This is a genomic window from Citrobacter sp. CK191, from assembly GCF_030333435.1.
Taxonomy (GTDB): domain Bacteria; phylum Pseudomonadota; class Gammaproteobacteria; order Enterobacterales; family Enterobacteriaceae; genus Citrobacter_B; species Citrobacter_B koseri.
The window spans coordinates 174349-232019 of record NZ_JAOWFX010000034.1; the positions used below are offsets into that span (position 1 = coordinate 174349).

A 57671-nucleotide genomic window follows, 5' to 3' on the forward strand; every position below is an offset into this window, starting at 1 on the left:
GGCGGTAAGTTGCCGTTTATCAGGAACATGGTAGAGCAGCGTTTGCCATAGCCAGGCGGATGGACTACGGCTAAGGATCAGCATGGGCAGCGGTGTTTCTGCCTCAGCAAGCAGGAAGGCGGCTTCCCTAAGAATAAACAGCAGCCAGTAAGGATCGTCAGGGAGAAAAACGACAATCCTTCCGACCTCGGATGTTAGCTGTAGCGAAAGGCGCTCCTGCGTCTGGTGTTGCAGCAGCACCGGTCGCCGTTGACCGCAGGTCATCATTCTGGCGAGTCCTTCCGCCGCCATTGAACAGGGAGACAGGATATAGTCCACCCTTGTTTTCTCCAGCGGGGAGGGAGGATTACTGGTAAACAAATGTCACCCCGATGATCGACTGTACGTTGCCCGCCGTGACCTGGCCGCTGGTGCGCGCGTAGGTCGCGGTTAAGCCAAGATTTACCGGCGATGTGCCGACCGTGCCCAGTGCTACGGTGTTGTTAGCGGGAACAACACTACCGTATCGGGTCATCTGAACGCCGATACCCTGCGCCGCTGAGGAGGACGCGGTGTTGCTGAAGATAGAGTTGGCGGCATCGACGGTCGTACCTGAGAGGTAATAGCCGAGGTTCTGGTTTTGCGCACAGTGGACAGTGACCGGCACGGCCATTGAGCCGGGATAGTCTGGAAGCGTCACGGTGACATCACGCGCTGATACGTCGCATCCCCCAGTAGGGACAACAACATTATTGTTGGCGTAAATATTCCAGATGAAATTATTCGGGTTTCCGTCGCTGGCCACTTTATGCATATTCAATTGCGCGATGAGTTCGCCAGAGTTGATGACGACGCCTCCCGCTGCTCCGGTCGCGGTCAGATACATGCGCAGCGGCAATCCGCGATAATCCGTATGAGTGATGGTATAGACGGATGAATTACCGTTCATCGGCAAAGGATACGTATTCCCTGCCCAGTAAACGCTCCCCGTAAACGCCGCAAGCGCGCCACCGAAGGCGGAGCCGCTGGTTAAATTGATGTAGTCTATGATAGAGCCACCGGAGGAGTCGTTTTTACAGGAAACTGAAGAGGATAAATCTACGACCAGGTTTTGACCCACTCCAACAGATGGCGTCAGGTTTACATAGACATTCGCTGACCCTGAGGTCATGGTCTGCCCGGTATCATTGACTTTACAGGTGAATGCCGCAGCATCCAGCGACCAACCCATCAGCAGCAGTGTGGTGAATAGCGCGATGATTTTTTTCATGACAAACTCTCCTGACTCAGGCGTAGGTATAGGTGACGCTAATCACCGCCTGAATAGTTCCCTGGGTGGCGCCGCCGTTGACCGTTAACGCTCTGACCTGTAACGGAAAGCGGGTGGACTGCGTTGAGTCATCCACCTGAACGGATTTCGTGGCGCCATTGTTTAACGTGGTGCCTGCGTCATCCTGCAATTCGAGCTGAATATTGCCGGCGGTCCCCTGGTTTTTGTAATAACCGGTGCTGTCTGCGGTTCCGCTAAAGGTTGCGATGACCCGGGAGGTGCCGATCGGACAGTTAGTGAGTTCCAGCGCGGTACTGTGCCAGGCGGAAGCCGAACCTGCGGTTACCAGGCTGAAGGTATACAGGTCACCGAGGTCAACGGCGGCATTGGTGGTAGACACCGTGCACGGCTTCGCCACCACCTTCCCGTTGACGGTAATCGTGATATCAGCGGCCTGAAGCCCTGAAGAGGCCGCTGTCAGTACGCTTGCCAGAAGCCACCCTACATAGTTGCGTTTCATCTCAGCCTCCGGTTACTGAAATTCAAGCGTGAATGTTGCTGTGGCATTGACGTGCCCGGCGGTGACCGGAATCTGCGTAGCCATCAGGCGTGCATAAAAGTTGAGGATGTTGGTCTGCCCAGGCGTGAGCGTGGTCCACGCGATGGATGATGACGCGGCATTGAGCGGCAGCATCGTCTGTTGGTTATTGAGGATCTGCACGCCCATGCCTGCGGCTGCCGAGGCACCGCTATCGATCTTCAATAGACTGGTGTTGCTGCTATCCTCCGTGCCGGTAAAGCCGACTTTGACTGCCGTAACCGAGTTACCGCAGGGAGAGAGGACAATACGGAATGGGACGAGCGGGGTTGTCGCCCCCACCGCATTAAACTGTTTAGCGGCGTTATTCATCAGGTCAACGGTAAAATCTTTTGACTCTCCCGCGACAGCGCAGGCATTGTCGCGGACGTAGCCGCTAATCGTAATCGTGCTGTCGGCGGCGAAGACATTGACGCAGGCCAGCGTCAGCACAGCGCCGAGGAAATACAGTGGTTTTTTCATCATCATTCCTTCCTTAACGGCACTCTGCAAAGAGCTGGCTCAGCACATGTTTCTGGCTCTCTTCCGGCAGGCGATACCGGGCCATGCAGTTAGCCCCCGGCCCTTCGCCCCATTTCACCTGAACGCTTCCCGCCAGCGGCATGCCGCTCAGGTAGACCTGGCCGTTATCTGCCACGATGCTGCCGCTCTGGTTATCGCCGGAAGTGACCATAGCGCCGAATGGCACGGGTTTGCCGTTGTGCGTCAGCGTCATCAGGATTTTTACCCCGACGTGGGCTTTAAATTCGGCGCGGACGATGGCGCCGTGGGTCGGCACGACGCTGACCACCGCATCATCGAGATCGACGTTATCCGCCAGGGTGTTGGTATCCAGCGCGACGCGGTTTTCCCTGTACTCAGTGGCGTACGGCATGACGGCATAACCGCGCCAGTCGGTACGTACGCCGGTCTGGTTCTCGACTTTCACGTCTCCGGCGCCAGGCGCTTTAATCAGCACTACCGTGTCATTTAATGGCTGGCTTAAGGTGATGCCGTTGGCATGGGCAAGTACACCGCCGCTCATCCCGTAGTACAGCTGTTTAAATCCATCGCTGTGGCTGTAGCCCACGTTAGCGTTGCCGTAGCCGCCGCGATAGTTCATCGCCGCGTAGCCGGTTCCGCCATTGTTGCCTTCGCCACCGCTGGCATAACCGGTTTGCATGCTGTAGCTCAGGTTATTGTCTTCCAGCAGCGTGCCGTAAAGACCGGCCAGGTTAGTCATCCGGCCATCCAGGTCGTGCGACATGCTGTAGCTGGCGCTTGCATGCCGCCAGACGGATTTGCTGTCGGAACGCAGCCAGTGGCTGAACGGAATATTGACGTTGAACGCTAACATCTGGTCGCGGCCCTGTTGCCAGGCGTTTTTGGTCAGGCTGTAGCTCAGCGTCCAGTTGATATCGTCAACGGCGGCATTTAACCCCAGCTGTAGCTGTTCGTCGGCCTTGTTGGTTGACCAGTAAGTTTGACGGCTGCCATTCACGTACAGTGTGGCAGTGCGCCCCAACTGCTGCGTTACGCTCATCTGAACCTTGCCCCGCTTGTTATAAGCAAGGTTGTAGTAGTCGGTGAATTTGGGTTTGACCTGAATCACGCCATCCTGGGTTTCAACGTCATAGCCACTCATCCTGCGGTAAGTGGTGTCGGCAAAGCTGTAATAGCCCTGGGTGGAATAACGGTATCCCACCAGTTGGACGTTGGTGCCGGTCTCATAGAGCGACTTGTTATAAAGGAAGCGTATCGATTGCCCCTGGTGAGAGCTGTCGTCAGGCAGGGTGGCGTTGGCCTGAGTTGCATCCAGCGAAACCGCGCCGAACTCGCCCATGTTCTTACCGACCCCTAAATTGAAGGAGCGATAGTTGTCGGCCAGTTGGGTGCCGCCATACAGCGTCCAGCCTGCCGGGAGCCCGTGCAGGAGGGTGCTCTGGAAGAACTTTGGTTTTTCCTGCTGGTCGTTGCCGCTGCGGTATTCACCAGCGGTCACTGCATAACGGGTGTGCCCTTCACGCTGTAACATTGGCACCGTAGACCACGGCACGCTGAAGACCTGGCTGGTGCCATCGGCCTCTTTGATGGTGACCTGGAGATCGCCGCCGTTGCCTGCGGCGTAGAGATCGTTAATTGTGAAGGGGCCCGGCGGCACTGTGCTCTGGTAGATTTCATAGCCGTTTTGTTTGATAGAGACCTGCGCCGTGCCGCGCGCAATGCCGTGGATGACCGGCGCAAAGCCTTTCTGGCTATCCGGCAGCATATTGTCGTCAGAGGCTAACTGGGCGCCACGGAAGTTAATCCCGTCGAAGATATCGCCGTTGGTGTAGCTGTCGCCAAGCGTCAGGCGGGCGCGCAGGGGGGTAATATCACGCTCCAGCCAGCTGTTCACATGCTGCCACTTATTCTCATTACTGGACGCGCTACCGCCACTGCTGTAGCTCCAGATGGTGTTATCACGCAGACGCCAGGCGCCAAGGTTGAGGCCGCTTTGCAGGTTTAAATACGCGTAATTGCTGCTGTCGCTGGCATCGTTATGTACGTTGTTGCCGGTAAAGTTATAGTTCAGCAAACCGGCGTTAATCCCGTCATCCCAGAGTTCCGGTGGAATATAACCGCGTGCGCGATTGCCCATGAAAGCCTGCGGGACACTCAGGTACAGGCGCTGTTGGCTGACATCGAAGCGGGTGGTGGCATCTTTGACCATTTCCGTCAACGGTACGCAGGCGTCGGACGCCAGCGTATCCATACCGGTGATGGCCGACGTGCTGACCCCCATGCCAGCGAGCTGGCTGCGGGTCAGGCACGGCTCCAGTCGATGACCGTTTGCGCCAGCGTTAAACGTGACGTCGCGGGTAGTTATAAAGCCATCGTTCAGATAGATATCCACGCGATAGGCACCAGGCGGCACCTCTTGCCCGTTTTCAAATCCAGAGAGATCCGCAACGGCCGAGGGATCGTCGGCCAGGAAACGGGGGTTAAAATAGAGATCTGCCCGCGCGAAACCCGCGAGGCAAAGCGCCAATGGTATCTGCGCAAGGACAAAAATATAGAATGCTTTGCGCCGGGCGCGTTGGGAACCCAAACGGTCCAGTCCGTATTTGAGATGTGACATAGTCCCTCCGGTCCGAAGTCGCCCGGCTGTCAGTTCTTAATTGTAATGTGCGGGGGAGTCCTGTTGGTGGACGGCCCCTGTGTTAACGCAGAACGCCCTTCATTTGCGGGGTCAGTGCGCCATAGTCATTAATCGTCCGGTAGGTAATGTTGCTACCGGCATCAGGTGGCAACTTGACCGAGGTTTTACCCATTGGCGGCACCAGCGCATTTTCCAGCACGCGCGTACCGGCATTGAGTTCGGTCACCGTCAGGTAATACGGCGTCGGGTTGTTGAGCGTCAGCGATGAACCGTCACGGTTAAAGGTCAGTTTTTCCGCCGCCTGATCCGGTGGCAGAGCCAGTTTCGTTGGGCGGTAGTAGAGTTTGATGCGGCTGATAATCGCCAGTTGTAAGGTGTTATCGCTGAGCTTTGATTTATCCATCGAAGGAATGGCTTTTACGTTTACCCAGAACAGGCTTTCCCGGTCCTGCGGTAACTGGTTGTTAGTGGCATCAATAATGCGCAAGGTATTCTCTTTCTTACCTTGCATCGCAAACAGCGGAGGGGTGATGACAAAACGACCATCTTTGCCGCCATCGGCGTTTTCAACCCATGACTGAATCAGATAGGTACTGTTATTGTCGTTATTGGTCACCGCCAGCTGAACCTGTTTTTGTCCGGCCGGATAGATAACCCGGGTTGCGCCCAGCGCCACGCCTGCTTCAGTGCTGGCGGAAAAACCGCTTGCGGCGAGCATCAAAAAGCCCGCCAGTAAGCCGCGTGTCATCTCCAGTGTTTTTTTCACATTTTCCCCTTTCGTACTCACCGTTGTTTCCTGTTTCCGGCATACCTGCTGGCTAATTACTGATAGGTCAGAGAGAACCAGATTTGAGCATTGGCGGCTCCCCCGGTGACCTGCTTCCCGGTTGCCCGATACTTCGCCACGAAATGAAGCGTGGTGGGGCCGCTATACAACTGCGTCCAGGCACCCGGCGGGCTGTTGAGTGGAATCAATTGATTGTCTTTATCAAATAAAGCGATGCCTACGCCGGTTGCTATTCCCGGCCCTTCGCCAACTGAAAGCACCTCCGGGTTTTTGCCGTCGGCAACTCCGCGAAATGACACGCCTACGCGCTGACTCACGGCAGTGCTGCAATCCTGTAGATGAATATCGAATGGCACGGGGTTGGCATCTTCCCCAGACGAATGAAACCGATTACTGCTGATCTGCCCCATATTGACCGTCATCTGTTGATCTCCTGCTTCAACGCGGCAGGATTCGGCAATAATGACCCCCTGGAAACGCATGTTTCCCCCGGGCAATGTCACGTTCCAGTGATTGCCAGCCAGTGCCAGCGACGGAAACAGAAATATCAGCAGACCTGATTTCACTCCTTGCATCGTTATCACCCCTGTCCTGTTATGGATAACGGGCCATCCTGGCCCGGAATGCTTCCCTGTCAGACGTTTGAATTACTGGTATTGCACTTTGAAGGTTGCGTCTGCGTTCGCAGTACCGGCAGTTGCTGCGCCAGTTGCGTAGTAACGAGCCTGGAAAGGAATGATGTTAGTACCGTCATTCAGCGTGGTAGCGCTGCTGAAGGTCGCGCCATCCAGCCCCAGAGCGGTGCCAGTTTTGTCGAGGATCTGTACGCCGACGTTAGTCGCGCCGCCTGATGCGGAACTCTGTAGCGCCAGAACGGTAGGGTTGGCGCCATTAACAGCAGTACCTGTGAACGCAACGGATGCCTGGGTTGCAACGGTCGTGTCGCAATCATCCAGTTGAATGTTGAAACCCACAGCGGAGCTGGTGTTGCCTTCAGCAGCGAGTTTGGCGGAGCGAACCTGGCCTAACTGAACTGTCTGATCGATAGAACCGGCATCAACTGCACAAGCGGCGTTAACGATTTCCCCTTTAAAATGCACGGTGCCGCCGTTTACCGTGGTGGTGTCGGCCAGGGCTGCTGTGGAGCTCAGGGACAGTGCTGACAGAACAACGATTGCCAGTGTTTTGATTTTCATGCGGTTTTCCTTTAAACAATGTCGATATTACGAACCGAAACTGGCAGTCGTTGTACCTTCCTGGCATTTCAGGTTTAAGCCGAATAGTTCGACTGCCGATCTTGCGCAGTTTTTACCCAACTGATGAGTCAATTGGGACCATTTTGACTCGTAGCAATAAATTTCTTAATTTCGTTTTTTTATGCGTTGCTCTGGAATTTAATTCTTATTTTTTGGTTTTATATAGATGAATATATCTGAGGTGATCGTGAGTTATATCAACAAGACAAGTGGAAAGCAGAACTCGACGTGCGGAGAAAAGGTGCGGAAAAAAGGTGAGGATGTATGAAACGTAAAAAAATGTGAGTAAAAAAACAATTTTAAATCAGTTGGATATTTTTTTTTCGCAAAAAAAATGGACTTACAGGTTGCAGAAAATTACAAAATTCCTCTATGATATAGACAGTTTGGTCCCAATTGACTTGTTCAGCGTCTTATTTTTCCTTAGTTATCAATGAACTATATAGTTCATCATTTTTGATCTTCTGTTTTAGTAGCTTTTCCTCTAGCGGATTTACCCTTTCCCATAATCCTGCAAACCGGGCGGCATTACTGGCTGTATAACGTACGGTGTGGCGAATATTTCGGTGACCAAGGTAATCCTGGATTAGACGTGTATCTGTACCTCTTTCAGCAAGTTCATAACCACATGCATGTCGCAGCATATGCGGATGTGTGGTGGTGCTGGTTCCGGCCTTTTGACCAGCAGAACGTATTATACGGTATGCCTGCTGGCGGGAAAGTTGTGAGCCTTTGCGGGAAATAAACACCGCGTTTATTTTCTGCGCTCCTTTCCAGCTCGCACGAACCCGGCTCCAGCATTCAATGGCTTCACACTCGTCCGGCATGAGGGGATGAATAGTAGAAAAACCATTTTTCAGTCGGCGGATATTGATCCGACCTTCATAAAGATCAAAATCCCGGTAATGCAGGTTCAGTAGTTCACTTATACGCATTCCATGACGAAAGGCCAGCAGGATAAGGCAATAATCTCGCTCTCCTGTCTGACCATGACGTACGGCTTTCATCATGGCCTGAACTTCTCTGGCAGTAAGAAAACGGCGTCGGTTCATAATATTTCTCCTGGTATCAGAATGATAAAGAGTCAGCTCCAGTGATACGAATAACTGATAGCTAAAGCTAGGGATGTATTATTAATTGCACATATTGACCACTATCCCATTTTATTCTATGAAGCTCACAAAGCCCCATGTCAGTGGGCGACTTCATTCTAAAGATTTCATCAGACATCACAAGAAGACTATTCCGTATATTCTCAGAGGGGAAAAACGTATTCAGCGGGGGAATAACTATTCAGACCATGTCAGAGGTGTCAATTATACTGGCCAGAAAAAATAACACAGGATATAGTGTAGAAACATAAAATAGATAACCATACAGCTAATGCGACTATTACAGTGCCATCCATGGCACATAGCTTTATTCAGACTTATTTACTGTCTATATTTTTCTTTCCTTACAGTCTGCTACAGACATCTCTGTTTTTTGTTTTATTCCAGATGCCATAAAAACGCCCAGCGTTACTGGCAGTATACCAGACAGTATGACGAATATTGCGATGGCCAAGGTAATCCTGAATCAAGCGGGTATCTATCCCCATATTTGCCAGAGCAAATCCACAGGAATGGCGAAGCATATGCGGGTGGGCACAAATTGCAAGTTTTGCTTTCTTCCCGGCCCTGGCGATTATCTGATAAAATTGCTGTCTGGAAAGGGGATTGCCTTTACGTGATAAAAACAACCATTCAGTTTCTGAATGTTGGCTTGTAAGGCGAATTTTCAGCCAGGACTTTATCGAACGAATTTCCTCTTCCAGTAAGGGATGGGTAGTTGAGAATCCTTTTTTTAATCGGTAAATATGTATACATTTATCCTTAAGGTCAATATCTGAGATACGCAGACGACATATTTCGCTTGCCCTTAACCCATGAATAAAACACAGCAAAACCAGACAGCGATTACGCACTGCATAGGTTCCTGTACTAACAGCATTAAGAATTAAATTGATTTCATTTTGTGTCATAAACCTGCGTTTCTCTAGTCCATTATTATTTTTCATATCACCTGTTATCCTTTATTTTGCCGACATTCCGCTTATACCTGACTCTCTTCTAATGGATTAAAATTTGCCGAATAATAGCTTTTTCTTCAGGAAATAACCAGGTGTAGTTAAAAATAATGATATGTTCTTAAATTTATGTAGAGTCACAAATGAATAATTAGTCATATGCAGAGCTAATTTGTTTTTTGATCTCGTAGATGAATTACATATCCGTAATGACGGGACTATCGCTGTAGTTATCATATGGTAATATGATTAATTTAACTTAAGGGTAATTGAATGGCGAAAAGATAAGGTGAATGAACCACATAAGATTCTACATAAATATATTATTCTCAATGGACTTATTTTTTTAGCGTGTGCGGTGTATTGTTATTTCAAGAGGCTATTTCACTCTTTCACACAGTTCATTTTTACCGGGGTTGCAGGTTTTCTTCAGTTTGTATATGTTTTTCAATCTTTCTCGCTTTGATATCTACCATTAAGTCAGAACGGTTTGCTGCGGTGCGAAGCCTGTATACACTCTTCATATGTATTAGCTCAGACTTGACCTGGCTTTGTCACAATACAGAGTTTAATCTAATCTGACAGGCAGCTCTGTGCCAGGAGGAGACGTTGTTATAAATGGCAATTGATAAAACGTCAGCCGTTTATCTCGTCTTACAGCATCTCAACCACTTCAAACTCTTCTGCGATCAACTCCATATCTTCAGAAAAATGACCTTCGCGGGTGAAAAACCGCTGATGCTCTTTCTGCCAGTATTCAAGGCTTAAATCGCCTTCACCTTCTTTGCGGGCGAACGCCTCAGTCACATCACAAAAACGCACCAGTCGCATTGAAACCAGTCTGATCACGCAGACCGGAACATTCTGTCCATCAAGGATAATGTTATAACTCCCAATCCTCGGGGCAGATTCCTCCTGCTGGTAAGAGGCAAAAGATCCGCAAGAGGCCGTTTTGATCCCTTTTTTGATCAGGTCCGCAAGCTCGCTAGCCAGTTCCGGGCTGTCACCCATTTGCCAGGCATCTGCGCCTGGATACTTCATTTTTATTTCCTTAACCGAAACCATTAAAATCCCTTCTTAACCGTCGATGAAAAGAAAAGTTATACATTTTTTATTATGAGCTGTCCCGACATTATCAGTGATGCCTTTCTTCAGATAATGTGGTCCGCTCCTCGCTCAGAGCGGACACTCAGATTTAATAATGCAATACGTTCAGCTTAAGTAGTATTACTATTGATAAATCATTTTATGGTGGGGGGATTCTGGTAATGGTAAGAAGTGAAAGGGAAAGAAGTGTATGTTGTAGGTGGACGGACTTGTGAATATCCCCATATGACTAGTGGAGGGCGCATGTTGTCAGATTCCCCCGTTTTCCTCGTGCTTTTGCATCATTATGAACAGTTAGAAATGAAAATAACCGTAGCTGACCGTAGCTGATCGTAGAAAGACCGTATCTGGAAGTAAGAGATAGGCTTGTCAGAGGGTATATATGTCTTTAAATGCAACGAACATCTAAGAAAATGGCGAGAAATCCAGCAAGCAAATAACGTCCTGCAATGACCAGAAATCTACCGGAACGCCAGAAAGCAAAAAACCAGCCCGTAGGCTGGTTTCTTTAAATAGTGGTGCCCGGACTCGGAATCGAACCAAGGACACGGGGATTTTCAATCCCCTGCTCTACCGACTGAGCTATCCGGGCAACGGGGCGCATTAAACCGTAAAGGGGCGCAGGCGTCAACGGCTTTCCATGAAAAAAATGACAAAAGACAGCTGACTGCCTGCTTTTCACGCAAAAAGCGCAAAATTGGCTCTAATTACGTCAACGCGCCGCCCTGACGGCAGCGGGCAAAGCGCAGTATATCCTCCGCCAGACGGTGGGCGGTATCCACATCAGCCTGGCTGCGATTGACCAGCATTCGGCTGAGGCAACCTTCCAGCACCAGTTCCATCTGTTTCGCCACCATCGCCGGGTCGTCAATTTCGAGCGTTGTCAGCAATTCGTGGGTGAAGTCATGCGCCGCCCGTTTTTGCTGATCGGCCAGTTGGTGAATAGGGTGGGCAGGGTCGGGATAAAACGTACAGGCAGCAATAAACAGACAACCAGGATAGCGGTTGTTGCTCACGCACTCCGAAAGCGCGTTGTAGCGTGCCAGCAGTTTTTGTTCTGCGGTAAGGGTTTCATCAAGCAAAAGCTGGCGACGCCAGATGTCTACCTGTTGACTCAGATAACGCAGGGCGTCGTACAGAATAGCCTCTTTATCGGGCCAGAAGCGCTGTAACTCATCAAGCGGATAATCAATGCGTTCTGCCACCATCTCAAGCGTGGTGTTTGCTATCCCTTGAACCTCAAGTAATTTCAGGGCTTCTCCCAGGACATCTTCACGTTGCACGGTATTCTCCTCCGTCTTTCCCACAGAAAGTGTCGCTCACGGTTGGCGATCGCGCAAATGTGCGCTAAAGGTCGTCGCATCCATAAAGCCCGTCACTCGCGCATTCGGGTGCTCATGGCCTTGCGCATCAAAAAACAGGATTGTCGGTAAACCCAGCACATTCAGGTGCCTGAGCAAGGCGACATCCTGCGCATTGTTGGCGGTGACATTAGCCTGTAGCAGCACGGTGTCGCCCAGCGTCTGCTGAACCTGCGGATCGCTGAAGGTGTACTTCTCAAACTCTTTACAGGCGACGCACCAGTCGGCGTAGAGATCCAGCATTACCGGCTTTCCTTTTGCCTCTGCCAGCGCCTGATTTAACGCATCGACTGTCGTAATCGGCTTGAAGTTCAGGTGCGCCTGCGTCTGGGCGGTTGTTGCGCCAAACGCCCAGTCCTGTAACGGGCGTACGCTGACCAGCGCCGCCGCCAGCAGGATGATTTGCACAATGCGCATCCCGCCGCGTCTGGCGTGCAGGCTGGTAATAAACGCCCAGCCGAAGAAGGCGACGCCCAGCAGCGACCACAGACGCAGCCCCCACTCGTCGCCGATTACCCGTTCCAGCAAAAAGACCGGCAGCGCGAGGATCACAAAGCCAAAAGCGGTTTTGACGTGTTCCATCCACGGGCCGCTTTTCGGTAGCAGACGGTTGCCAAACACGGTGACCAGAATCAGCGGCAGCCCCATGCCCAGCGCGTAGAGATACAGCGTTCCACCGCCAAGCCACATGTTCCCGCTCTGGGCGATGTACAGCAAAATGGCGCTCAGCGGCGCGGTGGTGCATGGCGAGCAGATAAGCCCGGCAATCGCGCCCATGACAAATACGCCGCCAGGAGAGCCGCCCTGCTGACGGTTACTCATCAACGTGAGGCGCGTTTGCAATGAAGAAGGCAGCTGTAGCGTGAACAGTCCGAACATTGACAGCGCCAGCAGCGTGAAGACCAGCGCAAGGCCGATTAGCACATAAGGGTGCTGGAGCGCCGCCTGGAACTGTAGCCCGGCAGCGGCCACAACCAGCCCCAGCGCGGTGTAGGTAAGCGCCATACCCTGTATGTAGATAAAGGTCAGCAGCAGCGCGCGTCCGGTTGAGAGGCGTTGTTTACCGCCGAGCACAATGCCGGAAATCAACGGATACATCGGCAGGACGCAGGGCGTAAAGGCGATCCCGATGCCAATCAGCAATGCCCACAGCGCGGAGAAAGGCAGCCGGGCGGCAGGTTGCGGCGTCTCCTCCGTTTGTGCCGCGACCGGCGACGGCGTGGATTTAGCCACCGTGCTGGCGCTCACTTCGCTTAACGGCACGGTTTTGGTTTCCGGCGGATAGCAGAAGCCTGCGTCAGCACAGCCCTGATACGTCACGGTTAACGTCGCGCCGGATGCGGCCTGGTTAACGATGAGCGGAATGTTTAAGCGCTTGCGGTAGATTTCGCTTTTGCCATAAAACTCATCTTCATGCCAGACGCCCGCCGGGAGCTGGATTTCGGCAATTTCGGCCTGAGAGGGGGTGATGCTTATCTGTTTGCGGTAAAGATAGTAGCCGTCTTTCACCTGCCAGGAGAGGTTCAGGTCATGTTGATTCTGCTGAAAATCAAAGGAAAAAGCCTGGTCGGCAGGGACAAACTGCGAGCGGCCTGGTGCGTCAAATAATCCGGCGAAGGCGGATGTGCTACACAGCAGCAGGATCAGCGTAAGGATGCGTTGAGCCATGAGAGGTAATCAGTGTCTCCGTGAGTGACGGGTAAAACCAGAAGTTCAGGCGTTTGATACGGGTGATGAGACTTCAGGCATTCAAGAAGCGCTTGCTGGTGCGAAACGGTGGTTTTTAAAATCATCTGCACTTCGTATTCCTGCTCCAGTTTGCCCTCCCAGTAATACAAGGATGTCGCGCCCGGCAGTAACGTGGCGCAGGCGGCCAGTTTTTCCGCCAGCACCTTAGCGGCCAGATCCTGGGCTGTTGCTTCATCCGGCGCGGTACAGAGCACCACGACGGCCTCGGGGATGGAGATATCCTGACTATTATCATCAAGCATAAACACCTCGAAAGAACAGAAAGAGCAGCAAGAGTGTGGTCACTATACAACGGAAGGCGGCGGGATGTTAGTCAAAGCGGAGGTAAGAAAGCGGGGCGCGTATACGCCCCGCGAGGAGAACTTACAGCATGACGCTGCCCAGCAAGAAGCCGAAGCAAACGGCAAGGGCAACACCCAGCGTACCTGGGATAAAGAACGGGTGGTTAAAGACGAATTTACCGATACGGGTTGTACCGGTGTCATCCATCTGAACCGCAGCGACCAGCGTTGGGTAGGTCGGCAGAATGAACAGGCCGGAAACCGCAGCGAAAGACGCGACAGCGGTCAGCGGAGAGACGTTCAGCGCCAGTGCCATTGGCATCAACGCTTTCGCTGTGGCTGCCTGAGAGTACAGCAGAGCGGAAGCAAAGAAGAAGATGACGGCCAGCAACCACGGATGGCCCTGAATCACGCTACCCGCAGTGTCTTTGATCCAGTCGATGTTGTGAGAAACGAAAGTATCGCCCAACCATGCTACGCCCAGAATACAGATACAGGCGCTCATACCTGCTTTAAAGGTACTGGAGTTCAGGATGGAGTCCGTTTCGACACGGCAGACGATGGTCGTTAGCGTCGCGACGCTCAGCATGATGATCAGAATCGCGTTGGTGGTGTTCATCAGCGGTGTTGCGACCAGGCCGAGGCTTGGACTGTTGACGATGGCATAAACCACGACGCAGACAACGCCCAGCAGGAACAGCCAGACCGAGGTTTTTGCCATCGGTTTGATTTCAATTTGCTTTTCGCCGCGCAGCTCGATCAGCCCTTCTTCCAGACGTTTGCGGTAAACCGGGTCGTCAGAAAGTTTAGAGTTAAACAGCATTGTGACCAGGAAGGACATCACCAGTACCGCCAGAAGAGTGGACGGAATCACCACGGACAGCAGGTGAATATAGCTGATGCCATGACCTTCCATGACGGAAGACATGTACACAACCGCCGCAGAGATAGGCGATGCGGTGATCGCAATCTGTGCGGAAACCACCGCGGTGGAGAGCGGACGGCAAGGTTTGATGCCTTGCTCCTTCGCCACTTCAGCGATAACCGGCAGGGTTGCCAGAGAGATGTTGCCAGTACCGGCAAAGATAGTCAGGAAATAAGTGACGATCGGTGCAAGGATCGTGATGTATTTCGGGTTTTTGCGCAGCAGTTTTTCCGTCTGGTTAACCAGATAGTCCAGACCGCCCGCAACCTGCATTGCGGAGATGGCAGCGATAACCGCCATGATGATGGAAATAACATCGAACGGGATATTCCCTGGTTTAACGCCGATGGCTGCAAGAACCAGAACGCCAAGCCCACCTGCAAATCCAATACCGATGCCCCCAAGTCTGGCACCCAAAAAGATTGCCAGCAAAACGATGATAAGTTCTAAAACTATCATATTAGCCTTCCTTGTTGTTTAACAAGTTGATATTAAATTGTTGTTATTTGGTAACTTATGACAAGAAAAAAGGCACGTCATCTGACGTGCCTCCTGTGTTACTACCCTGTACGATTACTGTTCGCTTTCATCAGTATAACGTTTTGCTTTGTAAGCCGGGTGCATCAGGTTCTGTGCGGAGAAAATATCGTCCAGCTCTGCTTCAGTCAACAGGCCGCGCTCCAGCACCACTTCACGGACGCTCTTACCGGTCTCGGCGCAAATCTTACCAACGATGTCGCCGTTGTGGTGGCCGATGAACGGGTTGAGGTAGGTGACGATGCCGATGGAGTTATAAACGTATCCTTCGCACACTTCTTTGTTTGCGGTAATGCCGTTAATGCATTTTTCCAGCAGGTTGTAGCAGGCATTGCTCAGAATGTGGATAGATTCGAACATCGCCTGGCCGATAACCGGCTCCATTACGTTCAGCTGCAACTGGCCTGCTTCGGCTGCCATCGTTACGGTGGTGTCGTTACCGATGACTTTGAAGCATACCTGGTTAACAACTTCTGGTACTACCGGGTTTACTTTCGCTGGCATGATAGAAGAGCCCGCCTGTAGTTCCGGCAGGTTGATCTCGTTCAGACCCGCGCGTGGGCCTGAGGAGAGCAAACGCAGGTCGTTACAGATTTTAGACATCTTCACAGCCAGGCGTTTCAGCGCGCTGTGTACCATGACATAAGCGCCGCAGTCGGACGTTGCTTCAATCAGGTCTTCTGCCGGTACGCAGGCAAAGCCAGTGACTTCAGCCAGTTTCTGCACCGCCAGCGGAGAGTATTCTTTCGGGGTGTTCAGGCCAGTACCGATTGCCGTCGCGCCGAGGTTAACTTCCAGCAGCAGCTCAGCAGTACGTTCAATGCTTTTCACTTCTTCTTTCAGCAGTACGCTGAAAGCGCGGAATTCCTGGCCGAGGGTCATCGGTACAGCATCCTGCAACTGGGTACGACCCATTTTCAGGATGTCCTGGAACTCAACGGCTTTACGCTCGAAGCCTTCACGCAACTGATTGATTGCATCAATGAGTTTGACGATAGACGCGTAAACGGCAACACGGAAACCGGTCGGATAGGCGTCGTTGGTGGACTGACATTTATTCACATGGTCGTTCGGGTTCAGGTACTGATATTCACCTTTCTGATGACCCATCAGTTCCAGCCCGATATTGGCCAGCACTTCGTTGGTGTTCATGTTGACGGAAGTACCTGCACCGCCCTGGTAAACGTCTACCGGGAACTGGTCCATGCATTTGCCGTTATTCAGGACTTCATCACATGCGGCAATGATGGCGTTGGCCACACTTTTAGGGATGGTTTGCAGCTCTTTGTTGGCCAGGGCCGCTGCCTTTTTCACCATTACCATACCGCGTACAAATTCAGGGATATCGCTGATTTTGTTATTGCTAATGTAGAAGTTTTCAATCGCTCTCAGAGTGTGAACACCATAGTAGGCATCCGCTGGAACTTCCCTGGTACCCAACAAATCTTCTTCGATACGAATGTTGTTTAACATGTGAACCTTCTTTTTCAAGCTGCCAATAATTACATAAACACACAGGATATATGTGGTTTCGAATGTTTCCTGACCGACGATTATCCCCTGCATCGGTCTGATACTCGAGATCATATTCTGCTTCAGGATTTCTACCGTAACCTGGATCACTTAAAGTGTGGGAAGTTACCCCTTATTTATTATTTTGTGAAATAGGTCACCGCTTTGGGATTACCACTAAAAATAAGTGTACAAACAGCTTGAAATTTTGCTAACCGTCTCAACATCTGACGCATGTGAATCGCGCACCCATATCAGACAGACGTGATGAAAACGGCTGTCATTTACAGGAGAGTCCTTTGCGCTGGATACCGTTTATTGCCATCTTTCTCTATGTTTACATTGAGATTTCTATTTTTATCCAGGTCGCCCATGTGCTGGGCGTCCTGATGACGCTGATCCTGGTGATTTTCACCTCGGTCATTGGTATGTCGCTGGTGCGAAACCAGGGTTTCAAGAACTTTTTGTTGATGCAGCAGAAAATGGCGGCTGGCGAGAGTCCGGCGGCGGAGATGATCAAGAGCGTGTCGCTGATCATCGCGGGCCTGCTGCTGGTGTTGCCCGGCTTCTTCACCGACTTCCTGGGGCTGCTTCTTTTATTGCCGCCCGTGCAGAAACACCTGACCATGAAGTTGCTGCCGCATTTGCGTTTTTCCCGTATGCCTGACGGCGGTTTTAGCGCCGGAACGGGCGGCGGCGAGACGTTTGACGGTGAGTTTCAGCGTAAAGATGACGAGCGTGACCGTTTAGATCATAAAGACGACCGCAAGGATTAAATCAAACGTTGAACCGTAGGCCGGATAAACCGCTTCAGCGGCGCCATCCGGCATAAATGCCCGGTGGCGCTATGCTTACCGGGCCTACGAATGCTGACGCTTAGCCAACCTGCGGGGTAAAAACAGCCACAACGCCGTCAGCATAATCAGCGCGTACAGACACTTCCATCCCACCATTGCCAGCAATAACAGACACAGCAGAGCGCCAGTCACCGCCAGCGCGCGATAGCGTCCTGCCAGCAACCGACACCCGGCCAGCATACACAGCAAGTAGATCATAATGAAAATGCCGTTGGCATAGACGATCAGCGCGTCGAGATTGATCTCAAGGATGTAAATGCACAATGTGCTGAGTACGCAACAGCCCAGTACGGCGTTCAGCGCATTGCGGGGAACGCGGCGGGCAGAAAGACGCGCCAGATAATGATCTGGCCTGTCCTGCGCCTGTGACCAGACAAGGCGGGCGAAACTCTGGATATAGATATTCAGGCTGGCGAAGCAGGCCAGATAACCAATAATGCAGGCGACCCACAGCGCCTGTACGCCAAACAATCGCACGACGATGTCAGGGAGCGACGCTGCCGCCGCCATTTGCGCGCCGTAGGCGTCAAAATGCAGAACCGCCACCGTACACGCCCAATAAACGGAGCCGGCCAGCAGCAGGCCGATCATCAGTGCGCGCGGGAAATCGCGTTCAGGGTTTTTAAATTCCGATGCCAGATGGGCGAACGCTTCAAGGCCGACAAAGCACCAGAACATAACCGACAGCGCGGCGAACAAGGCGGGCAGCTCAATATCCGCAGGGGCAGGGAACGGAATTTTGTTCAGCTTGAGATCGCCCGCCCACCAGATGGCGACAATCAGCGCCACAATCAGCCCGGCAATGATCGTTTGCAGGTTGGCGCTGGAGCTGGCGCCGCGAGAGCCAATGAACCACACCAGCGCCAGCGTGCCGAATTCCGCCAGTAAAAGCTGCCAGCCGTGCCAGCCAAACATCGCCTGACCGAATCCGGCGGCGATATGCAGCGCCGCCGGCAGGCCGACGGGGATGACCGACAGGAACAGCCATCCGGTGACGCGCGCCATTCGTGAACCAAACGCCATCCCGACAAAATGCGCCACGCCGCCCGCACTGGGGAAATGACGCCCCAGGATGGCAAAAACAATCGCCACAGGAAAGACTAAAACGATGAGCGCAGGCCAGGCCCACAGGCTGTTATTGTCCGCCACCAGCGCGGCCAGCGCCGGGACGGCAAAGACGCCGGTTCCTAACAGTGATGTCGACAACAGGCCCACGCCCTGAGCCAGTCCCAGCTCTTGTTTTAGTCCACTCATGAGTCACTATCCGGTTACGCCCAATTTTTGGGCAACTGCGCAGATTTTCGATGGTAACACAATCGGATTTACTTATGACGGGCCGCCTTAAATCGTTATGAAATGTGAGGTGAGCTACCGTTTTCGCGCGATTTTCTGCTGATAAGAATTTTTTTTCATCTGCCCCCTTGAAGGGGCAAAAACCCATCCCCATCTCTCTGGTCACTAGCCGGGAAACCGTTCACGGGCCGGCGTCACCCATAACTGATAAAGACTTTCTCAAAGGAGAGCTATCAATGAGTATTCGTCCGTTACATGATCGTGTGATCGTCAAACGTAAAGAAGTTGAATCCAAATCTGCTGGCGGCATTGTTCTGACCGGTTCCGCAGCGGGTAAATCAACGCGTGGCGAAATCATCGCTGTCGGTAAGGGTCGCATCCTGGATAACGGTACTGTGCAGCCGCTGGACGTTAAGGTTGGCGACATCGTTATTTTCAACGATGGCTATGGTGTGAAATCTGAGAAGATCGACAATGAAGAAGTGTTGATCATGTCTGAAAGCGACATTCTGGCAATTGTTGAAGCGTAATCCGCGAACGACACTGAACATACGAATTTAAGGGAAAGAGAAAATGGCAGCTAAAGACGTAAAATTCGGTAACGACGCTCGTGTGAAAATGCTGCGCGGCGTAAACGTACTGGCAGACGCAGTGAAAGTGACCCTCGGTCCGAAAGGCCGTAACGTGGTTCTGGATAAATCTTTCGGTGCGCCGACCATCACGAAAGATGGTGTTTCCGTAGCGCGTGAAATCGAGCTGGAAGACAAGTTCGAAAACATGGGCGCGCAGATGGTGAAAGAAGTTGCCTCTAAAGCGAACGACGCGGCAGGCGACGGCACCACCACCGCGACCGTACTGGCTCAGTCCATCATCACTGAAGGTCTGAAAGCCGTTGCTGCGGGCATGAACCCGATGGATCTGAAACGTGGTATCGACAAAGCGGTTGCTGCTGCGGTTGAAGAACTGAAAACCCTGTCCGTACCGTGCTCTGATTCTAAAGCCATTGCTCAGGTTGGTACTATCTCCGCTAACTCCGACGAAACCGTAGGTAAACTGATCGCTGAAGCGATGGACAAAGTCGGTAAAGAAGGCGTGATCACCGTTGAAGACGGTACTGGTTTGCAGGATGAGCTGGACGTGGTTGAAGGTATGCAGTTCGACCGTGGCTACCTGTCTCCTTACTTCATCAACAAGCCGGAAACTGGCGCAGTAGAACTGGAAAGCCCGTTCATCCTGCTGGCTGATAAGAAAATCTCTAACATCCGCGAAATGCTGCCGGTTCTGGAAGCCGTTGCGAAAGCAGGCAAACCGCTGCTGATCATCGCTGAAGATGTGGAAGGCGAAGCGCTGGCTACGCTGGTGGTTAACACCATGCGCGGCATCGTGAAAGTGGCGGCGGTTAAAGCGCCGGGCTTCGGTGATCGTCGTAAAGCAATGCTGCAAGATATCGCAACCCTGACCGGTGGTACCGTCATCTCTGAAGAGATCGGTATGGAGCTGGAAAAATCTACCCTGGAAGACCTGGGTCAGGCAAAACGCGTTGTGATCAACAAAGACACCACCACCATCATTGATGGCGTGGGTGAAGAGTCTGCGATCCAGGGCCGTGTCACTCAGATCCGTCAGCAGATCGAAGAAGCCACTTCCGATTACGACCGTGAAAAACTGCAAGAGCGCGTAGCGAAACTGGCAGGCGGTGTTGCGGTTATCAAAGTTGGCGCTGCGACCGAAGTTGAAATGAAAGAGAAAAAAGCACGCGTTGAAGATGCCCTGCACGCGACCCGTGCTGCGGTTGAAGAAGGCGTGGTTGCTGGTGGTGGTGTTGCGCTGATTCGCGTCGCGTCTAAAATTGCGGAACTCAAAGGCCAGAACGAAGACCAGAACGTGGGTATCAAAGTTGCGCTGCGCGCAATGGAATCCCCGCTGCGTCAGATCGTGCTGAACTGCGGCGAAGAACCGTCTGTTGTGGCTAACACCGTTAAAAGCGGCGACGGCAACTACGGTTACAACGCAGCAACCGAAGAATACGGCAACATGATCGATATGGGTATCCTGGACCCGACCAAAGTAACCCGTTCTGCTTTGCAGTACGCGGCATCTGTGGCTGGTCTGATGATCACTACCGAGTGCATGGTAACTGACCTGCCGAAAGGCGATGCTCCTGACTTAGGCGCAGCCGGCGGCATGGGCGGTATGGGTGGAATGGGCGGCATGATGTAATTGCCCACACCCTGCATCCTTCAGGCCGCAGAGGCGTTGGCTGCGTTTGCTAACCCCAGTCACTTACTTGAGTAAGCTTCTGGGGATTAACAAACTGGCCGCCTCCCTGCAACCAGAATGATTTGGGTGCTCATCTCCCAGAATTTAGAAACCCCCGGGCAGAAATGTTCGGGGGTTTTTCTTTTGGTCATCTTTTTAGTATAAGATTCAGACATGGACGACGTGAGTGGCGTCCAGCTCATTGATTATGGGGAATAACATGCACGTAAAATATTTAGCAGGGATCGTCGGTGCTGCGCTGCTGATGGCGGGTTGTAGCTCCAGCAACCAACTGACCGCTGCCGGGCAAAGTGTGCGTTTTGTGGAAGACAAGCCTGGCGCAGAATGCCAGTTGATCGGCACTGCGACCGGTAAGCAAAGCAACTGGCTTTCTGGTCAGCACGGTGAAGAGGGCGGCTCCATGCGTGGTGCAGCGAACGACCTGCGTAACCAGGCTGCGGCAATGGGCGGAAATGTGATTTATGGCGTCAGCAGCCCAACGCAGGGAATGTTGTCCAGCTTTGTCCCGACCGCCAGTGAAATGAACGGTCAGGTTTATAAGTGCCCTAACTGATTACACTTCATTCTTCAACCTGCCTCTTTGTTGGCTGCGCTGTGAAACCCCAGTCACATAGTTATCTGTGCTGCTGGGGATTTCTTTGCTTGCCGCCGTGATGCAGGTTGAATGATTTTGTGTAATACAGTGGTCTATACAGGCGTATGTGATCGTAGGCCGGATAAGCGTAGCGCCATCAGGCGTTTTTCGCTTTCTCGACCGACTGTATGCGTAAATGATGCAACGCGCGCAGGCACTGCTCCTGAGTGAGTTTGTGCGTCTTATCAGCGGTTAGCGTTCTGACAAACACCTGGCACGGTTTCCCGGCCAGCTTCTTCAGCCGTGGGCTGAAATCAAGCAGTCGGCGTGAAATGGCCTCTGCCTCTTTGCTGCCAGAAGGGGTGCGGTTTTTCACCACAGCGCCGCTAAAATGTGTTTTACCTGTCTCATCGGTATAACGATAGAGCACCGCCAGATAATGGCTGAAGAGATTGTGCTTCCATTCAGGTTGCGCGTAGGCGTCATATTCCAGATTACCGTTATCCAGACAGTCGGCATCATATAATGGCAGAAAATCCAGTAGTGATGTAATACGCAGCACCAGCTCACGCATACCGGCATTATCTATAGCGCGAATAATTGCGCGCACCAGAACGTCAATCTGTAATTCATTAATCATCAGCTCGCATGTTTTACCGTCATGCAGCGTAAAAGAAAGCATGACGTTTTCGCTCTGGTCGTCTATCAGCGTTAATGTATTCACCCGGCGATTAATATCTGCGTTTTTGAGTTCCTCTTCCTGAATGGCCGGAATGCTCTCAAGCATTTTTTTACTGACTCTATCCCGTGCTTTTTCATATTGTTGGCGAGCGTTGGGGGACAGGTGATGCTTCTGGTGCAGCCTGCTTTCCAGAGCGATCAGCAGATCTCTTAATTCCAGCGCCGTCAGAAAAAACAACGACTCTTTATTCCTCGGTTCTTTTATTTTTAATGCCAGCGCAATAAACTCATTCGCTTTGCGAATAACGCCCGTATTAACGCCTTTGATACTCATCGCCATAAAGGTTCTCCCTAACCAATTATTAATCAGGTAACTTAATTTGAATCAATATATAATTTTGAAATATATTCGGTGTATTATGTTATTAAAATAACATAATATGGAAAGTGTCGCGCTATATGAACGGATTCAAATAAGCGATTTTAAGGGCGAGTGTCCGAAACCGGACACTCGTTTGAACAATTATTGCTGGCGTAACTGCAAATCTAATGGTGTTTTGCTCGGCTCCCCGCCAATTTCACGCGCCAGTCTGGGCACCATATAACCGGATACCCGCGTCAGCAGTTCACGCATAATTCGCCGCGCTTCATCGTCGCTCACCATGAAATGCGCCGCGCCCTGAACTTTATCCAGCACATGCAGGTAGTAGGGCATGACGCCGGCGTCAAACAGCGCATTGCTGAGGTTTGCCAGCGTTTGCGCGTTATCGTTCACCCCGCGTAGCAGTACGCTCTGGTTGAGCAGGGTAACGCCCGCGTTGCGCAGCGTCGTCATGGCCTGACGGAACGTGTCGTCAATTTCGTTGGCGTGGTTGATGTGGTTCACCAGCAGAATTTGCAGAGAAGAGCGCGCAAAGCGGGCTGCCAGCCCATCCGTAATGCGCGCGGGGATCACGATCGGCAAACGACTGTGGATACGCAGCCGTTTGATGTGCGGGATCGTTTCCAGTTGCGTAAGCAACCAGTCCAGTTCGTGATCTTTCGCCATCAAAGGATCGCCGCCAGAGAAGATGATCTCATCCAGTTCAGGGTGTGCGGCGATGTAGTCCAGCGCGACCTGCCAGTTGCGTTTGTTGCCCTGATTATCCGCATACGGGAAGTGGCGACGGAAGCAGTAGCGGCAATTTACCGCGCATCCGCCTTTTACCAGCAGCAACGCACGGTTGCGGTATTTGTGCAGTAATCCGGGCACGACGCTGTGCTGCTCTTCCAGCGGGTCGGTGGAAAAACCGGGGGCGGTTACGAATTCGTCCTGTGAGGTAAGTACCTGACGCAGAAGCGGATCGTTGGGATTGCCTTTCTCCATACGCGCGATGAAAGATCGCGGTACGCGCAGGGCGAACAGGCGTTTGGCGTCGCGTCCGGCCAACAGTTTTTCATCTGCGTCTATATTCAAAAGATGCAGTAGTTCATCGGGATTGGTCACAACATCGGCAAGTTGCGCTAACCAATCTTCTCTGGATGGGGTATTTAGGGTTACAATATGCGCCATTTTGTGGCTTAGCTACCAGTTAACAATTTTCAGAGGGCCTTATGGCAACGTACTATAGCAACGATTTTCGTGCTGGTCTTAAAATCATGTTGGACGGCGAACCTTATGCGGTTGAAGCCAGCGAATTCGTTAAACCGGGTAAAGGCCAGGCATTCGCACGCGTTAAACTGCGCCGCCTGCTGACCGGCACTCGTGTAGAGAAAACCTTCAAATCCACCGACTCTGCTGAAGGTGCTGATGTTGTCGATATGAACCTGACTTACCTGTACAACGACGGTGAGTTCTGGCACTTCATGAACAACGAAACGTTCGAACAACTGTCTGCTGACGCCAAAGCGATCGGCGACAGCGCGAAATGGCTGCTGGATCAGGCTGAGTGCATCGTGACCCTGTGGAACGGCCAGCCGATCACCGTGACCCCGCCGAACTTTGTTGAACTGGAAATCGTAGATACCGATCCAGGCCTGAAAGGCGATACCGCAGGTACTGGCGGCAAACCGGCTACGCTGTCTACTGGCGCAGTGGTTAAAGTTCCGCTGTTCGTCCAGATTGGCGAAGTGATCAAAGTGGATACGCGCTCTGGCGAATACGTATCCCGCGTTAAATAAGACGCTGACATTAAGATTGATGACAACGTCTGAAATGCCCGATGGCGCAAGTTTATCGGGCCTACGGCGACTGCGTGACGCATGGGTATTACCGCCATCCGGTAAAACAGACGTGGAGTTTGTCAGCAATTTGCTAAGTTGAATTTATGGTGCGGCATTGAGCTGCGCCATACCTTTTCCCAGGGCAGGAATGATGAAACGTCTTATCAGTCTTGTAGCACTCATTCTTTTCACCGGCGCGTTGCTGACGGGGTGTAATACCGCGCGTGGCTTTGGTGAAGACATCAAACATCTCGGCAATTCTATCTCTCACGCTGCCAGCTAATTATTTCCAGGTGTCTTAAAAAATCGTCGAACGCCCGTCACATTGCGGGATCTTGTCTATGCTTAAGTGGCTATACACAAACAACATTGGCTAGAAAAGGAAGACGTTATGGTTAAGAAAACAATTGCAGCGATCTTTTCTGTTTTGGTGCTTTCTTCCGTGCTAACTGCGTGTAATACAACACGCGGCGTTGGGCAGGATATCTCTGAAGGCGGCAGCGCCATTTCAGGCGCCGCGACCAGAGCCCAGCAATAAATGTGAACGGTACGGCGTGGCGTCGTACCGTTAATTGATTTGCTCCGGTAAGGATAAAAACGGCGAGTAGCGATTATCCATATGCAATTTCATGCGGATATTGCGTTTGTAGGTGTAGACCGTTTTGCCGTGAATACCGAGCGCAGCCGCGATTGCGTTGTTTCCCGCACCTTCCATCCACATTGTCAGCACCTTTTCCTCCTGCGGCGTAAGCAGCGGCGTGGCGGTTTTTGGCGTGTCAGTAACAGACTGGGCAAGCAGCACGTCCTGAATATTCCGCGATAGCTCATGCAGCGTGGCCTGTTTCGATACTACGGCATGGACCTGATACAGCGGGTCGCTATCGGCCTGGTACTGTCCGCCGCCTGATTGCAGCAAAATTAAAGGTGTGGCTCCGCAGGCCATCAGGAGCGGCTCTGCTGGCTTAAAAGAGTGGCTGTAGTTGAAAAAACTATATAAGTCAGCGATAACCAGATGAGGTTTCCACTGGGAAATATGCTCTTTTGCCAGTAGCAAGTTATTCAACCCTGATACCAGGAACGAAGAATCAAATAAGCCAGAATGATTAAGCCAGGCCTCTATCCCCGTGCGGGTGAAATGGCAGCGGTCAATCACTAAAATTTTTAACATAAACTTTCCGCATCCAGAAGTAGGCGATGGCTTCCTGACTTCAGAAAGCGTCTCATCATAGAGAAGTCCGATGAGCGTCGAATGCGTGAACTGCGCTGCGAATTGCGCCCAATTCATGCTTTTGCAACGGCGGAAAATAAAAGGGTTGAATTTGATTTTTTCGCAGGCAAAAATGCTTTCTCACACCTCTGCTTTGCAGGACGACCTGCAAATGTATCTTTCACCGGGGACGGCCCCATTTTTCTGGAGCCAGATATGTCCTGGATAATTTTGTTCATTGCGGGTCTGCTTGAAGTCGTTTGGGCGGTCGGCCTGAAATATACTCACGGATTCAGTCGCCTGACGCCCAGCGTCATTACCATTGCGGCGATGATTGTCAGTATGGCGCTGTTGTCATGGGCGATGAAAACCTTACCGGTTGGCACGGCATACGCGGTCTGGACGGGCATCGGCGCGGTAGGGGCTGCCATCACCGGCATTTTGCTGCTTGGCGAATCCGCCAGTCCTGCGCGTCTGGCGAGCCTTGCGCTGATCGTAGCGGGGATTATTGGGCTGAAGCTCAGCGCTCACTAATCCTCCGGGAAAAGCGTTAAGCGCCGGGTTGTTTTACCCAGATTAATTTACTGACATCAAACCCTTCCCGGGTCGCGACGGCCAGCATCTGCTGCTTCATCTCTTCAGAGAGTGTCGGCGTGCGTGAGAGTATCCACAGGTAGTCGCGATCCGGGCCGCACACCAGCGCATGGCGGTACTCTCTGTCGATCGCAATGACGTTATACCCGCCGTAGAAGGGGCCGAAGAACGATACTTTCAGCGCGGCGCGGCTGGGGTCGCCCGTAAACCAGGCTTTCCCTTCTGTTTTCTGCCACATGCCCCTGTCCGGGTTGTAGCCTTTGTTGAGGACGTTCAGGCCACCGTCATCCCGCAGACTGTAGGTTGTCGTCACTTTTTCAAGACCGCTTTCAAAGCGGTGATCGAAACGCGCGATTTCATACCAGGTGCCCATGTAGCGTCTGGCATCAAAGTCAGTGACAACGGTAACGCCCCTGGGCGGGACAGGCGTGCTACACGCGACGACCAGAAACGCAGCGGTAACGGCGGCAACGACAGGCAGCAGGCGCATGGGATTTTCCTTAGCGGTTTTTTCTAAGTGTAGAACCTGGCGGGAAAAATAAGGGAGAAGGGGAAATAAAAAAGCGCCCTCTTATCGCGCAGATAAGAGGGCGTATGGCTTAGATTGTGAGGATGCCGATTGCCGTGACAACGGTCAGAATCGCCGCCAGACCGTAGAATACCCATTTTCCGCTTGGCACATGGATTTTCAGGTCATGCATCGCATGGTGCATACGGTGTAAACCGCACCACAGCGGCAGGACGATCATCAGGAACAGGAACGCGCGGCCAATGAAGCTCTGGGCGAACGCCAGTACGCGTTCATAGCTCAGCGCATCGCCCGGGAAAAGTCCCAGCGGCAGCAGAATACCCACCAACAGAACCATTACCGGCGCAATAATCGCGCCCCACATACCACCTGCACCGAACAGGCCCCAGAATACGGGTTCGTCAGAGCGTTTTGGATTTGGATTAATCATCCCGGACTCCTTACCAGTACAGGGCAACATACAGTATGACTACGGTGACAACCGCAGTAACAACCCAGAGACCTTTAATGATCGGCTCTGGCCCCATTTTTTCGTCTTTAACAATGATGTTGGCGGCTTTTGGCGCCAGCTCAAACCAGGTTTTGGTGTGCAGCAAGGCTGCCGCCAGGGCGATCAGGTTTAAGATCACCACTACCGGGTTTTGCAGGAAGCCAACGAAGCCCATCCAGGATTCCGCGCCATGTTTGAGGGCAAACAGGCCGAAAATCAGTTCAATGCTGAACCAGACTGCCGGAACCGCCGTGCCTTCGCGCAGCATGTAAAAGCGATAAAACGGCAGTTTTTTCCACCAGGTGGACGTCATTGGCCGCACATAGGCTTTGCGTTTAGTCGTCATGTTGCACTCCTTAGCGTGGTTTCAGGGTGGCGATAAGAAAGTCTTTCGAACTTTCTACTTTACCCTGCTGAATGGCCGCAGCCGGATCGACGTGTTTCGGACAGACTTCGGAGCAGTAGCCCACGAAGGTACAGGTCCATACGCCGTTCTGACCGTTTAACTGCGCCATACGCTCCTTCTTACCGTGGTCGCGGCTGTCTTCGTTATAACGATGCGCCAGCGTGATCGCAGCCGGGCCGATGAACTCAGGGTTCAGGCCGAATTGCGGGCACGCGGCGTAGCACAGACCACAGTTGATGCAACCGGAGAACTGGTGATACTTCGCCATCTGCGCCGGGGTCTGGGTATTTGGCCCCTGATCCGGCGTACGCGGGTTGCCGATGATGTACGGCTTGATCGCTTCCAGGCTCTCGATAAAGTGCGTCATATCGACGACCAGATCGCGTTCGATCGGGAAGTTCCCCAGGGCTTCAACCTTCATACCCTTGGTGTAATCACGCAGGAAGGTTTTGCACGCCAGTTTTGGCACGTTGTTGACCATCATGCCGCAAGAACCGCAGATCGCCATACGGCAGGACCAGCGGTAGCTCAGGTCCGGCGCCAGGTTATCTTTGATGTAGCCTAACGCATCCAGCAGCGACGTCGCTTCATCGTAAGGCACTTCGTAGAAAGCACTGTGCGGCGCGGTGTCGGTTTCCGGGTTATAGCGCACCACCTCAATTTTCAGGTTTTTCATCTCAGACATTACGCCTTCTCCTTCTTATCGGCGGCTTCCGCTTCAGCGCCATACACACGTTTTGCCGGTGGCAGAGTGGTGATTTTCACGTCGCTGTATTCCAGGCGAGTTGTGCCATCAGCATCGCGGAAGGCGAGGGTATGTTTGAGGAAGTTGACGTCGTCACGCTCGGTGCAGCCTTCGTCCAGACGCTGGTGAGCGCCGCGTGATTCTTTACGTGCCAGCGCGGAGTGCGCCATACATTCCGCTACGTTCAGACCATGACCCAGCTCGATGGTGTACAGCAGGTCGGTGTTGAATACGCTGGAGGTATCGGTGATACGAACGCGCTTGAAGCGTTCCTGCAACTCCGCCAGCTTATCCACGGTTTTCTGCATGAGTTCCGGCGTACGGTAGATACCGCAACCTTCTTCCATCGACAGGCCCATTTCATCGCGGATTTTCGCCCAGTTCTCGTTGCCTTCCTGGTTAACGAGGTCTTTCAGACGTTGTTCAACGCCCGCAACCTGCGCATCAAGCGCGGCGTCGTTAGCCGTGCCTGCAGTTGAGGCGCGTTCCATTGCTTGTTCGCCCGCCAGACGGCCAAAGACCACCAGTTCCGCCAGAGAGTTAGAACCCAGACGGTTAGCGCCGTGCAGACCCACAGAGGAGCACTCGCCAACGGCAAACAGACCTTTAATGCGGGTTTCGCAATTCTGATCGGTTTCGATGCCGCCCATGGTGTAGTGCGCGGTCGGACGAACCGGAATCGGCTCTTTAACCGGATCGACACCCACGTAGGCTTTCGCCAGTTCGCAGATGAACGGTAAACGTTCGAGCAGTTTTTTCTCGCCCAGATGACGCAGGTCGAGGTAAACCACATCGCCACGCGGTGTGGAAATGGTGTTGCCTTTGCGCCATTCGTGCCAGAACGCCTGAGACACTTTGTCTCGCGGCCCCAGTTCCATGTATTTGTTTTTCGGCTCGCCAAGCGGCGTTTCCGGGCCCATGCCGTAATCCTGCAAATAGCGGTAGCCGTTTTTGTTGACCAGAATACCGCCTTCACCACGGCAGCCTTCGGTCATCAGGATACCGGAACCCGGCAGACCGGTCGGGTGATACTGAACGAATTCCATATCACGCAGCGGTACGCCGTGGCCCAGCGCCATGCCCATACCGTCGCCGGTCACGATGCCGCCGTTGGTGTTGTAGCGATACACGCGGCCTGCGCCGCCGGTAGCCATCACCACCGCGTTGGCGCGGATCTGCACAAGCGTGCCTTCCATCATGTTCATGGCCACGAGGCCACGGGCATGACCGTCATCGACCAGGATATCCAGGACGAAGTGTTCATCAAAGCGTTGGATTTGTGGGAACTGCAAAGAGGTCTGGAACAGGGTATGCAGCATATGGAAGCCGGTTTTATCTGCGGCAAACCAGGTACGCTCAATTTTCATACCGCCGAAACGACGTACGTTGACGCTGCCGTCCGGGCGGCGGCTCCACGGGCAACCCCATTGCTCAAGTTGCGTCATTTCAGTTGGACAATGGTGGACAAAGTAATCCACGACATCCTGTTCACACAGCCAGTCTCCGCCCGCTACCGTATCATGAAAATGGTAGTCAAAGCTGTCATGATCCTGGGCGACAGCGGCTGAACCCCCTTCGGCAGCAACGGTGTGGCTGCGCATTGGGTACACTTTTGAGATCAGTGCGATTTTAGCGTTAGGATTCGCCTGCGCGGCAGCTATTGCAGCACGTAATCCCGCGCCACCGGCGCCTATAATGGCAAGATCGGCTTGAAAGGTTTGCACGACATTCCTCCAGATTGTTGTTATTTCGTCCCCGTACACCATCAGATTGAACTCCTGATTGATGCGGGTTGCGAACGCGTTTCCACTGCTCCTTTATAGGTACAACAGTATAGTCTTACGGATGTGAGGGAAATTTGACGTGTTCGATTTTTTTAGCGCATCAACGAGTCGATTTATCATTGATTCTGATTAATTTAATTACTAAACCACCTGGCTTCACTTTTTTTACTTTTCCGGCGGAGCGCATTATTCCCGCACAAAATTTGTTTCACTGGCGTGTTACGAGTAGACTTCGTGCCCTTGTCTTAAATCGGAGAAAGTACCATGAGCGAAACGGCAACCTGGCAGCCGAGCGCGTCCATTCCTAACCTGTTAAAACGTGCGGCAATTATGACGGAGATCCGTCGTTTCTTTGCCGATCGTGGAGTGCTGGAGGTTGAGACGCCCTGCATGAGCCAGGCGACGGTAACGGACATTCATCTGTTCCCGTTCGAAACGCGTTTCGTCGGCCCAGGCCACTCTCAGGGCATGAACCTTTATCTGATGACCAGCCCGGAATACCACATGAAACGCCTGCTGGTGGCGGGATGCGGCCCGGTTTTCCAGCTGTGCCGTAGCTTTCGCAACGAAGAGATGGGGCGTCATCACAACCCGGAATTCACCATGCTGGAGTGGTATCGTCCCCACTACGACATGTACCGTTTGATGAACGAAGTGGACGACCTGCTGCAACAGGTGCTGGAATGTCAACCTGCGGAGAGTCTTTCTTACCAGCAGGTGTTTCAGCGCCATCTGGAGATTGATCCGCTGTCTGCGGATAAAACTCAACTGCGTGAAGCGGCGGCGAAGCTGGATTTAAGCAATATCGCGGATACCGAAGAAGATCGCGATACGCTGCTGCAACTGCTGTTTACTATGGGCGTGGAACCGCACATTGGCAAAGAGAAGCCGACGTTTGTGTACCATTTTCCGGCAAGCCAGGCATCGCTGGCGCAAATCAGCACTGAAGACCATCGGGTGGCTGAACGCTTCGAGGTTTACTTCAAAGGTATTGAGCTGGCGAATGGTTTCCACGAACTGACGGATGCGCGCGAGCAGCAACAACGCTTCGAGCAGGATAACCGTAAGCGCGCCGCGCGAGGCTTACCGCAGCAGCCTATCGATAACAACCTGCTGGAGGCGCTGAAGGTGGGGATGCCTGACTGTTCCGGCGTGGCGCTGGGCGTGGATCGTCTGGTGATGCTGGCGCTGGGGGCGGAAAGCCTCGCTGAGGTTATCGCTTTTACCGTTGATCGGGCATAAATCCGAAAACCCCTCTTTTGCGAAACAAAATGGCGCAATGAGCGCCATTTTGTAGCACATTTTTTCAATTCCCCTCTTATAGCCACAATATAAGTCTGGATGTTTGATACCATTCAGGTATCAATTCTGTGTTGATTTTTATTGCTGACCTCTGCAAAGGGGCAGTGCAAACCGGTGAGCGCCGTTTAGCCAACGTGCCCAGAGTAAGGGATGGTTTCATGAACCAGACAATAAAGAAGATGAGCCTGGCTGGCCTCATCCTGATGATATTTACGTCCGTTTTTGGTTTTGCCAATAGCCCGTCGGCGTTTTATTTAATGGGGTATAGCGCGATCCCGTGGTATATCTTTTCTGCATTATTATTCTTTATTCCATTTGCCTTAATGATGGCTGAAATGGGTTCTGCTTATCGAAAAGAAGAAGGCGGAATCTATTCGTGGATGAATAATAGCGTTGGCCCGCGTTATGCGTTTATCGGCACTTTTATGTGGTTCTCCTCCTATGTTATCTGGATGGTGAGCACTGCGGCGAAAGTCTGGGTGCCTTTCTCTACGTTCTTGTTTGGTGCAGATATGACGCAGCACTGGCGGATCGCCGGGCTTGAACCGACGCAGGTTGTTGGTCTGCTCGCCGTCGGCTGGATGATTCTGGTGACCTGTATCGCATCAAAGGGAATTAATAAAATTGCGCGTATTACGGCAGTAGGGGGGATTGCCGTGATGTGTCTTAATTTAGTTTTGTTGTTAGTGAGTGTCGCTATTTTGTTATTAAATGGTGGGCATTTTGCGGAAAATATTAATTTTGTCTCCTCACCCAATCCCGGATATCAATCCGGCCTGGCCATGCTCTCATTTGTTGTTTTCGCTATTTTTGCCTACGGCGGAATTGAAGCGGTAGGCGGCCTGGTGGATAAAACAGAAAAGCCGGAAAAGAATTTTGCGAAAGGAATTGTTTTTGCGGCAATTGTTATTTCCGTTGGTTATTCGCTGGCGATATTTTTATGGGGTGTTAGCACCAACTGGCAACAGGTATTAAGTAATGGCTCCGTTAACCTCGGAAATATCACCTATATTCTGATGAAAAGCCTGGGGATGACGTTGGGTAACGCGCTGCATCTGTCGCCGGAAGCGGCAATGGCGACCGGCGTCTGGTTTGCGCGTATCACTGGCCTCTCCATGTTCCTTGCCTATACCGGCGCGTTCTTTACGCTGAGCTACTCGCCATTGAAGGCCATTATCCAGGGGACGCCAAAAGCGCTGTGGCCTGCGCCGATGACGACGCTGAACGCGGCAGGTATGCCAGCTACCGCAATGTGGATGCAGTGTCTGCTGGTGAGTCTGTTTATTCTGCTGGTCTCTTTTGGCGGTGATACCGCGTCGGCGTTCTACAACAAACTGACGCTGATGGCGAACGTGTCGATGACGTTGCCGTACCTGTTCCTCGCGCTGGCCTTCCCGTTCTTTAAGTCTCGCGAAGGCCTGGAACGGCCATTTGTGATCTTCAAAACCCATGTTTCTACGATGCTGGCAACGGGCGTGGTCGTGCTGGTGGTGACGTTTGCGAATGTGTTTACCATCATTCAGCCGGTGATTGAAGCCGGGGACTGGAATAGTGCGCTGTGGATGACCGGCGGCCCGATATTCTTCTCGCTGTTAGCGATGGCGATTTATCAGAACTACAGCCGCCGGATGGCGAAACAGCCTCGGTGGGCGGTGGAGTAATCTTTTTGCCGTTACCCGGCCTACGCGTTCATTGCTGTTCTGTAGGCCGGATAAGGCGAAGCCGCTATCCGGCATTATTACGGCTTACAAACTTCCCGCCGGGCGACTTTTCCTGGCGGCGGATGTCAGCGTTCTTCCAGTCTGCCTGCCATTCAGGCTTTCCAGGCGCATCTGGAACGGCGGGAATGGCATATCAATACCGTGCTCATGGAAGCCCGCCAGAATCAACTGGTGGATTTCATGGCGCAACGGCATACGGTGCCCCATCTCTGCGGCATAGATACGCAGTTCGAAGATCTGAATCCCCTGTTGCAGGTCAACCAGGAATACTTCCGGCGCCGGGTTGTCAATCACCAGTGAACAGCGGTGCGCCGCAGTCAGCAGAATTTGCGTCACCTCTTCGCTGTTAGCGTCTGACGGCGCCGGGATGGTCAGCACCACACGCGTTACCGAATCAGACAGCGACCAGTTGATAAACTGCTCGGTGATGAACGCTTTGTTCGGCACGATAATCTCTTTACGGTCCCAGTCGCTGATGGTGGTGGCGCGGGTGTTGATTTTGGTCACGCTGCCGGTAAGGTCGCGAATGGTCACCGTATCGCCAATACGAATCGGCTTTTCGAACAGGATGATTAAGCCGGAAATAAAGTTGGCGAAGATCTCCTGTAAACCAAAGCCCAGACCGACACCGAGCGCGGCGACCAGCCATTGTAACTTCGACCATTCAATGCCAATCATCGAGAAACCGACCAGCCCGCCAATCAGCATCAACAGATACTTGGTGATGGTGGTGATGGCGTAGCCGGTGCCGGGCGTCAGATCCAGATGCTGCAAGAGCGCCAGCTCCAGCAGTGCGGGCAGGTTACGCACCAGTTGCGTGGTGATGATAAACACCAGGATCGCAATCAACACCGCGCCCAGCGTAATCGGCTCCAGACTTTCAACCCCTTGCACCGTGGAGGTGACATCCCACAGCGAGATATTCTCCAGGAAGCCAAAGGCGGAATGGATTTCCGACCACAGCACAATGACCGACAGCAGGGCGATAAGCATCAGGATAGAACGTACCAGGCGCAGCGACTGGGCGCTGATGGCGTCGAGATCCACTTCGCTTTCATCCACTTCGACGGCCCCTTCGAGGCTGGTGGAGTGGGCGGGTTCTTCTTCACCGCGCGCACGTTGCGCCAGCATTTCGGCCCGGCGATGCTTAGCGCGATCGAACGCCAGACGGCGACGCTGAATCAGCATCCAGCGGCGAATGACGTGATAGATAACCAGCAGCAGGAACCAGATGGCAACGGAGGTCTCCAGTCGTGCCAGCAGCGCCTGCGCGGTGGCCAGATAGCCGACAGCGGCCGCAAGGATCGCAATGAGCGGCGCGCCCATCAGCAGGTTCCAGAGCATACTGTTGACCATATTGTCGCCGCTGCCCTCTTTATCGAGGTACAGCGGGATACCGGCGCGCTTCAGGCTCAGCGTGACAATCGCGAGCGCGCCGCAAATCAGGATGAAGCAGAGACGCCCCAGCGACGCGGAGAACTCCCGATCGTTAAGATTATCAAACATAATCAGCGCCATAATGAGCGGGACAATCAGCCCGATGCTCATCAGGTAATAGCGCATGGCGCGCGCGACACGGTTTCGGGGCCAGCCAAAATGCGCCACAAACAGACCGTTAGGGCGGGCAAAGGTGGCGCAAATCATGACGACCCACAGCAGCGGAACCGTTGCTGTCACTCCGTCGCCGATGGCGACGGCCAGAGGATAAGGCCATGCCTCCTGCAACCCATAGCCCAGCGTGGCCCACAGTACGGGCAGCGGGGAGGCGACCAGAATCGACCAGAACACGGTGCGCAGCGTCAGCCAGAAGTGATCCTGCGTGACTTTCCCGACGCGGGAGGATGAACGCTCCAGAAAACGGGTGAAATGTTTGCGCGAATAGAGACTAAAACCAACCAGCACCAGCGCGCCAAACAGCGGCAGCAACGTCTCCTTGCTGGTAAGCATCATGATGCTGGCTTTGCCGAGCTGATTGAACGTATCCAGTGAGATCAGTCGACGCAGATCCTGAACGAGGCTGATAGGCCACGAGAGCGACATCGGACTCACGTCAGACGTCCAGAACAGGTAACGGTGAGTGGCTTCGTTGACCTCTTTCAGCGCGTCTTCCAGTTGACTATTGGACACTTTCAGCTTGGTGAGTTCGAGGATCAGCGTATCACCGCCCTGCAACAGTGAATTCAGCAGCTCGCGTTGGGTACGCAGTTGGGCGTCAAGAATGCGGCTCTGCTCAGAGGTCAGCGTTTGACCGCCGTCCTGGCGAATCTGACGTAGTTGCGGTTGTTTGTTGAGCAGGTCTTCGTAGCGCATACGGTGTACGCGCAGTTGCGCCATTTCGGTATCTAACTGCTGCGGCTTGGGCATTTCCGGGAGACGCGATACCTGTGCGCGCAGGGCTTCCCCCAGCATATTCGATACGCCTAACCACTGCGACTGTTCCCGCAGGGTGTTCAGGGCCTGACGAACCTGTAGCGTCTGGCTGGTGGCCTGGCGTTGCTGTGAGGCCACCAGATCCATGCGTTGCGCCTGCTGGTTAAGCGCCTGCGACAGCTCGCGGTTCACCTTGAACTGTTCGATAATGCCCGGCGGCAGGTCAGCGCTGTTTTCCGCCAGCAGTTCGGTGCTTTCCAGCGCTCGCTCTGCTTCTCGTTGGCGCTGGCTGTTTAATTGATTGCGTAATGCCTGCAACCAGGCATCCAGCTGTTGGCTCTGTTTTTCCGCCAGTTCGGAGCGCATTCGCGCCAGTTCCTGACGGTTATTCGCCGAAAGCTGCGCCAGTTCCAGCTCATCAACCTGCGCTTTGAGTCTGGCGGATTCGGCCTGCATACTCAGATTTTGCGCCTGGTTGAGCGGGGAGTTGCCGCTGGCGGTGCCAATGCGCCGCTCAATCTCATTTAACTGGCGACGGGTATCCGTTTGCTGTTGTGGAAGCTGGCTTAACGAATCGGCGATTTCACGAGCGCGCTCTCGCTCCTGCTGGGCCTGACGGCTTTTATCCAGCAACTGGCTGCTGACCTGGAGGATCTCCTGGCTTAGCGCATCGGTGGACATGCCTGGCGGCACGCTGCGCGGTTCATCGCGCAAGTTATTGAGCTGTGCGCGTAGCGTCGCGGACAGCTTAGGGAAATTGTCGATAACTTGCTGATATTGTTCGGCGCGCTCAAGAGAACCTTTTCGTTCCTCAAGCGCGTTCAGCGCGGACTGGAGGGCCTCTACGGCCTCTGGCTGAGCGGGTTTTGCCGCTTTAGCCTGCTCCAGTTCCTGGGCAATCAGTTTGGCGTCGGGGGCCGTCGCAGCGTACGCCCCCAGGCTGAGGCACCAGGCCATCAGAAAAGTGATAATCAGGCGCACAGCAGCGATCCTTTATTTAACTTTCGTCTTTCTTGTCGTCAACCAGCGGGCTGGCGTCGTGTTCGGCGTTGATCTCTTCTTCCGGCAGCGGCGCGGGTTCCGCTTCAGGGGTCACGAAGAGTTCGGTAGAAACGGCCAGCGGCTGACCGATTTTGGTCACTGACAGGCTTTGCAGCTGTTCAGCCAGCGTGACTTTACCCGGCGCAAACAGGTTGATCACGGTTGAACCCAGTTTGAAACGGCCCATCTCCTGACCTTTCAACAGCGCCACAGACCCTTCGCTTTCCCCTTCCGGCCAGGTCCAGCGTTTGATCACGCCTTCACGCGGCGGCGTAATGGTTCCCGCCCAGACGGTTTCGATGCTGCCGACAATGGTCGCCCCGACCAGAATTTGCGCCATTGGGCCAAACTCCGTGTCAAACAGGCAGATCACGCGTTCGTTACGGGCAAACAGGTTTGGCACGTTTTGCGCGGTCAGGTGATTCACCGAGAACAGATCGCCCGGTACGTAGATCATCTCGCGCAGGATGCCGTTGCACGGCATGTGTACGCGGTGGTAGTCGCGCGGAGAGAGGTAGGTGGTGACAAACGAGCCGTTGCGGAACAGGTCCGCCATCAGGTAGTTACCTGCCAGCAGCGCTTCCAGGCTGTAGTTGTGACCTTTCGCTTGCAGGATTTTATCTTCTTCGATTTTACCTGACTGGCTGATCACGCCGTCAGCCGGCATTACCAGTACGTTTGGATCGGTATTCACCGGACGGACGTCGTCACGCAGCGGACGAACAAAGAAATCGTTAAAGGTGCGATAGCTGGCGGTATCCGGCTTCTGCGCCTCTTTCATATCGACCTTGTAGTATTTCACGAACAGATCGATAACCAGTTTGGTCAGCCAGCCCGCTCGTTTTCTCGCGCCCCAGCCCGCCAGGCGAGTGAGCCATAGTTTCGGCAGAATGTATTGTAGCGAAAGTTTAAATGAGTTTAACAAGGTAGCCTCCAGGCCATTGTTGTTCCTGAACCGGCATTGACGCCGGCATCCTGAAAAAAGGGGACGATTCTAGCGATGCTTAGCGTAGTTGTCAGTCGTCCATATCAGAAAAGTTTTTACGTGTTTTTACCTGTGCCATGCTTTCCAGAATGCGGTGATAATTTTCGAAACGGGTTTCTGCAATTTTACCGTCTTCTACCGCTTCACGGATGGCGCAACCTGGGTCGGTATCATGCTTGCAGTCGCGATATTTGCAATGGCCCAGGTAGTCATGAAATTCGACAAATCCGTGGGTGATTTGTTCCGGTTCGAGATGCCAGAGGCCAAATTCGCGTACCCCGGGGGAGTCAATCACATCGCCGCCGTGCGGGAAGTGATACAGGCGCGCGGCGGTCGTGGTGTGCTGCCCCAGACCGGAGTTATCCGACACATCATTGGTGAGGATCGCTTCTTGCAGGCCCAGAAGGGCGTTCAACAGGCTCGATTTTCCAACGCCAGACTGCCCGGCAAAGATGCTGATACGGCCGGTTAGCGCCTCTTCTAATGGTTTGAGGCCATCTTGCGTATGGCTGGATACCATCAACACGCGATAGCCGATGTCGCGATAGATATCCATCTGCTCATTAACGAAGTCCATCCCTTCGTCATCCAGCAGATCGATTTTATTGAGCACGATGATCGGTTCAACCTGCAACGTTTCGCAGGCCACCAGGTAGCGGTCGATAATATTGAGTGACAGCTCCGGCAAAATGGCGGAGACAATGACGATTTGGTTGATATTGGCGGCAATAGGCTTCACGCCGTCGTAGAAATCCGGGCGCGTTAGCACGGAGGTGCGTTCGTGTACGGCTTCGACGATCCCTTTGACGTTAACGCCTTCAGCCGCCGCTTTACCCGGACGCCAGACGACGCGATCGCCGGTGACCAGCGAACGGATCGTGCGACGGATGTTGCAGCGGTGAATCTCGCCATTGGCGGATTCTACGTCGGCATGCATGCCAAAGCGGCTAATGACGATACCTTCAGCGGTCTCGCCGAACAGGTTGTCATCGAAGTCTGCCTTCTCCGTGGACGTTTTTAGACGACGCTGATGATTGGCTTTCACGCGGCGCTGTTGGCCTTTGGAGAGTTTATTTTTACTCAATCGTACTGGCTCCTGGTCGCCCGCAATGGGCAAAACATCTATGATACACGCTATTTTAGATGAATATAGTCACACTGACTGTGACCTCTGAAGGGTGGAAAATAGCATGAGTGCCAATGAAAACAACCTCATTTGGATAGATCTTGAGATGACCGGCCTGGATCCCGAGCGCGATCGCATTATTGAGATCGCGACGCTGGTGACCGATGCCAACCTGAATATCCTGGCGGAAGGGCCGACGATTGCGGTGCATCAGTCTGCTGAACAACTGGCGTTAATGGATGACTGGAACGTGCGTACTCATACCGGAAGTGGTCTGGTGGAGCGGGTAAAAGCCAGCACGTTTGACGATCGCGCCGCAGAACTGGCGACCATTGAATTTTTAAAAGAGTGGGTTCCGGCAGGTAAATCACCGATTTGTGGCAACAGCATCGGCCAGGATCGCCGTTTTCTGTTTAAGTACATGCCTGAACTGGAAGCCTATTTCCACTATCGCTATCTGGATGTGAGTACGCTGAAAGAGCTGGCGCGTCGCTGGAAGCCGGAAATCCTTGCCGGTTTTACCAAGCAGGGGACGCACCAGGCAATGGATGATATTCGCGAGTCGGTGGCGGAGCTGGCTTATTACCGCGAGAATTTTATTAAGCTGTAAACGGCGTGTTTGCCGGATGGCGAAGCGAAGCGTCTTATCCGGCTTACGATTTGCCTGCCGGGTGTGCTTGCGGCGGGGTGAATTTGGCGCTAAATTGTACGCTTTGCTGATAAATTCAACACTCAGAACGAAAACGGAAAAAATTGCGTTTTAGGGGGTTGCAGCAGAAAGGATTTCTCGTATAATGCGCCTCCCGTAACGACGCAGAAATGCGAATTACGACAGCAACAAATTTAATCACAGAATTTCAGATAACAGTCTGAAAAACGAAGATTAAGCGGGAATAGCTCAGTTGGTAGAGCACGACCTTGCCAAGGTCGGGGTCGCGAGTTCGAGTCTCGTTTCCCGCTCCAAAATTTGAAAGCAACACCAGATACCCAATCGCAGGATTTCAGGCAACGGTCTGAAAGACGAAGATTAAGCGGGAATAGCTCAGTTGGTAGAGCACGACCTTGCCAAGGTCGGGGTCGCGAGTTCGAGTCTCGTTTCCCGCTCCAAAATTTGAAAGTATCAGCAGATACGCACCACCCAATCGCAGGATTTCAGGCAGCGGCCTGGAAGACGAAGATTAAGCGGGAATAGCTCAGTTGGTAGAGCACGACCTTGCCAAGGTCGGGGTCGCGAGTTCGAGTCTCGTTTCCCGCTCCAAATTCTTATCTCCATAAAATTATCCACAGCGTATTTTCACGTTGGGGACCTTTTATTTTGCCTCTGAAACACTCTTGTAAACAGACTTATCCACAGGTCCAGGCATTATTCCTGGAATACAAAAAACTTCGCATGGTGAATAGTAACTTTGTAACTTATTGAAATTGATAAATTAATTATCATTTCGAAATGTTAATGCGATCACTTGACGATTTTTTCCCTCTTGAATCGCAATGTCTTTTTATTTTTATACACAAGCTGTGGATGACTCAGGCGTCGCGCGGCAGTCCCTTTTCAATGACCCTGACCAGGCGTTGTTTCTTCGGTAATTGCACCTCCACCACGCAGGTATTTCGCTTCTCAATTTGCTGCGCAATCGCCCACTCTATGTGTTCATCGAGAAGTGGGTGCTCACCCCGGCGACTTTCCAGGGCGGTAATCACGGCGTTATCCCAGGGCGCATTGCCTAACGCGACGGCAATATTTCGCAGCCAGCGTAAGTGACCAATGCGGCGAATCGCCGATCCTTCCGTAACTTTTAAAAACCAGGCTTCGCTCCAGCCAAACAGTTCAATCAGCTCTGGCGCGTGAAGATGCTTGCGGGGACTGAAATCTTCTTCATCGGTCAGTTGCGAGTAGCGGTTCCACGGGCAGATAAGCTGACAATCGTCGCAGCCGTAAATCCGGTTGCCCATTAATGGCCGAAGCGCTTCTGGTATCGCCCCCTCCAGCTCAATCGTGAGATAGGAGATGCAGCGGCGCGCATCCACCATGTAAGGCTCGACGATTGCGCCGGTCGGGCAGATGGTCAGACAGGCAACGCATTTCCCGCAGCCTTCTTCAACTGGCGTATCAATGGGGAGAGGCAAATCAATTAACAATTCCCCCAGGAAAAAGAACGAACCGGCTTCGCGGTTAAGGATTAGTGAGTGCTTACCTGTCCAGCCAAGCCCGGCTTTTTCAGCCAGCGGACGTTCCAGAATGGGCGCAGAATCGACAAACGGTCTAAAATTCAGCGAAACGCAGTGCTGCTGAATCCTCTCGCCGAGTTTTTTGAGACGGTTACGTAACAGCTTATGGTAGTCACGGCCCAGCGCATAACGGCTGACGTAGCCCAGAGAGGGATTTTTTAGGGTACTGGCGAAAGCGGCATTGGCAGGCAGATAATTCATGCGCACACTGATGACGCGTAGCGTGCCGGGCAATAATTCGTGAGGGCGGGCGCGCATCATTCCGTGGCGAGCCATCCAGTCCATTTCGCCGTGGTATTGTTTATCCAGCCATGCCTGTAATTTGGGTTCGCTGGCGCTGAGATCGGTATCGGTAATACCGACCTGCTGAAAGCCCAGTTCCAGCCCCCACTGTTTAATATTTTGCGCTAACTGATTGAGATCGAGGGGCTCTGACATGACGGACCATACAATGAAGAAAAACCCCGCAAGTATACCACACTCCATCTGGCCCGCCGATGAGATCAAACGGGCGGAACGCGAGGCGGCGGACAGCTTAGGGCTGACGCTGTATGAGCTGATGCTGCGGGCGGGGGAAGCCGCATTTCAGGTTGCACGCGACGCGTACCCCGATTCCCGGCGCTGGCTGGTGCTTTGCGGTCACGGTAATAATGGCGGCGACGGCTACGTGGTGGCGAGGCTGGCGAAAGCCGCAGGTATTGAGGTGACGCTACTGGCGCAGGAGAGCGATAAGCCGCTTCCTGAAGAGGCAGCGCAGGCGCGCGAGGCGTGGCTCAATGCCGGGGGCGTCATTCATGCGTCGGATATCATCTGGCCGGATCATATTGATGTGATTATTGACGCCCTGCTGGGGACCGGCCTGACGCAGGCTCCGCGCACCTCCCTCTCTACGCTTATTGAACGAGCGAACAGCCATCCAGCGCCGGTGGTGGCTATTGATATCCCTTCCGGTTTGCTGGCGCAAACGGGCGCCACGCCTGGAGCGGTGATGAATGTCGCGCATACCGTTACCTTCGTTGCGCTGAAACCCGGTTTACTGACGGGCAAGGCGCGGGATGTCGTGGGAGCGCTGCACTTTGACGCGCTGGGGCTGGAAAGCTGGCTGGCAAGACAAGAAGTTCGTATCCAGCGCTTTGCGGCTTCGCAACTTTCCCACTGGCTGACACCACGCCGCCCGACGTCGCATAAAGGCGATCATGGTAGGCTGGTCATTATTGGCGGCGACCACGGGACGGCGGGAGCGATACGTATGACCGGCGAAGCGGCGCTGCGTGCCGGTGCAGGATTAGTGCGGGTGCTGACGCGCAGCGAAAATATCGCGCCGTTGCTGACCGCCCGTCCCGAACTGATGGTGCATGAACTGACGCCTCAATCTCTCGATGACAGTCTGCAATGGGCGGACGTGGTGGTGATCGGCCCCGGGCTCGGACAGCAGGAATGGGGTAAAAAAGCGCTACAGAAAGCTGAGAATTTTCGCAAACCGATGCTCTGGGATGCGGATGCGCTGAACCTGCTGGCAATCAATCCCGATAAACGTCACAATCGCGTGATCACGCCGCATCCGGGGGAAGCCGCGCGGCTACTGGGTTGTTCTGTCGCAGAAATTGAAAGTGATCGCTTACTTTCAGCACGTCGTCTGGTAAAACGGTATGGTGGCGTGGCGGTGCTGAAAGGTGCGGGAACGGTCGTCGCCGCCCAATCGCATGCGTTGGGCATTATTGATGCCGGTAACGCCGGGATGGCCAGCGGTGGAATGGGCGATGTGCTTTCCGGCATTATTGGCGCATTGCTTGGACAGAAGTTTTCCCCGTATGATGCAGCGTGTGCGGGATGTGTTGCCCACGGTGCGGCGGCGGATGTTTTAGCGGCGCGTTATGGCGCCCGCGGCATGCTGGCAACCGATCTCTTTTCTACGCTACAGCGTATTGTTAACCCTGATGTGATTGACGTAAACCATGATGAATCGAGTAATTCCGCTACCTGACGAGCAGGCGACTTTAGACCTGGGACTACGCGTAGCGAAAGCCTGTGACGGTGCGACCGTCATCTATTTGTACGGCGACCTGGGGGCGGGAAAAACCACCTTCAGCCGGGGATTTCTACAGGCGTTGGGCCACAAAGGCAATGTGAAAAGCCCGACCTACACGCTGGTTGAACCCTATACGCTCGATAACTTAATGGTGTATCACTTCGATTTATACCGACTTGCGGACCCTGAGGAGCTGGAATTTATGGGGATCCGTGATTATTTTGCCAACGATGCCATTTGCCTGGTGGAATGGCCGCAACAAGGTAAAGGTGTACTGCCTGACCCGGATGTCGAAATACACATAGATTACCAGGCGCAAGGTCGTGAGGCGCGCATTAGTGCTGTCTCCTCATCAGGTGATTTGTTGCTGGCGCGTTTGGCCGGTTAACCTTAAGGGTGGCGGGATGATTTATCGCATCAGAAATTGGGTGGTGGCAACGCTGGTCCTGCTGTGCGCGCAGGCGGGGGCCGCCAGCCTCTCCGATATTCAGGTATCTAACGGCGATCGGCAGGCGCGGATTACGTTCAGTTTTATCGGCGATCCTGATTACGCGTTTTCGCAAGAAGGTAAACGTACCGTCGCGCTGGATATCAAACAGACCGGCGTGATTCAGGGACTGCCGTTGCAGTTTAGCGGCAACAACCTGGTAAAAGCGATTCGCTCCGGTACGGCGAAAGACGCGCAGTCGCTGCGGTTGGTTGTCGATCTGACGGAGAACGGTAAAACCGAGGCCGTGAAACGACAGAGCGGCGGTAACTATACCGTGGTCTTTACCATCAACGCCGATACGCCTCCGCCGCCACCTCCACCGCCTGTCGTCGCAAAACGCGTTGAGACGCCGGTGGTTGCTCCGCGTCCGACTGAACCTGCGCGAAATCCGTTTAAAACAAACCAGGATCGCGCTACCGCTGTCACCAGCAGCAATACGGTAACGCGCCCGGCAGCGCGGGCGACATCCAGTAACGGCGACAAAGTGGTGATTGCCATTGATGCCGGTCACGGCGGGCAAGACCCCGGCGCTATTGGCCCCGGTGGGACGCGGGAGAAAAACGTGACGATTGCTATCGCCCGTAAGCTGCGCACGCTGTTGAATAACGATCCGATGTTCAAAGGCGTATTGACCCGCGACGGGGATTATTTCATCTCCGTGATGGGGCGCTCCGACGTGGCGCGTAAGCAGAACGCCAATTTCCTCGTCTCCATTCATGCGGATGCCGCGCCAAACCGCAACGCGACGGGCGCTTCGGTATGGGTGCTGTCAAACCGTCGCGCCAACAGCGAAATGGCGAACTGGCTGGAAGAACATGAGAAGCAGTCTGAGCTACTGGGCGGCGCGGGCGATGTGCTGGCGAACAGTCAGGCTGACCCCTACTTAAGCCAGGCGGTGCTGGATTTGCAATTCGGTCATTCCCAGCGCGTAGGGTATGATGTGGCGACAAACATGTTAGGTCAGTTGCAGCGCATTGGTTCGCTGCATAAGCGTCGCCCTGAACACGCCAGCCTCGGCGTGTTGCGTTCCCCGGATATCCCCTCGGTGCTGGTTGAAACGGGCTTTATCAGCAACAGCGGCGAAGAACGTTTGCTGGCAAGCGATGCTTATCAGCAGCAGCTGGCAGAGGCGATTTACCAAGGGTTGCGTAACTACTTCCAGGCGCATCCGGTGCAATCCGGGCCGCAGAGCGCTCCGGCGCAAACGGCCAGCGCGGTGTCGCCGGGCGAGTCGTTGATTAACTAAGGATTTTACATGCCGATTCAGGTTCTACCGCCGCAACTGGCGAACCAAATTGCCGCAGGTGAGGTGGTAGAGCGACCTGCGTCGGTTGTGAAAGAACTGGTGGAAAACAGCCTTGATGCAGGGGCGACGCGGATCGATATTGATATCGAACGCGGCGGCGCAAAGCTTATTCGTATTCGCGATAATGGCTGCGGAATTAAAAAAGACGAGCTGGCGCTGGCGCTGGCTCGCCATGCCACCAGTAAAATCGCCTCGCTTGACGATCTCGAAGCGATTATCAGCCTCGGATTTCGCGGCGAAGCGCTGGCAAGTATCAGCTCGGTTTCGCGTTTAACCCTCACGTCACGTACCGCGGAACAGGCGGAAGCCTGGCAGGCCTATGCCGAAGGGCGTGATATGGACGTGACGGTAAAACCGGCGGCGCATCCAGTCGGCACCACGCTGGAGGTGCTGGACTTGTTCTACAACACGCCGGCACGGCGCAAGTTTATGCGCACCGAGAAAACCGAGTTCAACCACATTGACGAAATTATCCGCCGCATTGCGCTGGCGCGCTTCGACGTCACCCTTAATTTGTCGCACAACGGTAAAATGGTGCGCCAGTACCGCGCGGTTGCGCAGGACGGGCAGAAGGAACGTCGATTAGGCGCGATTTGCGGCGCACCGTTTCTGGAACAGGCGCTGGCGATTGAATGGCAGCACGGCGATCTGACGCTGCGCGGCTGGGTGGCCGATCCTCACCATACTACGGCGGCGCTGGCGGAAATCCAGTACTGCTACGTGAACGGCCGCATGATGCGCGACCGGTTAATCAATCATGCGATTCGTCAGGCCTGTGAAGACAAACTGGGCGGCGATCGGCAACCGGCATTTGTGCTGTATCTGGAGATTGACCCGCATCAGGTGGATGTGAACGTGCATCCGGCGAAACATGAGGTGCGTTTCCACCAGTCGCGGCTGGTGCATGATTTCATCTATCAGGGCGTATTGAGCGTGCTACAGCAGCAGCTTGATGCGCCGTTGTCGCTGGCGGAAGAAGATCCTGCGCCGCGTCATATCCCGGAAAACCGCGTGGCGGCCGGGCGTAATCATTTCGCTGAACCGGCCTCTGCGCGGGAACCCGTCGCGCCGCGCTATTCCACGTCGTCAGGGGCAACCGGCGAACGTCAGCCTGCTGCCAGTTGGCCGCATGCCCAGCCGGGCTACCAGAAACAGCAGGGCGAAGTGTACCGCCAGCTGTTACAGACGCCCGCTCCGCGACAACCGGCGCTTGCACCGGAAGCAGAAACGGCAGCGCCGTCACTGGCAGGGCATAGCCAAAGTTTCGGTCGCGTGCTGACTATTGTCGGCGCGGATTGCGCATTGCTTGAGCGTGACGGCAATATCCACCTGCTGGCGCTGCCCGTGGCGGAACGCTGGCTGCGTCAGGCCCAACTGACGCCGGGGCAGACGCCGGTCTGCGCCCAGCCGTTGTTGATTCCGCTGCGCTTAAAAGTGTCGGCGGAGGAGAAATCCGCGCTGGAAAAAGCGCAAACACCACTGACGGATCTGGGGATTGAATTCCAGTCAGATGCGCAGCATGTGACCATTCGTGCAGTGCCTTTACCCTTACGCCAACAAAATTTACAAATCTTGATTCCTGAACTGATAGGCTACCTCGCGCAGCAGTCAGCGTTTGACGCGGGCAATATTGCACAATGGATTGCGCGGAATTTGATGAGTGAACATCCGCAGTGGACGATGGCGCAGGCCATTACGCTGTTGGCTGATGTAGAGCGGTTATGTCCGCAGCTCGTGAAGGCGCCGCCGGGTGGTCTGTTACAACCTGTTGATTTACATTCGGTGATGAACGCCCTGAAACATGAGTGATGTAAGTAAGGCGAGCCTGCCAAAGGCGATTTTTTTGATGGGGCCGACGGCCTCCGGCAAGACAGCGTTAGCAATTGAATTGCGTAAAGTTTTGCCTGTAGAGTTGATAAGCGTTGATTCCGCCCTTATTTATCGGGGGATGGACATCGGTACGGCGAAGCCGACAGCTTCAGAGTTAAAGGCCGCTCCGCACCGATTGCTGGATATTCTCGATCCGGCGCAAGCGTACTCAGCAGCGGATTTTCGTCGCGATGCGTTAGCGGAAATGGCGGAGATTACTGCGGCGGGGCGTATTCCGCTGTTAGTGGGCGGCACCATGTTGTATTTCAAGGCGTTGCTGGAGGGACTTTCGCCCTTACCGTCGGCGGAACCCGAAATCAGAGCCCGAATTGAGCAACAGGCGGCAGAGCAGGGATGGGATGCGTTGCACCGACAGCTTCAGGATATTGATCCGGTCGCTGCCGCACGGATTCATCCAAATGATCCGCAAAGACTTTCCCGGGCACTGGAAGTTTTTTTCATTTCGGGTAAAACTTTAACGGAACTGACGCAAACGTCAGGAGACGCTCTACCGTATCAGGTGCATCAGTTCGCCATCGCCCCGGCGAGCCGTGAACTGCTCCATCAGCGAATTGAGCAGCGTTTTCATCAGATGTTGGCTTCAGGTTTTGAAGCAGAAGTTCGGGCGCTTTTTGCCCGTGGAGATTTGCATACGGACTTGCCTTCCATTCGTTGTGTGGGATACCGCCAGATGTGGTCATACATTGAAGGCGAAATTTCATATGATGAAATGGTTTATAGAGGTGTTTGCGCCACGAGGCAGTTGGCGAAGCGTCAGGTAACCTGGTTGCGTGGTTGGGAAGGAGTACGCTGGCTTGACAGTGAAAAGCCTGACCAGGCGCGAAACGAAGTATTGCAGGTTGTTGGTGCTATCGCGAACTGAATGTGTACAATTGAGACGTATCGTGCGCAATTTTTCAGAATCGAAAGGTTCAAAGTACAAATAAGCATATAAGGAAAAGAGAGAATGGCTAAGGGGCAATCTTTACAAGATCCGTTCCTGAACGCACTGCGTCGGGAACGTGTTCCAGTTTCTATTTATTTGGTGAATGGTATTAAGCTGCAAGGTCAAATCGAGTCTTTTGATCAATTCGTGATCCTGTTGAAAAACACGGTCAGCCAGATGGTTTACAAGCACGCGATTTCTACTGTTGTCCCGTCTCGCCCGGTTTCTCATCACAGTAACAATGCCGGTGGCGGCACCAGCAGTAACTACCATCACGGTAGCAGCGCGCAGGGTACTTCTGCGCAACAGGACAGCGAAGAAACCGAATAAGGTTTTGGCTGTTTTACACACGGGGAGCCAGGGAACCTGCGTTCCCCGCTGATATATATCGAGGGGTTGACGCTTGTTTGACCGTTATGATGCCGGTGAGCAGGCGGTACTGGTACACATCTATTTTTCGCAAGACAAAGATATGGAAGACCTCCAGGAGTTTGAGTCTCTGGTCTCTTCCGCCGGTGTCGAAGCAATGCAGGTGATTACCGGTAGCCGTAAAGCACCGCACCCGAAGTACTTTGTAGGTGAAGGTAAGGCAGTTGAAATTGCGGAAGCCGTGAAAGCGTCTAACGCTGCGGTCGTGCTTTTCGATCATGCTTTAAGCCCGGCCCAGGAGCGTAACCTGGAACGTTTGTGTGAATGTCGCGTGATCGACAGAACCGGTCTTATTTTAGATATTTTTGCTCAGCGTGCACGTACCCACGAAGGTAAGTTGCAGGTTGAACTGGCGCAACTGCGTCATCTGGCCACGCGTCTGGTTCGTGGCTGGACCCACCTTGAAAGGCAGAAAGGCGGGATTGGTTTGCGCGGTCCGGGTGAAACCCAGCTCGAAACCGACCGTCGTTTGCTGCGTAATCGTATTGTACAAATACAGTCGCGCCTGGAGAAAGTTGAGAAGCAACGTGAGCAGGGGCGGCAGTCGCGTATAAAAGCGGATGTCCCGACGGTCTCGCTGGTGGGATATACCAACGCCGGTAAATCCACCCTTTTCAATCAGATTACTGAAGCCAGGGTGTATGCCGCAGACCAACTGTTTGCGACCCTGGACCCGACGCTGCGCCGTATCGATGTCGCAGATGTAGGGGAAACCGTACTGGCGGATACCGTAGGGTTTATCCGTCATTTACCGCACGATCTGGTGGCGGCGTTTAAAGCGACCTTGCAGGAAACCCGGCAGGCCACGCTCTTGTTACACGTTGTTGATGCCGCTGATGTGCGCGTACAGGAAAACATCGACGCAGTGGATACGGTTCTCGAAGAGATCGACGCTCACGAGATCCCAACCCTGATGGTGATGAATAAGATCGATATGCTGGACGATTTTGAACCGCGTATCGACAGGGATGAAGAGAACAAACCAATCCGTGTCTGGCTTTCTGCGCAAACAGGGGTTGGGATACCACAGCTTTTTCAGGCTTTGACGGAGCGGCTTTCCGGCGAGGTGGCGCAGCATACGTTGCGTTTGCCGCCGCAGGAAGGGCGTCTGAGAAGCCGGTTTTACCAACTTCAGGCAATAGAAAAAGAGTGGATGGAGGAGGACGGCAGCGTAAGTTTGCAGGTTCGCATGCCGATTGTCGACTGGCGTCGCCTCTGTAAACAAGAACCGGCGTTGATCGACTATGTGATCTAATGGCGGCTCGTCTGGAGCATGGAGTAATTTCGCCTTATCCCTCTCGTCGAAAGACAACGGGGATCACCGCATAACAAATATGGAGCACAAACATGGCGTGGAATCAGCCCGGTAATAACGGACAAGACCGCGACCCGTGGGGAAGCAGCAAACCTGGCGGCAACTCTGAGGGAAATGGAAACAAAGGTGGTCGCGATCAGGGGCCACCTGATCTTGATGATATCTTCCGCAAACTGAGTAAAAAGCTCGGTGGTCTGGGTGGCGGTAAAGGTACAGGCTCTGGCGGTGGTAGTTCATCGCAGGGGCCGCGCCCGCATATCGGAGGTCGTGTCGTTACCATCGCAGCGGCAGCGATCGTCATTATCTGGGCTGCCAGCGGTTTCTACACCATCAAAGAAGCGGAACGCGGCGTGGTGACACGCTTCGGTAAATTCAGCCACCTGGTTGAGCCGGGTCTGAACTGGAAGCCGACGTTTATCGATGAAGTTACCCCGGTGAACGTGGAAGCGGTTCGCGAACTGGCGGCGTCCGGTGTGATGCTGACTTCTGATGAAAACGTTGTGCGCGTTGAGATGAACGTGCAGTACCGTGTGACCGATCCGCAACGTTATCTGTTCAGCGTGACCAGCGCGGATGACAGTCTGCGTCAGGCGACCGACAGCGCCCTGCGTGGGGTTATCGGTAAATACACGATGGACCGCATTCTGACGGAAGGTCGTACCGTTATTCGTAGCGATACCCAGCGTGAACTGGAAGAGACCATTCGTCCGTACAACATGGGTATTACCCTGCTGGACGTCAACTTCCAGGCAGCGCGTCCGCCGGAAGAGGTAAAAGCGGCGTTTGACGATGCTATCGCGGCGCGTGAGAACGAACAGCAATACATCCGTGAAGCGGAAGCGTACACCAACGAAGTTCAGCCGCGTGCGAACGGTCAGGCGCAGCGTATTCTTGAAGAAGCGCGTGCATACAGAACCCAAACCATCCTGGAAGCGCAGGGTGAAGTGGCTCGCTTCGCTAAAATTCTGCCGGAATATAAAGCCGCACCAGAGATTACTCGCGAGCGTCTGTATATCGAGACGATGGAAAAAGTGTTGAGCCATACGCGTAAAGTTCTGGTCAACGACAAAGGTGGCAATCTGATGGTTCTGCCATTGGATCAGATGCTGAAAGGCGCTAACGCGCCTGCGGCAAAAGACAGCACGGCTAACAATCTGCTGCGTCTGCCGCCGGCTTCATCGTCCAGCACGAGCGGAGCAAGCAATACCTCGTCCACCAGTCAGGGCGATATTATGGACCAACGCCGCGCTAACGCGCAGCGTAACGACTACCAGCGTCAGGGGGAATAACGATGCGTAAGTCAGTTATTGCGATTATCATCATCGTGCTGGTAGTGCTGTACATGTCTGTCTTTGTTGTCAAAGAAGGCGAGCGCGGAATTACGCTGCGTTTCGGTAAAGTTCTGCGTGACGATGAAAACAAACCGCTGGTTTATGAGCCGGGTCTGCACTTTAAGATCCCGTTCATTGAGTCGGTGAAAACGCTTGATGCGCGTATCCAGACGATGGACAACCAGGCCGATCGCTTTGTAACCAAAGAGAAAAAAGACCTGATCGTTGACTCCTACATCAAATGGCGCATCAGTGATTTCAGCCGTTACTACCTGGCGACAGGCGGCGGCGATGTTTCTCAGGCCGAAGTGCTGCTGAAACGTAAGTTCTCTGACCGTTTGCGCTCTGAGATTGGTCGTCTGGATGTGAAAGACATCGTGACCGATTCCCGTGGCCGTTTAACGCTGGAAGTGCGTGACGCGCTGAACTCCGGTTCTGCGGGAACGGAAGATGAAGTGGCGACTCCGGCGGCGGATAGCGCGATTGCTGAAGCAGCTGAACGCGTTGCGGCAGAAACCAATGGCAAAGTGCCGGTGATCAACCCGAACAGTATGGCGGCGTTAGGTATCGAAGTGGTGGATGTGCGTATCAAGCAGATCAACCTGCCGACCGAAGTATCCGAGGCGATTTACAACCGTATGCGCGCCGAGCGTGAAGCGGTAGCCCGTCGTCACCGTTCACAGGGTCAGGAAGAAGCGGAGAAACTGCGCGCGACCGCCGACTATGAAGTGACCAGAACGCTGGCGGAAGCCGAGCGTCAGGGCCGCATTTCGCGTGGTGAAGGTGATGCCGAAGCCGCGAAACTGTTTGCCGATGCCTTCAGTCAGGACCCGGACTTCTACGCCTTCATCCGTAGCCTGCGTGCTTACGAGAAGAGCTTCGAAGGCAATCAGGACGTGATGATCATGAGCCCGGACAGCGATTTCTTCCGTTACATGAAGACACCGAATACGGCAACACGTTAAAATCGTATCAACGGTTTTAGATGAACAAAACCACCGGCATCCTCAGGGAGGCGGTGGTTTTCTTTTTATATAAGGACGATGGATGAATTCAACTATCTGGCTGGCGCTTGCCCTCGTTTTGGTGCTGGAAGGTTTAGGCCCGATGCTGTATCCCCGCGCCTGGAAGAAAATGATCTCTGCCATGACGCAACTGCCGGAAAATGTTTTACGTCGTTTTGGCGGCGGTCTTGTGGTTGCCGGAGTTGTTGTCTACTACATGTTGAGGAAAACGATTGGCTGATCAAAAAGTAGTCGTATTTGCCGATCTTAGCATGCAAAAAGTGCTGTATATCTGAAAAAGCGATGGTAGAATCCATTTTTAAGCAAACGGTGATTTTGAAAAATGGGTAACAACGTCGTCGTACTGGGCACCCAATGGGGTGACGAAGGTAAAGGAAAGATCGTCGATCTTCTGACTGAACGGGCTAAATATGTTGTACGCTACCAGGGCGGTCACAACGCAGGCCATACTCTCGTAATCAACGGTGAAAAAACCGTCCTCCATCTTATTCCATCAGGTATTCTTCGTGAGAATGTTACCAGCATCATCGGTAACGGCGTTGTGCTGTCTCCGGCTGCGCTGATGAAAGAGATGAAAGGACTGGAAGACCGTGGTATCCCTGTCCGTGAGCGCCTGCTGCTGTCTGAAGCCTGTCCGCTGATCCTTGATTATCACGTTGCGCTGGATAACGCGCGTGAGAAAGCGCGTGGCGCGAAAGCGATCGGCACCACCGGTCGTGGTATCGGCCCGGCTTATGAAGACAAAGTGGCTCGTCGCGGTCTGCGCGTTGGCGATCTGTTCGATAAAGCTACCTTCGCTGTAAAACTGAAAGAAGTGATGGAATATCACAACTTCCAGCTGGTGAACTTCTACAAAGTGGAAGCTGTTGACTACCAGAAAGTGCTGGATGATGTGATGGCAATTGCCGACATCCTGACCTCTATGGTTGTTGATGTTTCCGATCTGCTGGACCAGGCGCGTAAGCGCGGCGATTTCGTCATGTTCGAAGGCGCGCAGGGTACGCTGCTGGATATCGACCACGGTACTTATCCGTACGTTACCTCCTCTAACACCACTGCGGGTGGCGTAGCGACCGGTTCTGGCCTGGGGCCGCGTTATGTGGACTACGTTCTGGGTATCATCAAAGCTTACTCCACTCGCGTGGGCGCGGGTCCGTTCCCGACTGAGCTGTTTGATGACACCGGCGAGTTCCTGTGCAAGCAGGGTAACGAATACGGCGCCACCACCGGTCGTCGTCGTCGTACCGGCTGGCTGGACTCCGTTGCTGTGCGCCGTGCGGTGCAGATCAACTCCCTGTCTGGCTTCTGCCTGACCAAACTGGACGTGCTGGACGGTCTGGAAGAGGTGAAAATCTGCGTGGCTTACCGTATGCCGGATGGCCGTGAAGTGACCACCACACCGCTGGCAGCGGATGACTGGGAAGGCATCGAGCCGATCTACGAAACCATGCCGGGTTGGTCTGAGTCCACCTTTGGCGTGAAGGATCGCAGCGGCCTGCCGCAGGCGGCGCTGAACTACATCAAACGTATCGAAGAACTGACCGGCGTGCCGATTGATATTATTTCTACCGGCCCGGATCGTACTGAAACGATGATTCTGCGTGACCCGTTTGACGCATAATTTGGGGTCATGGCGCAGTGCCTGATGGTGCTGCGCTTATCAGACCTGTTCACACTGTAGGCCGGATAAGGCGCTTTTCACCGCCATCCGGCTTAATACAGCGTAAGATCCTCGCTTTTTTCCTTCCCGAACTGAAATAAATTAGCGACCTGGCTGGTGGCTGGTTTATCATCAATGTAATTAATACAACCTGGTTTATCCCGTTTTCCCCTTTTCCTGAGGTTGATGTGCAGTTAACGAGTTTCACCGATTACGGATTACGTGCGCTAATCTATATGGCGTCGCTACCCGAAGGACGTATGACCAGTATTTCTGAGGTGACAGAAGTCTACGGCGTGTCCCGTAATCATATGGTCAAAATAATCAATCAACTTAGCCGGGCGGGCTTCGTTACTGCTATTCGAGGAAAAAATGGCGGTATCCGCCTGGGTAAACCGGCTAATGTTATTGTTATCGGTGATGTGGTTCGTGAGCTGGAACCTTTATCTCTGGTAAATTGCAGCAGCGAATTTTGCCACATTACTCCTGCCTGCCGACTCAAGCAGGCACTTTCGAAGGCCGTGCAAAGTTTTCTCAAGGAACTGGATAACTACACGCTTGCCGATTTGGTTGAAGAGAATCAACCGCTTTATAAATTATTGCTGGTGGAGTGACGAAAATCTTCATCAGAGCTGACAACGGAGGAACCGCCATGTCACAAGATCCTTTCCTGGAACGTGAAGCTGAAAAATACGCTAACCCTATCCCGAGCCGGGAATTTATCCTCGAACATTTAACAAAACGTGAAAAACCAGCCAACCGTGATGAATTGGCTGTGGAACTGAATATTGAAGGTGAAGAGCAGCAGGAAGCCCTGCGCCGCCGTCTGCGCGCGATGGAACGCGACGGACAGCTGGTCTTCACCCGCCGCCAGTGCTATGCGCTGCCGGAACGCCTCGACCTGCTGAAAGGTACCGTTATCGGCCACCGTGATGGCTACGGCTTTTTGCGTGTCGAAGGACGTAAAGATGACCTGTATCTCTCCAGGGAGCAGATGAAAACCTGCATTCATGGCGATCAGGTACTGGCGCAGCCGCTGGGAGCCGATCGTAAAGGCCGCCGCGAAGCGCGTATCGTGCGCGTTCTGGTGCCGAAAACCAGCCAGATTGTCGGTCGTTACTTTACCGATGCTGGCGTGGGCTTTGTGGTGCCGGACGATAGCCGTCTGAGCTTCGACATCCTGATCCCGCCTGAAGAGGTGATGGGCGCGCGCATGGGCTTTGTGGTGGTGGTGGAACTCACCCAGCGACCGACCCGCCGCACTAAAGCGGTCGGTAAAATCGTTGAGGTTCTCGGCGATAACATGGGCACTGGCATGGCTGTCGATATGGCGCTGCGCACCCATGAAATTCCTTATATCTGGCCGCAGGCGGTAGAACAGCAGATCGCCGGCCTGAAAGAAGAAGTGCCGGAAGAGGCGAAAGCAGGCCGTGTGGATCTGCGCGACTTACCGCTGGTGACGATTGATGGCGAAGACGCCCGTGACTTTGACGATGCGGTTTACTGCGAGAAGAAACGCGGTGGCGGCTGGCGCCTGTGGGTGGCTATCGCTGACGTAAGTTATTACGTGCGTCCGCCAACGCCGCTGGATCGCGAAGCGCGCAACCGTGGGACGTCGGTCTATTTCCCGTCGCAGGTTGTGCCGATGCTGCCGGAAGTGCTCTCCAATGGCCTGTGTTCGCTGAACCCGCAGGTTGACCGCCTGTGTATGGTCTGCGAAATGACCGTTTCATCAAAAGGGCGTTTAACCGGCTATAAATTCTACGAAGCGGTGATGAGTTCCCATGCGCGCCTGACGTATACCAAAGTCTGGCATATGCTACAGGGCGACCAGGACCTGCGTGAGCAGTATGCGCCGCTGGTCAGGCACATCGAAGAGCTGCATAACCTCTACAAAGTGCTGGATAACGCCCGCGAAGAGCGTGGCGGCATCTCATTTGAAAGCGAAGAAGCGAAGTTTATCTTTAATGCTGAACGTCGCATTGAACGTATCGAGCAGACACAGCGTAATGACGCGCACAAGCTGATCGAAGAATGCATGATTCTGGCGAATATCTCGGCGGCGCGATTCGTTGAGAAAGCCAAAGAGCCTGCGCTGTTCCGTATTCACGACAAGCCGAGCACCGAGGCTATAACCTCCTTCCGTTCCGTTCTGGCGGAGTTGGGGCTGGAATTGCCGGGCGGCAATAAGCCGGAACCGCGTGATTATGCGGAGCTGCTGGAGTCGATTGCCGACAGGCCTGACGCGGAAATGCTGCAAACCATGCTGCTGCGCTCAATGAAACAGGCAATTTACGATCCAGAAAACCGTGGCCACTTTGGTCTGGCATTGCAGTCTTACGCGCACTTTACCTCGCCGATCCGCCGTTATCCTGACCTGTCGCTGCACCGCGCCATTAAGTATCTGCTGGCGCATGAGCAAGGGCATAAGGGCAACACGACGGAAACGGGTGGCTACCACTACTCGATGGAAGAGATGCTGCAACTGGGCCAGCACTGTTCTATGACCGAGCGCCGTGCTGACGAAGCCACGCGCGACGTCTCTGACTGGCTGAAGTGTGACTTCATGCTGGATCAGGTGGGGAACGTCTTTAAAGGGGTGATTTCCAGCGTAACCGGGTTCGGCTTCTTTGTTCGTCTGGATGAGCTGTTTATTGATGGTCTGGTACACGTCTCTTCGCTGGACAACGATTACTACCGTTTCGATCAGGTAGGGCAGCGTCTGATGGGGGAATCCAGCGGCCAGACCTACCGTCTGGGCGACCGCGTGGAAGTCCGCGTCGAAGCGGTCAATATGGATGAGCGTAAAATTGACTTTAGCCTGATCTCCAGCGAACGCGCCCCGCGCAACGTCGGTAAAACCGCGCGTGAGAAAGCGAAAAGAGGCGAAACGGCTAAAAATGCCGGTAAGCGTCGTCAGGTGGGCAAAAAGGTGAACTTCGAACCGGATAGCGCCTTCCGCGGCGAGAAAGCGAAAGGTAAGGCGAAGAAAGAGAAGAAAGCCAAAAATCCATCGGCAAAGACGCAGAAAATCGCTGCCGCGACAAAAGCGAAGCGCGCGGCGAAGAAAAAGTCAGCTGAGTAATTTCCCCCTTTCCCCCTGCGTGGAGAGGGCGTTTGTACTGTAGACCGGGCTGGCATCGCGCCGCCCGGCAAAATTGATCAATGAGAACCATCAATGAGTGAAATGATTTACGGCATCCACGCGGTGCAGGCTCTTCTGGAACGTGCGCCAGAGCGCTTTCAGGACGTCTTTATTCTGAAAGGGCGGGAAGATAAACGCCTGCTGCCGCTGATCCATGCGCTGGAAGCGCAGGGCGTGGTGATCCAACTGGCGAACCGCCAGTATCTTGATGAAAAAAGCGAGGGTGCGGTACATCAGGGGATCATTGCGCGCGTGAAGCCGGGACGCCAGTATCAGGAAAACGATCTTCCTGATCTGATCGCGAAGTTCGACAATCCCTTCCTGCTGATCCTCGACGGCGTGACCGATCCGCATAACCTCGGCGCCTGTCTGCGTAGCGCAGACGCCGCTGGCGTACATGCGGTCATTGTGCCGAAAGATCGTTCCGCACAGCTTAATGCAACGGCGAAAAAGGTGGCCTGCGGCGCAGCCGAAAGCGTGCCGCTGATCCGTGTGACCAACCTGGCGCGTACCATGCGTCTGTTGCAGGAAGAGAATATCTGGATTGTCGGTACGGCGGGCGAAGCTGACCATACGCTGTTCCAGAGCAAAATGACCGGTCGGATGGCGCTGGTGATGGGCGCTGAAGGCGAAGGGATGCGTCGTCTGACCCGCGAGCACTGTGATGAGCTGATCAGCATTCCGATGGCGGGCAGCGTGTCGTCGCTGAACGTCTCCGTCGCGACCGGGATCTGCCTGTTTGAAGCGGTGCGACAGCGCAGCTAAGCGCTTTTGACTGATGAAGCCATCCCTCGGGATGGCTTTTTTGTGACCGTTATCCCAGGCGCGTCCCCCGCAGGCTGACCATACTTAATGCGACTGCCATTGACGGAGGGAAACACAATGCACTGGCAAACGCATACCGTTTTTAACCAACCGGCACCGCTCAACAACAGCAATTTATTCCTGTCTGATGGCGCGCTTTGCGAGGCGGTCGCCCGTGAAGGCGCGGGCTGGGACAGCGATCTTCTTGCCAGCATCGGTCAACAACTGGGCACTGCGGAGTCGCTGGAACTGGGGCGGCTGGCGAACGCCTTTCCACCTGAACTGCTGCGTTACGATCCACAAGGGCAGCGGCTGGACGATGTTCGTTTTCATCCCGCCTGGCATCTGCTGATGC

55 protein-coding genes and 4 tRNA genes (2 of these 59 only partly in view) are annotated in these 57671 nt (G+C 53.6%); 29 read left to right on the forward strand and 30 right to left on the reverse strand.

Annotation, left to right across the window (positions count from 1 at the left end; translation table 11 throughout):
• The 17 genes from OGV82_RS20520 to aspA all read right to left on the reverse strand — a co-directional run.
• A protein-coding gene (locus OGV82_RS20520) for an EAL domain-containing protein (protein WP_047459526.1) crosses the window boundary here: on the reverse strand, window positions 1–318 show its 5' end (the start). 1116 nt of this gene lie to the left of the window's left edge; only the first 318 of its 1434 coding nucleotides appear in the window; its start codon is at window positions 316–318; its stop codon lies off the left edge, out of view.
• A 28-nt stretch (window positions 319–346) separates the two neighbouring features.
• Window positions 347–1249: a fimbrial protein gene (locus OGV82_RS20525; protein ID WP_058668445.1), complete on the reverse strand. Its 903-nt coding sequence runs from the start codon at window positions 1247–1249 to the stop codon at window positions 347–349.
• 16 nt (window positions 1250–1265) lie between these two features.
• Entirely contained in the window at window positions 1266–1769 is a 504-nt protein-coding gene (gene fimG / locus OGV82_RS20530) for a type 1 fimbrial minor subunit FimG (RefSeq protein ID WP_012134486.1), read from the reverse strand.
• Window positions 1770–1781: 12 nt separating this feature from the next.
• Window positions 1782–2312: a type 1 fimbrial adaptor subunit FimF gene (fimF, locus tag OGV82_RS20535; protein ID WP_047459519.1), complete on the reverse strand. Its 531-nt coding sequence runs from the start codon at window positions 2310–2312 to the stop codon at window positions 1782–1784.
• 10 nt (window positions 2313–2322) lie between these two features.
• Entirely contained in the window at window positions 2323–4947 is a 2625-nt protein-coding gene (locus OGV82_RS20540) for a fimbrial biogenesis usher protein (protein ID WP_101744337.1), read from the reverse strand.
• A gap of 82 nt (window positions 4948–5029) precedes the next feature.
• Window positions 5030–5734 (reverse strand): fimbria/pilus periplasmic chaperone, encoded by a 705-nt coding sequence (locus OGV82_RS20545; protein ID WP_047463815.1) that lies wholly within the window; start codon window positions 5732–5734, stop codon window positions 5030–5032.
• Between the two features lie 56 nt (window positions 5735–5790).
• Window positions 5791–6330: a type 1 fimbrial minor subunit FimI gene (gene fimI, locus OGV82_RS20550; RefSeq protein WP_012134482.1), complete on the reverse strand. Its 540-nt coding sequence runs from the start codon at window positions 6328–6330 to the stop codon at window positions 5791–5793.
• 72 nt (window positions 6331–6402) lie between these two features.
• Window positions 6403–6951 carry a type 1 fimbrial major subunit FimA gene (fimA, locus tag OGV82_RS20555; protein WP_012134480.1) on the reverse strand — a complete coding sequence of 183 codons (549 nt, stop codon included), beginning with the start codon at window positions 6949–6951 and terminating at the stop codon, window positions 6403–6405.
• Window positions 6952–7424: 473 nt separating this feature from the next.
• The gene (locus tag OGV82_RS20560) at window positions 7425–8063 is read right to left on the reverse strand and encodes a tyrosine-type DNA invertase (protein ID WP_012134479.1); all 639 of its coding nucleotides are present in this window, start codon (window positions 8061–8063) and stop codon (window positions 7425–7427) included.
• Between the two features lie 404 nt (window positions 8064–8467).
• Window positions 8468–9070, reverse strand: coding sequence for a tyrosine-type DNA invertase (locus OGV82_RS20565; RefSeq protein WP_012134478.1), 603 nt, complete (start codon window positions 9068–9070; stop codon window positions 8468–8470).
• Window positions 9071–9733: 663 nt separating this feature from the next.
• Window positions 9734–10144 (reverse strand): ASCH domain-containing protein, encoded by a 411-nt coding sequence (locus OGV82_RS20570; RefSeq protein ID WP_047459512.1) that lies wholly within the window; start codon window positions 10142–10144, stop codon window positions 9734–9736.
• 558 nt (window positions 10145–10702) lie between these two features.
• A tRNA-Phe gene (locus tag OGV82_RS20575) sits at window positions 10703–10778 on the reverse strand.
• Window positions 10779–10893: 115 nt separating this feature from the next.
• Window positions 10894–11469 carry a transcriptional regulator gene (locus tag OGV82_RS20580; RefSeq protein WP_024130805.1) on the reverse strand — a complete coding sequence of 192 codons (576 nt, stop codon included), beginning with the start codon at window positions 11467–11469 and terminating at the stop codon, window positions 10894–10896.
• Between the two features lie 36 nt (window positions 11470–11505).
• A complete protein-coding gene (locus OGV82_RS20585; RefSeq protein ID WP_047459506.1) occupies window positions 11506–13215 on the reverse strand; it encodes a protein-disulfide reductase DsbD in 1710 nt (569 codons plus the stop codon).
• Window positions 13191–13538 (reverse strand): divalent cation tolerance protein CutA, encoded by a 348-nt coding sequence (gene cutA / locus OGV82_RS20590; RefSeq protein ID WP_012134473.1) that lies wholly within the window; start codon window positions 13536–13538, stop codon window positions 13191–13193. The genes OGV82_RS20585 and cutA overlap by 25 nt, the downstream gene beginning before the upstream one ends.
• Before the next feature lie 121 nt (window positions 13539–13659).
• Window positions 13660–14961, reverse strand: coding sequence for an anaerobic C4-dicarboxylate transporter DcuA (dcuA, locus tag OGV82_RS20595; protein ID WP_012134471.1), 1302 nt, complete (start codon window positions 14959–14961; stop codon window positions 13660–13662).
• Window positions 14962–15075: 114 nt separating this feature from the next.
• Window positions 15076–16512: an aspartate ammonia-lyase gene (gene aspA, locus OGV82_RS20600; protein WP_024130804.1), complete on the reverse strand. Its 1437-nt coding sequence runs from the start codon at window positions 16510–16512 to the stop codon at window positions 15076–15078.
• A 338-nt stretch (window positions 16513–16850) separates the two neighbouring features.
• Between aspA and OGV82_RS20605 the strand changes: the two genes are divergently transcribed.
• Window positions 16851–17327, forward strand: coding sequence for an FxsA family protein (locus tag OGV82_RS20605; protein WP_047459503.1), 477 nt, complete (start codon window positions 16851–16853; stop codon window positions 17325–17327).
• A gap of 84 nt (window positions 17328–17411) precedes the next feature.
• Here OGV82_RS20605 and yjeH read toward each other — a convergent pair whose 3' ends face one another.
• Complete coding sequence (gene yjeH, locus OGV82_RS20610; protein ID WP_047459499.1) at window positions 17412–18662, reverse strand: L-methionine/branched-chain amino acid transporter; 1251 nt, start codon at window positions 18660–18662, stop codon at window positions 17412–17414.
• A 275-nt stretch (window positions 18663–18937) separates the two neighbouring features.
• On the opposite strand from yjeH, the gene OGV82_RS20615 reads away from it, so the two are divergent.
• The 3 genes from OGV82_RS20615 to OGV82_RS20625 all read left to right on the forward strand — a co-directional run bounded on the left by OGV82_RS20615 (window position 18938) and on the right by OGV82_RS20625 (window position 21534).
• Entirely contained in the window at window positions 18938–19231 is a 294-nt protein-coding gene (locus OGV82_RS20615; RefSeq protein ID WP_000027827.1) for a co-chaperone GroES, read from the forward strand.
• 43 nt (window positions 19232–19274) lie between these two features.
• Window positions 19275–20921, forward strand: a complete 1647-nt coding sequence (gene groL / locus OGV82_RS20620; RefSeq protein WP_012134466.1) for a chaperonin GroEL — start codon at window positions 19275–19277, stop codon at window positions 20919–20921.
• Window positions 20922–21180: 259 nt separating this feature from the next.
• Window positions 21181–21534: a DUF4156 domain-containing protein gene (locus tag OGV82_RS20625; RefSeq protein WP_024130803.1), complete on the forward strand. Its 354-nt coding sequence runs from the start codon at window positions 21181–21183 to the stop codon at window positions 21532–21534.
• 178 nt (window positions 21535–21712) lie between these two features.
• On the opposite strand, the gene OGV82_RS20630 is transcribed toward OGV82_RS20625, so the two are convergent.
• Both OGV82_RS20630 and epmB read right to left on the reverse strand, forming a co-directional pair.
• Window positions 21713–22576, reverse strand: coding sequence for a YjeJ family protein (locus OGV82_RS20630; RefSeq protein ID WP_047459497.1), 864 nt, complete (start codon window positions 22574–22576; stop codon window positions 21713–21715).
• 183 nt (window positions 22577–22759) lie between these two features.
• Window positions 22760–23788 carry an EF-P beta-lysylation protein EpmB gene (gene epmB / locus OGV82_RS20635; protein WP_047459494.1) on the reverse strand — a complete coding sequence of 343 codons (1029 nt, stop codon included), beginning with the start codon at window positions 23786–23788 and terminating at the stop codon, window positions 22760–22762.
• Window positions 23789–23829: 41 nt separating this feature from the next.
• Between epmB and efp the strand changes: the two genes are divergently transcribed.
• The 3 genes from efp to ecnB all read left to right on the forward strand — a co-directional run bounded on the left by efp (window position 23830) and on the right by ecnB (window position 24976).
• On the forward strand, window positions 23830–24396 hold the full coding sequence (efp, locus tag OGV82_RS20640; protein WP_012134461.1) for an elongation factor P: 567 nt from the start codon (window positions 23830–23832) through the stop codon (window positions 24394–24396).
• Between the two features lie 190 nt (window positions 24397–24586).
• Window positions 24587–24721, forward strand: a complete 135-nt coding sequence (ecnA, locus tag OGV82_RS20645) for a lipoprotein antitoxin entericidin A (protein ID WP_024130802.1) — start codon at window positions 24587–24589, stop codon at window positions 24719–24721.
• Window positions 24722–24829: 108 nt separating this feature from the next.
• Entirely contained in the window at window positions 24830–24976 is a 147-nt protein-coding gene (gene ecnB, locus OGV82_RS20650) for a lipoprotein toxin entericidin B (protein WP_024130801.1), read from the forward strand.
• Window positions 24977–25006: 30 nt separating this feature from the next.
• On the opposite strand, the gene OGV82_RS20655 is transcribed toward ecnB, so the two are convergent.
• Window positions 25007–25606 (reverse strand): LuxR C-terminal-related transcriptional regulator, encoded by a 600-nt coding sequence (locus tag OGV82_RS20655; protein WP_047459490.1) that lies wholly within the window; start codon window positions 25604–25606, stop codon window positions 25007–25009.
• Window positions 25607–25861: 255 nt separating this feature from the next.
• On the opposite strand from OGV82_RS20655, the gene sugE reads away from it, so the two are divergent.
• Entirely contained in the window at window positions 25862–26179 is a 318-nt protein-coding gene (sugE, locus tag OGV82_RS20660) for a quaternary ammonium compound efflux SMR transporter SugE (protein WP_012134457.1), read from the forward strand.
• A 16-nt stretch (window positions 26180–26195) separates the two neighbouring features.
• Here sugE and OGV82_RS20665 read toward each other — a convergent pair whose 3' ends face one another.
• From OGV82_RS20665 to frdA, 5 genes are all read right to left on the reverse strand, one after another.
• Window positions 26196–26729 (reverse strand): lipocalin family protein, encoded by a 534-nt coding sequence (locus tag OGV82_RS20665; RefSeq protein WP_047459488.1) that lies wholly within the window; start codon window positions 26727–26729, stop codon window positions 26196–26198.
• Between the two features lie 109 nt (window positions 26730–26838).
• Entirely contained in the window at window positions 26839–27198 is a 360-nt protein-coding gene (gene frdD / locus OGV82_RS20670) for a fumarate reductase subunit FrdD (protein ID WP_012134455.1), read from the reverse strand.
• A gap of 10 nt (window positions 27199–27208) precedes the next feature.
• Complete coding sequence (gene frdC, locus OGV82_RS20675; RefSeq protein ID WP_012134454.1) at window positions 27209–27604, reverse strand: fumarate reductase subunit FrdC; 396 nt, start codon at window positions 27602–27604, stop codon at window positions 27209–27211.
• Window positions 27605–27614: 10 nt separating this feature from the next.
• Window positions 27615–28349: a fumarate reductase iron-sulfur protein gene (frdB, locus tag OGV82_RS20680; protein WP_012134453.1), complete on the reverse strand. Its 735-nt coding sequence runs from the start codon at window positions 28347–28349 to the stop codon at window positions 27615–27617.
• Window positions 28349–30133 (reverse strand): fumarate reductase (quinol) flavoprotein subunit, encoded by a 1785-nt coding sequence (gene frdA / locus OGV82_RS20685; protein ID WP_047459485.1) that lies wholly within the window; start codon window positions 30131–30133, stop codon window positions 28349–28351. Before frdA ends, frdB begins: the two co-directional genes overlap by 1 nt.
• A 324-nt stretch (window positions 30134–30457) precedes the next feature.
• Here frdA and epmA point away from each other — a divergent pair, with 324 nt between their 5' ends.
• The gene (epmA, locus tag OGV82_RS20690) at window positions 30458–31435 is read left to right on the forward strand and encodes an elongation factor P--(R)-beta-lysine ligase (protein ID WP_012134451.1); all 978 of its coding nucleotides are present in this window, start codon (window positions 30458–30460) and stop codon (window positions 31433–31435) included.
• Window positions 31436–31653: 218 nt separating this feature from the next.
• Window positions 31654–33156 (forward strand): glutamate/gamma-aminobutyrate family transporter YjeM, encoded by a 1503-nt coding sequence (yjeM, locus tag OGV82_RS20695; RefSeq protein ID WP_047459482.1) that lies wholly within the window; start codon window positions 31654–31656, stop codon window positions 33154–33156.
• 84 nt (window positions 33157–33240) lie between these two features.
• On the opposite strand, the gene mscM is transcribed toward yjeM, so the two are convergent.
• The 3 genes from mscM to rsgA all read right to left on the reverse strand — a co-directional run bounded on the left by mscM (window position 33241) and on the right by rsgA (window position 38696).
• A complete protein-coding gene (mscM, locus tag OGV82_RS20700) occupies window positions 33241–36567 on the reverse strand; it encodes a miniconductance mechanosensitive channel MscM (protein WP_101744338.1) in 3327 nt (1108 codons plus the stop codon).
• Between the two features lie 16 nt (window positions 36568–36583).
• Window positions 36584–37552 (reverse strand): archaetidylserine decarboxylase, encoded by a 969-nt coding sequence (asd, locus tag OGV82_RS20705; protein ID WP_012134448.1) that lies wholly within the window; start codon window positions 37550–37552, stop codon window positions 36584–36586.
• 91 nt (window positions 37553–37643) lie between these two features.
• On the reverse strand, window positions 37644–38696 hold the full coding sequence (gene rsgA, locus OGV82_RS20710) for a small ribosomal subunit biogenesis GTPase RsgA (RefSeq protein WP_047459476.1): 1053 nt from the start codon (window positions 38694–38696) through the stop codon (window positions 37644–37646).
• A gap of 106 nt (window positions 38697–38802) precedes the next feature.
• Here rsgA and orn point away from each other — a divergent pair, with 106 nt between their 5' ends.
• From orn to OGV82_RS20730, 4 genes are all read left to right on the forward strand, one after another.
• Entirely contained in the window at window positions 38803–39348 is a 546-nt protein-coding gene (orn, locus tag OGV82_RS20715) for an oligoribonuclease (protein WP_047459474.1), read from the forward strand.
• 277 nt (window positions 39349–39625) lie between these two features.
• A tRNA-Gly gene (locus tag OGV82_RS20720) sits at window positions 39626–39701 on the forward strand.
• Between the two features lie 68 nt (window positions 39702–39769).
• A tRNA-Gly gene (locus OGV82_RS20725) sits at window positions 39770–39845 on the forward strand.
• 75 nt (window positions 39846–39920) lie between these two features.
• Window positions 39921–39996, forward strand: a tRNA-Gly gene (locus OGV82_RS20730).
• 269 nt (window positions 39997–40265) lie between these two features.
• On the opposite strand, the gene queG is transcribed toward OGV82_RS20730, so the two are convergent.
• Window positions 40266–41405 (reverse strand): tRNA epoxyqueuosine(34) reductase QueG, encoded by a 1140-nt coding sequence (queG, locus tag OGV82_RS20735; RefSeq protein ID WP_047459472.1) that lies wholly within the window; start codon window positions 41403–41405, stop codon window positions 40266–40268.
• On the opposite strand from queG, the gene nnr reads away from it, so the two are divergent.
• The 15 genes from nnr to OGV82_RS20810 all read left to right on the forward strand — a co-directional run.
• Window positions 41404–42951 (forward strand): bifunctional ADP-dependent NAD(P)H-hydrate dehydratase/NAD(P)H-hydrate epimerase, encoded by a 1548-nt coding sequence (gene nnr / locus OGV82_RS20740; RefSeq protein WP_047459466.1) that lies wholly within the window; start codon window positions 41404–41406, stop codon window positions 42949–42951. The two genes, queG and nnr, sit on opposite strands and share 2 nt — an antisense overlap.
• Entirely contained in the window at window positions 42923–43384 is a 462-nt protein-coding gene (gene tsaE / locus OGV82_RS20745; protein WP_012134443.1) for a tRNA (adenosine(37)-N6)-threonylcarbamoyltransferase complex ATPase subunit type 1 TsaE, read from the forward strand. Before nnr ends, tsaE begins: the two co-directional genes overlap by 29 nt.
• A 16-nt stretch (window positions 43385–43400) precedes the next feature.
• Window positions 43401–44732 carry an N-acetylmuramoyl-L-alanine amidase AmiB gene (gene amiB / locus OGV82_RS20750; protein WP_012134442.1) on the forward strand — a complete coding sequence of 444 codons (1332 nt, stop codon included), beginning with the start codon at window positions 43401–43403 and terminating at the stop codon, window positions 44730–44732.
• Between the two features lie 9 nt (window positions 44733–44741).
• Window positions 44742–46601 carry a DNA mismatch repair endonuclease MutL gene (gene mutL, locus OGV82_RS20755; protein WP_047459463.1) on the forward strand — a complete coding sequence of 620 codons (1860 nt, stop codon included), beginning with the start codon at window positions 44742–44744 and terminating at the stop codon, window positions 46599–46601.
• The gene (gene miaA, locus OGV82_RS20760) at window positions 46594–47544 is read left to right on the forward strand and encodes a tRNA (adenosine(37)-N6)-dimethylallyltransferase MiaA (protein WP_047459461.1); all 951 of its coding nucleotides are present in this window, start codon (window positions 46594–46596) and stop codon (window positions 47542–47544) included. The genes mutL and miaA overlap by 8 nt, the downstream gene beginning before the upstream one ends.
• Window positions 47545–47628: 84 nt before the next feature.
• Window positions 47629–47937 carry an RNA chaperone Hfq gene (gene hfq, locus OGV82_RS20765; RefSeq protein ID WP_012134439.1) on the forward strand — a complete coding sequence of 103 codons (309 nt, stop codon included), beginning with the start codon at window positions 47629–47631 and terminating at the stop codon, window positions 47935–47937.
• A gap of 73 nt (window positions 47938–48010) precedes the next feature.
• Complete coding sequence (gene hflX / locus OGV82_RS20770) at window positions 48011–49291, forward strand: ribosome rescue GTPase HflX (protein ID WP_047459460.1); 1281 nt, start codon at window positions 48011–48013, stop codon at window positions 49289–49291.
• 92 nt (window positions 49292–49383) lie between these two features.
• Window positions 49384–50640: an FtsH protease activity modulator HflK gene (hflK, locus tag OGV82_RS20775; RefSeq protein WP_047459458.1), complete on the forward strand. Its 1257-nt coding sequence runs from the start codon at window positions 49384–49386 to the stop codon at window positions 50638–50640.
• Window positions 50641–50642: 2 nt separating this feature from the next.
• Window positions 50643–51647 carry a protease modulator HflC gene (gene hflC, locus OGV82_RS20780; RefSeq protein ID WP_012134436.1) on the forward strand — a complete coding sequence of 335 codons (1005 nt, stop codon included), beginning with the start codon at window positions 50643–50645 and terminating at the stop codon, window positions 51645–51647.
• An 82-nt stretch (window positions 51648–51729) separates the two neighbouring features.
• Window positions 51730–51927 (forward strand): DUF2065 domain-containing protein, encoded by a 198-nt coding sequence (locus tag OGV82_RS20785; RefSeq protein WP_024130795.1) that lies wholly within the window; start codon window positions 51730–51732, stop codon window positions 51925–51927.
• Between the two features lie 102 nt (window positions 51928–52029).
• Window positions 52030–53328 (forward strand): adenylosuccinate synthase, encoded by a 1299-nt coding sequence (gene purA, locus OGV82_RS20790; protein ID WP_012134433.1) that lies wholly within the window; start codon window positions 52030–52032, stop codon window positions 53326–53328.
• Window positions 53329–53555: 227 nt separating this feature from the next.
• A complete protein-coding gene (gene nsrR, locus OGV82_RS20795; protein WP_024130794.1) occupies window positions 53556–53981 on the forward strand; it encodes a nitric oxide-sensing transcriptional repressor NsrR in 426 nt (141 codons plus the stop codon).
• Between the two features lie 38 nt (window positions 53982–54019).
• Window positions 54020–56452 carry a ribonuclease R gene (gene rnr, locus OGV82_RS20800; RefSeq protein ID WP_101744263.1) on the forward strand — a complete coding sequence of 811 codons (2433 nt, stop codon included), beginning with the start codon at window positions 54020–54022 and terminating at the stop codon, window positions 56450–56452.
• A gap of 93 nt (window positions 56453–56545) precedes the next feature.
• Window positions 56546–57277 (forward strand): 23S rRNA (guanosine(2251)-2'-O)-methyltransferase RlmB, encoded by a 732-nt coding sequence (rlmB, locus tag OGV82_RS20805; RefSeq protein ID WP_012134428.1) that lies wholly within the window; start codon window positions 56546–56548, stop codon window positions 57275–57277.
• Window positions 57278–57394: 117 nt separating this feature from the next.
• A protein-coding gene (locus tag OGV82_RS20810; RefSeq protein WP_047459448.1) for an isovaleryl-CoA dehydrogenase crosses the window boundary here: on the forward strand, window positions 57395–57671 show its start. It continues 1346 nt past the right edge of the window; only the first 277 of its 1623 coding nucleotides appear in the window; its start codon is at window positions 57395–57397; its stop codon lies off the right edge, out of view.

Bases quoted from the DNA above. Each gene is read 5' to 3' on its own strand.
- OGV82_RS20525 (WP_058668445.1), bottom strand. From the start codon at position 1,249: ATGAAAAAAATCATCGCGCTATTCACCACACTGCTGCTGATGGGTTGG.
- fimG (WP_012134486.1), bottom strand. From the start codon at position 1,769: ATGAAACGCAACTATGTAGGGTGGCTTCTGGCAAGCGTACTGACAGCG.
- fimF (WP_047459519.1), bottom strand. From the start codon at position 2,312: ATGATGAAAAAACCACTGTATTTCCTCGGCGCTGTGCTGACGCTGGCC.
- OGV82_RS20540 (WP_101744337.1), bottom strand. From the start codon at position 4,947: ATGTCACATCTCAAATACGGACTGGACCGTTTGGGTTCCCAACGCGCC.
- fimI (WP_012134482.1), bottom strand. From the start codon at position 6,330: ATGCAAGGAGTGAAATCAGGTCTGCTGATATTTCTGTTTCCGTCGCTG.
- fimA (WP_012134480.1), bottom strand. From the start codon at position 6,951: ATGAAAATCAAAACACTGGCAATCGTTGTTCTGTCAGCACTGTCCCTG.
- OGV82_RS20560 (WP_012134479.1), bottom strand. From the start codon at position 8,063: ATGAACCGACGCCGTTTTCTTACTGCCAGAGAAGTTCAGGCCATGATG.
- OGV82_RS20565 (WP_012134478.1), bottom strand. From the start codon at position 9,070: ATGAAAAATAATAATGGACTAGAGAAACGCAGGTTTATGACACAAAAT.
- OGV82_RS20570 (WP_047459512.1), bottom strand. From the start codon at position 10,144: ATGGTTTCGGTTAAGGAAATAAAAATGAAGTATCCAGGCGCAGATGCC.
- OGV82_RS20585 (WP_047459506.1), bottom strand. From the start codon at position 13,215: ATGGCTCAACGCATCCTTACGCTGATCCTGCTGCTGTGTAGCACATCC.
- cutA (WP_012134473.1), bottom strand. From the start codon at position 13,538: ATGCTTGATGATAATAGTCAGGATATCTCCATCCCCGAGGCCGTCGTG.
- dcuA (WP_012134471.1), bottom strand. From the start codon at position 14,961: ATGATAGTTTTAGAACTTATCATCGTTTTGCTGGCAATCTTTTTGGGT.
- aspA (WP_024130804.1), bottom strand. From the start codon at position 16,512: ATGTTAAACAACATTCGTATCGAAGAAGATTTGTTGGGTACCAGGGAA.
- yjeH (WP_047459499.1), bottom strand. From the start codon at position 18,662: ATGAGTGGACTAAAACAAGAGCTGGGACTGGCTCAGGGCGTGGGCCTG.
- OGV82_RS20615 (WP_000027827.1), top strand. From the start codon at position 18,938: ATGAGTATTCGTCCGTTACATGATCGTGTGATCGTCAAACGTAAAGAA.
- groL (WP_012134466.1), top strand. From the start codon at position 19,275: ATGGCAGCTAAAGACGTAAAATTCGGTAACGACGCTCGTGTGAAAATG.
- OGV82_RS20625 (WP_024130803.1), top strand. From the start codon at position 21,181: ATGCACGTAAAATATTTAGCAGGGATCGTCGGTGCTGCGCTGCTGATG.
- OGV82_RS20630 (WP_047459497.1), bottom strand. From the start codon at position 22,576: ATGGCGATGAGTATCAAAGGCGTTAATACGGGCGTTATTCGCAAAGCG.
- epmB (WP_047459494.1), bottom strand. From the start codon at position 23,788: ATGGCGCATATTGTAACCCTAAATACCCCATCCAGAGAAGATTGGTTA.
- efp (WP_012134461.1), top strand. From the start codon at position 23,830: ATGGCAACGTACTATAGCAACGATTTTCGTGCTGGTCTTAAAATCATG.
- ecnA (WP_024130802.1), top strand. From the start codon at position 24,587: ATGATGAAACGTCTTATCAGTCTTGTAGCACTCATTCTTTTCACCGGC.
- ecnB (WP_024130801.1), top strand. From the start codon at position 24,830: ATGGTTAAGAAAACAATTGCAGCGATCTTTTCTGTTTTGGTGCTTTCT.
- OGV82_RS20655 (WP_047459490.1), bottom strand. From the start codon at position 25,606: ATGTTAAAAATTTTAGTGATTGACCGCTGCCATTTCACCCGCACGGGG.
- sugE (WP_012134457.1), top strand. From the start codon at position 25,862: ATGTCCTGGATAATTTTGTTCATTGCGGGTCTGCTTGAAGTCGTTTGG.
- OGV82_RS20665 (WP_047459488.1), bottom strand. From the start codon at position 26,729: ATGCGCCTGCTGCCTGTCGTTGCCGCCGTTACCGCTGCGTTTCTGGTC.
- frdD (WP_012134455.1), bottom strand. From the start codon at position 27,198: ATGATTAATCCAAATCCAAAACGCTCTGACGAACCCGTATTCTGGGGC.
- frdC (WP_012134454.1), bottom strand. From the start codon at position 27,604: ATGACGACTAAACGCAAAGCCTATGTGCGGCCAATGACGTCCACCTGG.
- frdB (WP_012134453.1), bottom strand. From the start codon at position 28,349: ATGTCTGAGATGAAAAACCTGAAAATTGAGGTGGTGCGCTATAACCCG.
- epmA (WP_012134451.1), top strand. From the start codon at position 30,458: ATGAGCGAAACGGCAACCTGGCAGCCGAGCGCGTCCATTCCTAACCTG.
- yjeM (WP_047459482.1), top strand. From the start codon at position 31,654: ATGAACCAGACAATAAAGAAGATGAGCCTGGCTGGCCTCATCCTGATG.
- orn (WP_047459474.1), top strand. From the start codon at position 38,803: ATGAGTGCCAATGAAAACAACCTCATTTGGATAGATCTTGAGATGACC.
- nnr (WP_047459466.1), top strand. From the start codon at position 41,404: ATGACGGACCATACAATGAAGAAAAACCCCGCAAGTATACCACACTCC.
- queG (WP_047459472.1), bottom strand. From the start codon at position 41,405: ATGTCAGAGCCCCTCGATCTCAATCAGTTAGCGCAAAATATTAAACAG.
- tsaE (WP_012134443.1), top strand. From the start codon at position 42,923: ATGATGAATCGAGTAATTCCGCTACCTGACGAGCAGGCGACTTTAGAC.
- amiB (WP_012134442.1), top strand. From the start codon at position 43,401: ATGATTTATCGCATCAGAAATTGGGTGGTGGCAACGCTGGTCCTGCTG.
- mutL (WP_047459463.1), top strand. From the start codon at position 44,742: ATGCCGATTCAGGTTCTACCGCCGCAACTGGCGAACCAAATTGCCGCA.
- miaA (WP_047459461.1), top strand. From the start codon at position 46,594: ATGAGTGATGTAAGTAAGGCGAGCCTGCCAAAGGCGATTTTTTTGATG.
- hfq (WP_012134439.1), top strand. From the start codon at position 47,629: ATGGCTAAGGGGCAATCTTTACAAGATCCGTTCCTGAACGCACTGCGT.
- hflK (WP_047459458.1), top strand. From the start codon at position 49,384: ATGGCGTGGAATCAGCCCGGTAATAACGGACAAGACCGCGACCCGTGG.
- hflC (WP_012134436.1), top strand. From the start codon at position 50,643: ATGCGTAAGTCAGTTATTGCGATTATCATCATCGTGCTGGTAGTGCTG.
- OGV82_RS20785 (WP_024130795.1), top strand. From the start codon at position 51,730: ATGAATTCAACTATCTGGCTGGCGCTTGCCCTCGTTTTGGTGCTGGAA.
- purA (WP_012134433.1), top strand. From the start codon at position 52,030: ATGGGTAACAACGTCGTCGTACTGGGCACCCAATGGGGTGACGAAGGT.
- rnr (WP_101744263.1), top strand. From the start codon at position 54,020: ATGTCACAAGATCCTTTCCTGGAACGTGAAGCTGAAAAATACGCTAAC.
- rlmB (WP_012134428.1), top strand. From the start codon at position 56,546: ATGAGTGAAATGATTTACGGCATCCACGCGGTGCAGGCTCTTCTGGAA.